The organism is Vallitalea pronyensis (genome assembly GCF_018141445.1).
Lineage (GTDB): Bacteria > Bacillota > Clostridia > Lachnospirales > Vallitaleaceae > Vallitalea > Vallitalea pronyensis.
The window spans coordinates 2,915,560-2,973,230 of sequence record NZ_CP058649.1 but is presented as its reverse complement, the minus strand read 5'-3'; the positions used below and the strand labels follow the sequence as shown (position 1 = coordinate 2,973,230).

The 57,671-nt window shown below is 35.3% G+C and carries 59 protein-coding genes and 1 pseudogene (2 of these 60 only partly in view); 4 read left to right on the top strand and 56 right to left on the bottom strand.

Features of this window, described 5'->3' with window-relative positions; genetic code table 11:
* From HZI73_RS12380 to HZI73_RS12365, 4 genes are all read right to left on the bottom strand, one after another.
* A protein-coding gene (locus tag HZI73_RS12380; RefSeq protein ID WP_212698782.1) for a ClpP family protease crosses the window boundary here: on the bottom strand, window positions 1-374 show its start. It extends 382 nt beyond the left edge of the window; 374 of the gene's 756 nt are visible here — the first part of the coding sequence; the start codon lies at window positions 372-374; its stop codon lies off the left edge, out of view.
* A gap of 247 nt (window positions 375-621) precedes the next feature.
* Entirely contained in the window at window positions 622-1,836 is a 1,215-nt protein-coding gene (gene dapG / locus HZI73_RS12375) for an aspartate kinase (protein ID WP_212698533.1), read from the bottom strand.
* A 133-nt stretch (window positions 1,837-1,969) separates the two neighbouring features.
* Window positions 1,970-2,560 (bottom strand): dipicolinate synthase subunit B, encoded by a 591-nt coding sequence (locus tag HZI73_RS12370; protein WP_212698532.1) that lies wholly within the window; start codon window positions 2,558-2,560, stop codon window positions 1,970-1,972.
* Between the two features lie 50 nt (window positions 2,561-2,610).
* Window positions 2,611-3,513 (bottom strand): dipicolinate synthase subunit DpsA, encoded by a 903-nt coding sequence (locus HZI73_RS12365; RefSeq protein ID WP_212698531.1) that lies wholly within the window; start codon window positions 3,511-3,513, stop codon window positions 2,611-2,613.
* 237 nt (window positions 3,514-3,750) lie between these two features.
* Here HZI73_RS12365 and HZI73_RS12360 point away from each other — a divergent pair, with 237 nt between their 5' ends.
* The gene (locus HZI73_RS12360; RefSeq protein ID WP_212698530.1) at window positions 3,751-4,281 is read left to right on the top strand and encodes a GNAT family N-acetyltransferase; all 531 of its coding nucleotides are present in this window, start codon (window positions 3,751-3,753) and stop codon (window positions 4,279-4,281) included.
* 71 nt (window positions 4,282-4,352) lie between these two features.
* Here the strand turns inward: HZI73_RS12360 and HZI73_RS12355 are convergent, their stop codons facing one another.
* The 17 genes from HZI73_RS12355 to HZI73_RS12275 all read right to left on the bottom strand — a co-directional run bounded on the left by HZI73_RS12355 (window position 4,353) and on the right by HZI73_RS12275 (window position 23,768).
* Window positions 4,353-5,429 carry a dipeptide epimerase gene (locus tag HZI73_RS12355; RefSeq protein ID WP_212698529.1) on the bottom strand — a complete coding sequence of 359 codons (1,077 nt, stop codon included), beginning with the start codon at window positions 5,427-5,429 and terminating at the stop codon, window positions 4,353-4,355.
* Window positions 5,404-6,363 (bottom strand): S66 peptidase family protein, encoded by a 960-nt coding sequence (locus HZI73_RS12350; protein ID WP_330619738.1) that lies wholly within the window; start codon window positions 6,361-6,363, stop codon window positions 5,404-5,406. The genes HZI73_RS12355 and HZI73_RS12350 overlap by 26 nt, the downstream gene beginning before the upstream one ends.
* 28 nt (window positions 6,364-6,391) lie before the next feature.
* On the bottom strand, window positions 6,392-8,242 hold the full coding sequence (gene nagZ / locus HZI73_RS12345; RefSeq protein WP_212698528.1) for a beta-N-acetylhexosaminidase: 1,851 nt from the start codon (window positions 8,240-8,242) through the stop codon (window positions 6,392-6,394).
* A 14-nt stretch (window positions 8,243-8,256) separates the two neighbouring features.
* On the bottom strand, window positions 8,257-9,432 hold the full coding sequence (locus tag HZI73_RS12340; protein ID WP_212698527.1) for an anhydro-N-acetylmuramic acid kinase: 1,176 nt from the start codon (window positions 9,430-9,432) through the stop codon (window positions 8,257-8,259).
* Entirely contained in the window at window positions 9,429-10,313 is an 885-nt protein-coding gene (locus HZI73_RS12335; RefSeq protein ID WP_212698526.1) for a MurR/RpiR family transcriptional regulator, read from the bottom strand. The genes HZI73_RS12340 and HZI73_RS12335 overlap by 4 nt, the downstream gene beginning before the upstream one ends.
* A 49-nt stretch (window positions 10,314-10,362) precedes the next feature.
* On the bottom strand, window positions 10,363-11,928 hold the full coding sequence (locus HZI73_RS12330) for a glycoside hydrolase family 3 protein (RefSeq protein WP_212698525.1): 1,566 nt from the start codon (window positions 11,926-11,928) through the stop codon (window positions 10,363-10,365).
* Window positions 11,929-12,306: 378 nt separating this feature from the next.
* Window positions 12,307-14,058 carry a vWA domain-containing protein gene (locus tag HZI73_RS12325; RefSeq protein WP_246552488.1) on the bottom strand — a complete coding sequence of 584 codons (1,752 nt, stop codon included), beginning with the start codon at window positions 14,056-14,058 and terminating at the stop codon, window positions 12,307-12,309.
* A gap of 310 nt (window positions 14,059-14,368) precedes the next feature.
* Window positions 14,369-15,640, bottom strand: a complete 1,272-nt coding sequence (locus HZI73_RS12320; RefSeq protein WP_212698524.1) for a S41 family peptidase — start codon at window positions 15,638-15,640, stop codon at window positions 14,369-14,371.
* A 40-nt stretch (window positions 15,641-15,680) separates the two neighbouring features.
* On the bottom strand, window positions 15,681-16,394 hold the full coding sequence (locus HZI73_RS12315) for an SDR family NAD(P)-dependent oxidoreductase (protein WP_212698523.1): 714 nt from the start codon (window positions 16,392-16,394) through the stop codon (window positions 15,681-15,683).
* 6 nt (window positions 16,395-16,400) lie between these two features.
* Window positions 16,401-17,003 (bottom strand): class I SAM-dependent methyltransferase, encoded by a 603-nt coding sequence (locus HZI73_RS12310; RefSeq protein WP_212698522.1) that lies wholly within the window; start codon window positions 17,001-17,003, stop codon window positions 16,401-16,403.
* 61 nt (window positions 17,004-17,064) lie between these two features.
* Window positions 17,065-17,934 (bottom strand): MBL fold metallo-hydrolase, encoded by an 870-nt coding sequence (locus HZI73_RS12305; protein WP_212698521.1) that lies wholly within the window; start codon window positions 17,932-17,934, stop codon window positions 17,065-17,067.
* 61 nt (window positions 17,935-17,995) lie between these two features.
* Window positions 17,996-19,270, bottom strand: a complete 1,275-nt coding sequence (locus HZI73_RS12300; RefSeq protein WP_212698520.1) for a hypothetical protein — start codon at window positions 19,268-19,270, stop codon at window positions 17,996-17,998.
* A 34-nt stretch (window positions 19,271-19,304) separates the two neighbouring features.
* Window positions 19,305-20,042 (bottom strand): sugar phosphate isomerase/epimerase family protein, encoded by a 738-nt coding sequence (locus HZI73_RS12295; protein WP_212698519.1) that lies wholly within the window; start codon window positions 20,040-20,042, stop codon window positions 19,305-19,307.
* A gap of 69 nt (window positions 20,043-20,111) precedes the next feature.
* Window positions 20,112-20,768 (bottom strand): carboxylesterase family protein, encoded by a 657-nt coding sequence (locus tag HZI73_RS12290; protein ID WP_212698518.1) that lies wholly within the window; start codon window positions 20,766-20,768, stop codon window positions 20,112-20,114.
* Window positions 20,769-20,804: 36 nt separating this feature from the next.
* Window positions 20,805-21,686 (bottom strand): hypothetical protein, encoded by an 882-nt coding sequence (locus tag HZI73_RS12285; protein WP_212698517.1) that lies wholly within the window; start codon window positions 21,684-21,686, stop codon window positions 20,805-20,807.
* Between the two features lie 446 nt (window positions 21,687-22,132).
* Window positions 22,133-23,059, bottom strand: a complete 927-nt coding sequence (locus tag HZI73_RS12280) for a nucleoside hydrolase (protein ID WP_212698516.1) — start codon at window positions 23,057-23,059, stop codon at window positions 22,133-22,135.
* Window positions 23,049-23,768, bottom strand: coding sequence for a queuosine precursor transporter (locus HZI73_RS12275; protein WP_212698515.1), 720 nt, complete (start codon window positions 23,766-23,768; stop codon window positions 23,049-23,051). The genes HZI73_RS12280 and HZI73_RS12275 overlap by 11 nt, the downstream gene beginning before the upstream one ends.
* Window positions 23,769-24,209: 441 nt before the next feature.
* Here HZI73_RS12275 and HZI73_RS12270 point away from each other — a divergent pair, with 441 nt between their 5' ends.
* Window positions 24,210-24,593 carry a hypothetical protein gene (locus HZI73_RS12270; RefSeq protein ID WP_212698514.1) on the top strand — a complete coding sequence of 128 codons (384 nt, stop codon included), beginning with the start codon at window positions 24,210-24,212 and terminating at the stop codon, window positions 24,591-24,593.
* Between the two features lie 116 nt (window positions 24,594-24,709).
* On the opposite strand, the gene HZI73_RS12265 is transcribed toward HZI73_RS12270, so the two are convergent.
* The 16 genes and pseudogenes from HZI73_RS12265 to rpiA all read right to left on the bottom strand — a co-directional run bounded on the left by HZI73_RS12265 (window position 24,710) and on the right by rpiA (window position 36,487).
* A complete protein-coding gene (locus HZI73_RS12265; protein ID WP_212698513.1) occupies window positions 24,710-24,949 on the bottom strand; it encodes a hypothetical protein in 240 nt (79 codons plus the stop codon).
* 22 nt (window positions 24,950-24,971) lie between these two features.
* Window positions 24,972-25,307 carry a hypothetical protein gene (locus HZI73_RS12260; protein ID WP_212698512.1) on the bottom strand — a complete coding sequence of 112 codons (336 nt, stop codon included), beginning with the start codon at window positions 25,305-25,307 and terminating at the stop codon, window positions 24,972-24,974.
* A 117-nt stretch (window positions 25,308-25,424) separates the two neighbouring features.
* Window positions 25,425-25,943 carry a methyltransferase family protein gene (locus HZI73_RS12255; protein WP_212698511.1) on the bottom strand — a complete coding sequence of 173 codons (519 nt, stop codon included), beginning with the start codon at window positions 25,941-25,943 and terminating at the stop codon, window positions 25,425-25,427.
* A 59-nt stretch (window positions 25,944-26,002) separates the two neighbouring features.
* Window positions 26,003-26,566: a hypothetical protein gene (locus HZI73_RS12250; protein ID WP_212698510.1), complete on the bottom strand. Its 564-nt coding sequence runs from the start codon at window positions 26,564-26,566 to the stop codon at window positions 26,003-26,005.
* Between the two features lie 471 nt (window positions 26,567-27,037).
* Entirely contained in the window at window positions 27,038-27,874 is an 837-nt protein-coding gene (locus tag HZI73_RS12245; protein WP_212698509.1) for a chorismate mutase family protein, read from the bottom strand.
* A 443-nt stretch (window positions 27,875-28,317) separates the two neighbouring features.
* Entirely contained in the window at window positions 28,318-28,821 is a 504-nt protein-coding gene (locus tag HZI73_RS12240) for a hypothetical protein (protein WP_212698508.1), read from the bottom strand.
* 209 nt (window positions 28,822-29,030) lie between these two features.
* On the bottom strand, window positions 29,031-29,432 hold the full coding sequence (locus tag HZI73_RS12235; RefSeq protein WP_212698507.1) for a hypothetical protein: 402 nt from the start codon (window positions 29,430-29,432) through the stop codon (window positions 29,031-29,033).
* Between the two features lies 1 nt (window position 29,433).
* Window positions 29,434-29,748, bottom strand: a complete 315-nt coding sequence (locus HZI73_RS12230; RefSeq protein WP_212698506.1) for a hypothetical protein — start codon at window positions 29,746-29,748, stop codon at window positions 29,434-29,436.
* 57 nt (window positions 29,749-29,805) lie between these two features.
* Window positions 29,806-31,035, bottom strand: a complete 1,230-nt coding sequence (locus tag HZI73_RS12225) for a DEAD/DEAH box helicase (protein ID WP_212698505.1) — start codon at window positions 31,033-31,035, stop codon at window positions 29,806-29,808.
* Window positions 31,013-31,231 (bottom strand): annotated as a pseudogene (locus HZI73_RS26875) (hypothetical protein); the annotation flags it as partial. The pseudogene HZI73_RS26875 and the gene HZI73_RS12225, both read right to left, overlap by 23 nt.
* A gap of 231 nt (window positions 31,232-31,462) precedes the next feature.
* Window positions 31,463-32,902 carry a Kelch repeat-containing protein gene (locus HZI73_RS12220; RefSeq protein ID WP_212698504.1) on the bottom strand — a complete coding sequence of 480 codons (1,440 nt, stop codon included), beginning with the start codon at window positions 32,900-32,902 and terminating at the stop codon, window positions 31,463-31,465.
* Between the two features lie 430 nt (window positions 32,903-33,332).
* Window positions 33,333-33,767 carry a hypothetical protein gene (locus HZI73_RS12215; RefSeq protein ID WP_212698503.1) on the bottom strand — a complete coding sequence of 145 codons (435 nt, stop codon included), beginning with the start codon at window positions 33,765-33,767 and terminating at the stop codon, window positions 33,333-33,335.
* A 293-nt stretch (window positions 33,768-34,060) separates the two neighbouring features.
* A complete protein-coding gene (locus tag HZI73_RS12210) occupies window positions 34,061-34,399 on the bottom strand; it encodes a hypothetical protein (RefSeq protein WP_212698502.1) in 339 nt (112 codons plus the stop codon).
* Window positions 34,400-34,477: 78 nt separating this feature from the next.
* Window positions 34,478-34,804, bottom strand: a complete 327-nt coding sequence (locus HZI73_RS12205; protein WP_212698501.1) for a hypothetical protein — start codon at window positions 34,802-34,804, stop codon at window positions 34,478-34,480.
* Between the two features lie 433 nt (window positions 34,805-35,237).
* Window positions 35,238-35,738: a 2'-5' RNA ligase family protein gene (locus HZI73_RS12200; RefSeq protein ID WP_212698500.1), complete on the bottom strand. Its 501-nt coding sequence runs from the start codon at window positions 35,736-35,738 to the stop codon at window positions 35,238-35,240.
* 71 nt (window positions 35,739-35,809) lie between these two features.
* Complete coding sequence (gene rpiA / locus HZI73_RS12195; RefSeq protein WP_212698499.1) at window positions 35,810-36,487, bottom strand: ribose-5-phosphate isomerase RpiA; 678 nt, start codon at window positions 36,485-36,487, stop codon at window positions 35,810-35,812.
* Window positions 36,488-36,864: 377 nt separating this feature from the next.
* Here rpiA and HZI73_RS12190 point away from each other — a divergent pair, with 377 nt between their 5' ends.
* Both HZI73_RS12190 and HZI73_RS12185 read left to right on the top strand, forming a co-directional pair.
* Window positions 36,865-37,935, top strand: a complete 1,071-nt coding sequence (locus HZI73_RS12190; RefSeq protein WP_212698498.1) for an acyltransferase — start codon at window positions 36,865-36,867, stop codon at window positions 37,933-37,935.
* Window positions 37,936-37,985: 50 nt separating this feature from the next.
* A complete protein-coding gene (locus tag HZI73_RS12185; RefSeq protein ID WP_212698497.1) occupies window positions 37,986-38,675 on the top strand; it encodes a radical SAM protein in 690 nt (229 codons plus the stop codon).
* 74 nt (window positions 38,676-38,749) lie between these two features.
* Here HZI73_RS12185 and HZI73_RS12180 read toward each other — a convergent pair whose 3' ends face one another.
* The 19 genes from HZI73_RS12180 to HZI73_RS12090 all read right to left on the bottom strand — a co-directional run.
* Complete coding sequence (locus tag HZI73_RS12180) at window positions 38,750-39,880, bottom strand: aldo/keto reductase (RefSeq protein ID WP_212698496.1); 1,131 nt, start codon at window positions 39,878-39,880, stop codon at window positions 38,750-38,752.
* Between the two features lie 30 nt (window positions 39,881-39,910).
* A complete protein-coding gene (dut, locus tag HZI73_RS12175; RefSeq protein ID WP_212698495.1) occupies window positions 39,911-40,360 on the bottom strand; it encodes a dUTP diphosphatase in 450 nt (149 codons plus the stop codon).
* A complete protein-coding gene (locus HZI73_RS12170) occupies window positions 40,348-41,610 on the bottom strand; it encodes a M16 family metallopeptidase (protein ID WP_212698494.1) in 1,263 nt (420 codons plus the stop codon). The genes dut and HZI73_RS12170 overlap by 13 nt, the downstream gene beginning before the upstream one ends.
* A 261-nt stretch (window positions 41,611-41,871) precedes the next feature.
* Complete coding sequence (locus HZI73_RS12165) at window positions 41,872-43,968, bottom strand: polyribonucleotide nucleotidyltransferase (protein WP_212698493.1); 2,097 nt, start codon at window positions 43,966-43,968, stop codon at window positions 41,872-41,874.
* 333 nt (window positions 43,969-44,301) lie between these two features.
* Window positions 44,302-44,562: a 30S ribosomal protein S15 gene (gene rpsO / locus HZI73_RS12160; RefSeq protein WP_212698492.1), complete on the bottom strand. Its 261-nt coding sequence runs from the start codon at window positions 44,560-44,562 to the stop codon at window positions 44,302-44,304.
* A gap of 127 nt (window positions 44,563-44,689) precedes the next feature.
* On the bottom strand, window positions 44,690-45,616 hold the full coding sequence (locus tag HZI73_RS12155) for a bifunctional riboflavin kinase/FAD synthetase (protein WP_212698491.1): 927 nt from the start codon (window positions 45,614-45,616) through the stop codon (window positions 44,690-44,692).
* 11 nt (window positions 45,617-45,627) lie between these two features.
* Entirely contained in the window at window positions 45,628-46,524 is an 897-nt protein-coding gene (gene truB / locus HZI73_RS12150) for a tRNA pseudouridine(55) synthase TruB (RefSeq protein WP_212698490.1), read from the bottom strand.
* A gap of 123 nt (window positions 46,525-46,647) precedes the next feature.
* Window positions 46,648-47,592: a DHH family phosphoesterase gene (locus tag HZI73_RS12145; RefSeq protein ID WP_212698489.1), complete on the bottom strand. Its 945-nt coding sequence runs from the start codon at window positions 47,590-47,592 to the stop codon at window positions 46,648-46,650.
* Window positions 47,589-47,954 (bottom strand): 30S ribosome-binding factor RbfA, encoded by a 366-nt coding sequence (gene rbfA, locus HZI73_RS12140; RefSeq protein WP_212698488.1) that lies wholly within the window; start codon window positions 47,952-47,954, stop codon window positions 47,589-47,591. The genes HZI73_RS12145 and rbfA overlap by 4 nt, the downstream gene beginning before the upstream one ends.
* A gap of 73 nt (window positions 47,955-48,027) precedes the next feature.
* Complete coding sequence (infB, locus tag HZI73_RS12135) at window positions 48,028-49,995, bottom strand: translation initiation factor IF-2 (protein WP_212698487.1); 1,968 nt, start codon at window positions 49,993-49,995, stop codon at window positions 48,028-48,030.
* Window positions 49,996-50,158: 163 nt separating this feature from the next.
* Window positions 50,159-50,467 (bottom strand): L7Ae/L30e/S12e/Gadd45 family ribosomal protein, encoded by a 309-nt coding sequence (locus HZI73_RS12130; protein WP_212698486.1) that lies wholly within the window; start codon window positions 50,465-50,467, stop codon window positions 50,159-50,161.
* The gene (gene rnpM, locus HZI73_RS12125; RefSeq protein WP_212698485.1) at window positions 50,460-50,729 is read right to left on the bottom strand and encodes an RNase P modulator RnpM; all 270 of its coding nucleotides are present in this window, start codon (window positions 50,727-50,729) and stop codon (window positions 50,460-50,462) included. The genes HZI73_RS12130 and rnpM overlap by 8 nt, the downstream gene beginning before the upstream one ends.
* 70 nt (window positions 50,730-50,799) lie before the next feature.
* On the bottom strand, window positions 50,800-51,927 hold the full coding sequence (gene nusA / locus HZI73_RS12120) for a transcription termination factor NusA (RefSeq protein WP_212698484.1): 1,128 nt from the start codon (window positions 51,925-51,927) through the stop codon (window positions 50,800-50,802).
* 51 nt (window positions 51,928-51,978) lie between these two features.
* Window positions 51,979-52,446: a ribosome maturation factor RimP gene (gene rimP, locus HZI73_RS12115; RefSeq protein WP_212698483.1), complete on the bottom strand. Its 468-nt coding sequence runs from the start codon at window positions 52,444-52,446 to the stop codon at window positions 51,979-51,981.
* Between the two features lie 274 nt (window positions 52,447-52,720).
* Window positions 52,721-54,202: a stage IV sporulation protein A gene (gene spoIVA, locus HZI73_RS12110; RefSeq protein WP_212698482.1), complete on the bottom strand. Its 1,482-nt coding sequence runs from the start codon at window positions 54,200-54,202 to the stop codon at window positions 52,721-52,723.
* A 390-nt stretch (window positions 54,203-54,592) separates the two neighbouring features.
* The gene (locus tag HZI73_RS12105; RefSeq protein WP_212698481.1) at window positions 54,593-55,588 is read right to left on the bottom strand and encodes an NAD(P)H-dependent glycerol-3-phosphate dehydrogenase; all 996 of its coding nucleotides are present in this window, start codon (window positions 55,586-55,588) and stop codon (window positions 54,593-54,595) included.
* Window positions 55,589-55,618: 30 nt separating this feature from the next.
* Complete coding sequence (gene plsY, locus HZI73_RS12100) at window positions 55,619-56,233, bottom strand: glycerol-3-phosphate 1-O-acyltransferase PlsY (RefSeq protein ID WP_212698480.1); 615 nt, start codon at window positions 56,231-56,233, stop codon at window positions 55,619-55,621.
* Window positions 56,234-57,565: a ribosome biogenesis GTPase Der gene (der, locus tag HZI73_RS12095; RefSeq protein WP_212698779.1), complete on the bottom strand. Its 1,332-nt coding sequence runs from the start codon at window positions 57,563-57,565 to the stop codon at window positions 56,234-56,236.
* 14 nt (window positions 57,566-57,579) lie between these two features.
* A protein-coding gene (locus HZI73_RS12090) for a DUF512 domain-containing protein (RefSeq protein ID WP_212698479.1) crosses the window boundary here: on the bottom strand, window positions 57,580-57,671 show its end. It continues 1,222 nt past the right edge of the window; the window shows 92 of its 1,314 coding nt (coding positions 1,223-1,314); its start codon lies off the right edge, out of view — the gene reads right to left on this strand; the stop codon is at window positions 57,580-57,582.

Genomic DNA, 57,671 nt, shown 5'->3' with positions numbered 1-57,671 from the left:
GCCACAGCTAAAGGTACACCGATGGAATGTCCACCGCCTAATACAATGGATACAGTTGGCTTACTCAGGGATGCAATCATTTCAGCTATGGCTAATCCTGCTTCCACATCACCACCTACTGTGTTAAGCAGTAATAACAAACCATCAATATCATCACTTTCTTCAATGGATGCTAATTGTGGCAGCACATGTTCATATTTGGTTGTTTTATTTTGCTGAGGCAGGCATACATGACCTTCAATCTGCCCAATAATGGTTAAACAGTGAATACGGTCACTTTCTTTTTGTATGGTTACTTGTCCATATTCTTTTACTTCTTCTTGTTGATTCTCTTTATTTTTTGCTGCTTCATTTATTTTTATATTCTTATCCATCTTTTCTTCGCCCTTCGTAGTTTTCAAGCTATCTAATCATTTTATAAAACCATCATTATGACTTATTGTAAAGATTATAAGATAAGATAGCCCTAGCCAACAACAATAGAACTTTCGCAGAAAATACAAAATAATTGCTTATATTCCATGCGAAAGTTATTGCGTTCTTTATCTATATTATGCGATGAAACTGGATATTTCATTCATTGAAGGTATGAGAAAAAAATAAAATTTGTTCATTGAAAAATCATTTGGATACATATTCACTTACCATAAATTCTTCATGAAGTGCTTCAACAGCAATTTCTAAATCTTTTTCACGAATTAAACATGCAATGGTTGATAGCGAGTCTGCTGTCTGAAGAATTTCAACAGAAGCTTTACTTAAACATCTTAGAATCTTGGCCATTACACCAGGTACGCCTGTCATTCTTTCACCTATAACGGTTACTTTACAACAACCTTCTATTAACGAATATTCTGCTCCAAAAGCTTCTAGTAAATGAATGACTTTGTTTTTACAATGTTCTTCTATGGTAAACACTTTTCGATCTGGAAAAATGTTGATGATATCAATGCTCACATTCTCTTTTGCTAGATCAGTAAAAAATTTCTCATCATCAATTTGCCCGAATATGGAAAATTGAACTCTGTCTGAAATATGTGCGATGCTCGTGATAATCTGTTCATCCACAGTCTTCTTGTTCGTTGGTCCAATATGGCGCATTATACTTGTTCCTTCCGCCTCACTAAATGTATTTTTAATAATGAGTGGTATCCCTGCTCGCCTAGCCACTTCAACAGCTCGAGGATGGATTACTTTTGCACCGCTTCCAGCCATCTGAAACACTTCATTATAACTAATGGTGTTAATTATTTTGGCACTTTTGCATATACGGGGGTCAGCAGTCATAATCCCATCTACATCTGTAAAGATTTCAACTGCTTCTGCCTCTAATGCTTCACCAAGCAGTACTGCTGTTGTATCACTGCCACCCCTGCCAAGCGTTGTGACATGACGATCTACATTGACCCCTTGAAAGCCAGCAACGATCGGAATTGTATCTTCCCTTAACAATGTCATTAATGGCTTTGTATGAATATGTGTTACCTCTGCATGATTAAAATGACTGTCTGTCATAATACCTGCTCCACCACCTGTAAGGGCACAAGCCTTGTGCCCTTGATCAAGAAGTGTGTTAGCCATAATCAAGGAAGATATGGTCTCACCTACTGACATGAGAAGATCCACTTCTCTTGGTGATAGATTGGTATGTTTATGATTAACGAGATGAAGCAGTGAATCTGTGGCATATGGCGCTCCAAGTCTACCTATTGCTGACACCACGACCACTACTCCCTCATATTTCTTTTTAGCTTCTAAAATTTTGTTCATCACATCTGTTCTTGTTTGTTCGGTAGCCATGGATGTACCACCAAATTTTTGAATCAATATCCTCATATTGCTCACCCCGTATCATAGTCTAAGAACACGAACGACGTCTATTATTTCTATCTCTATAGAGTCCATATGGATTTACCTTCTCTACTATATCATATACCCTATGCTTTTGGAAAGATACTCGATGACAATTTTATTCATACTCTACTAAGACAGGTTGTATTTGTCTTCCTTCTAATGCTTCTAGAATGGTATCATAGATTAAATCCATCTTAGCAACAAGTGAATTCTTTTTCTTTTTATAATTATCCTGCCCAAATGGCACGAAATAAACATGCTCCGTATTCATAAGCACACCAAAATTCTTGAGATTAAGGCCTAAGCCATCATTCGTTGCAATAGCAATCACAACAGGGTATGCATTTCTTAAGGTGGCTTTCATAGCCATAAGTACAGATGTATCTGTAATGGCATTGGCTAATTTTGCCATGGTATTACCTGTACAAGGTGCTACAACAAGGATATCATATAATTTTTGAGGACCTATTTGCTCTGTCTCCTCTATTTTCGTCTGAATAGGATTTCCAGTTATCGTTTCTAATTCTTTTTTGAAATCTTCTGCTTTACCAAATCGGGTATCTATGCTTGCGGCATTAACGGACATCATGGGATAAACTTCAGCCCCATCATCCATAAGTCTTTTTATGGGTTCAAAAACTTTTGCAATGGTACAAAAGGATCCACATACAGCAAAGCCTATTTTTATACCTTCTAACGCTTTCATGTCTTCTACTCCTTCCCTAAGTTTATTGGCATGTGACTTAATTATTTTCTTCATGTTCGTCTATGCTCTAAACGATCATTGATTTCTTTTATAACAACACCAGTGATAATTTTTCCAGCTGTTTTTGGTGAGTACTTCCCTGGCACACCCCTGGCATTAATGAATTTATTGTTATTATCTTCATATACATTGGCAATGTCTATAAACATATAATCTTCCAGTTGTTTGTTGATATGAATATCAAGAAGTACGACAGGAATCGTATTAATGACATAGTTAAATGACTCTAATTGAAGCACACGACCTTCCTCTAGAGTATCTCCTTGAACATAATCAATGACTTTTAATTGTCCATCCTGTATTTTAGCTGTCTTACACCGATTAATGGTAGCTATCATTAATTCTTCTTCATCAGCTGACGCAACATAGACATCCATGTTTAATCTAGACGCCAGTCTTGCCAATGTACTACCACATCGTCCATATCCTAGGACAAGGCATTTACTTCCTGCTAATGTGATGCTTGAATATTCAATCATCATACTTAGCACACCTTCTGCTGTTGGTACTGAATTGAGGATAGCAAACTCATTAGCTTCCACAATATCAAACAGTTGAATATGGTTTTCTTTTGCGTATTGCAGTACATCTTGTTTGTATGGACCTGATAAAATAAGTTGATCAGGTGTCATATACTCAAAAAGCTCCATGTAAGGAATATTTTTATCCGAGTTAGTCCTGTAGATATGTTGATTATCCTTAGAAAAAGGTATGGGACATACAATAAACTGTGCTCCTTCAACAGCTTCTTTCAAAGACGCTGCCATGTAAACGTTACGACTAAGTGCCTTGTGTCTATTACCATATATGTAGACATGGTTGTTTTTTGCCATCAGATTAGCCATATAGATCTGACGCATATCGCCGCCAATTACTGCAATTTTGTTTTTCATAGCATCATCACTAACGATTGTACTTTAATATTAAAATATGAATGCTACAGGCTATATGTGATAGATACAGAGGAAATATGCATGTTCTTATGGCATTAAAATATTATGTTAAGCATTGTACCCCTTTGAATAAAACTATAAAAGTATTTTCCATCTTTCACAGCCTATAGACAATGTACCGAAAGCCTGTGCCATTCATATAGTGATAAGTATAAATCCTATGGGTGGAGTGATACCGTGGCTTACCACATAACTTATGAAAATGATGATTTGGTGATAAGAGAAATTGAGGCAAAAGATAAAGCAATCATTGAAACTTGGTATCATGACAAGTATCAAAGGGATTATCCGTATACTTCCATGGACGGTGAAACGGATTGGTTTCATGCCTATGAACAAAATCCATCTGAGCTTATCCTAATAGCAGACGAGAAAAAGAAATTTCATCAACCCATCGGAGTGGTTAAGTTAATAGTGATGAACAAAAAACATGTAAAAATGTGTGGTTATATTATTGGTGAAAAACTGGCAAAAGGTAATGGGTATAGTCATGCCATCCTTTCTTTGGCTCATGATTATGTGTTTACCGAGTTGTACCCAAAGTATATATGTTTAGAAGTGGAAACAGATAATCGACCTGCTGTTGGTACGTATATTAAGGCAGGGTATAAAATTAATGAACTCTTTGTTAAAGATGGTAAAGATATGTATTTCATGAGGATTTTAAATCCTCGGTATTATGAAGCCGTTGATGAGAACTATAACTAGTTTCTGCGATATGTAAAACAGAATAAAAAAAGAGGGAAAGACTCCCTCTTAGAATTCCTAATGGTGCTGATTTATTCTATAGCAATCTGTTCAAGCCCCAAACCAGGCTTATTGGTAAAGGATATCTTACTACCATCATAGATAACCCCTCCCATAATAGAGTCTTCTTCACATAAGATAGGTACATCCAAATCCACATCAACAATGACAGCTTTTGAAGCACCAAGGTGTGCAGCCGCTGCAATGCCTATTTTACTTTCCATCATTGAACCAATCATGCATTGTATACCTGCTGCTTCTGCAAGTGCCATAATTGTCAGGGCATTGTATATACCTCCTGTTTTCATTAGCTTAATATTCATCATATCCACAGCCTGCATCTGTATAAGTCTTAAGGCATCTGCAGGTGAGAAGACACTCTCATCGGCTATAATTGGAATGTTTACACGCTCTTTTACATATTTCATGCCCTCAAAATCTTTCCCATTTACAGGTTGTTCAGCACATGTAATATGAATATCTCCTTGCTCCATCCGTTGAATGACATAGACAGCTTCTTTTGGCTTCCACCCTTGATTGGCATCAATACGTAAAACCACGTCTTCGCCTACTGCTTTTCGAATAGCTAATAACCGATTGATATCCTTTTGGGCATCTTCACCTACTTTTATCTTAAGAGTTGTATACCCTTTTGATACAGCATCCAGGCTATGGCTCACCATCACATGTGGGGCATTTAAACTAATGGTTAAATCCGTTAACAGATGGGTGCGATATCCACCTAACAATTGATAGAGTGGCGCACCATATAATTTGCCATAGAGATCATATACAGCCATATCAACAGCTGCTTTTGCGCTTGTATTTCCCACCATGCAATGATTAATCCTTATGAAAATATCTTCTACTTGTCTAATATCTCTGCCTATAATCGATGATTTGATACAATCAATTGCTCCCATGATAGATGCTGTTGTATCTCCTGTTATGACCGCGGTGGGAGCGGCTCCTCCATACCCGTCGATGCCCTTATCTGTCTTAACCACCACGAGTATATGCTCCATGGTTTGCAATGTTCTTAAAGCTGTTTTAAAAGGTTTCTTAAGTGGTGTGGATAATTTCTCAATCCTGATATCCGTTATTTTCATATCCCTGAATGGTCCCCCTCTCCATCATTTTTATAATGCCTGAGTAAGCATCCATATGGACACGAACACCAAAGGGTAAGGTTATATTAGGACGGCAATGACCTGCCTTTAAGTGATACAGTGTAGGTTTATGTAATGGTTTTATAAGCTCTTCAAAAACCTCTTGCAAGCTATGACTCATTTCTTTCTCCTGAGGCTCACAGTTCTTAAAATTCCCAAGTAGTATACCTTGAGCATCTTTTAACTTCCCTGCATGTTTTAATTGTGTCAATAAACGGTCCACTTTGTAAGGTCTTTCACCAACTTCTTCCATAAACAATATCTTTCCCTTGGTATCAATTTCATAGGGAGTTCCTAGGGTTGATGTGATTAAGGTAAGGTTTCCCCCAATGATTGGACCTTCTGCCGTACCACCATATAAGGTTTTAATGGGATCATTTTTCGGATTATGAATACGGTCGACGTGATGTCCACTAATCTGGTTGAAGAAACTTTTCTTTGTAAAAGCATCCATACCCCTTAGTATCTCTACCCCAACCATTGGTCCATGGAAGGTTACCAACCCACATAACTGGTGCAGTGCAATATGTATGGCTGTGATATCACTATAACCGATAAATACTTTTGGATGATGCTTAATGAATGGATAATCCAGCATCGAAAGAATACGGGGCGTACCGTAGCCGCCCCGTAGATTGATAATACCTTTTACGTCATCATGACTAAACATATCATTTACATCTTTAGCCCTTATTTGGTCACGTCCTGCTAAATAACCATGGTGTTGATAGCAACTCTTACCCATGACCACATGAAATCCCAGGGTTTCTAGGGCTGATTTGGATTGTTCCACTTGTCTTTTATCCAATGGACTGGCAGGTGCAATGACACCAATTGTATCTCCTGGTTGAATGGCTTTAGGTTTAATCATCATTGATCACTCCTTAACACCTTGTGTTACACTAATCAATGGCAACTGGCAGCTTCCCTGTCCCTTCAAGTTCTCCAAATAACACTTGAGCTGTCCCTTTAAAAGATGCGGTGCTTTTGCTATATTGGGCCACCAAAGCTTTGGACCCATAAGCTTCATCCAGTTCATATGGATTTCTAGTAGCAACAACTACCGTATCTTTTTTATAGGTTAAGATGTCTTTGACTAACTTCATTTGAAATGTTGCATCTGAAGCATTGGCTATATACGTCACAAGTATAACCTTCGTAGCTCCTTGTAATTGATTCTTTTGTTGGGTAACCAGTTTACCTGTGGTGTTTAAAGACTTGGTTAAGTGTATTTTTTCCAATGTGGGATAATACACTTTAACAGCATCATACATACGGTCTATGGTTTGCCCTGTGAAACCAATAATAGCAATACGATCATGTGCTGTGGTTTGGATGGGCAGCATACCTTGATTGTCTACCACCGTAATTGAAGCATTGGCTGCTTTGTGTTCCACTTCTAAACGTGTTGCAGAATCGATATGCTCTATTTTTTCTTTATCCTGATTAATAATATATTCATACTTAAAGCGAAGTATGCGTTCTACTGACTCATTTATACGTGTCGTGGCTATACGCCCGTCATTAACTGCTTTAAGAAGACCTTCATAAACCTGTTTTAAATTGGACGGCATAAGCATTACATCTGCCCCAGCATTCACAGCTCTAATAGCGGCTTCTACACCTCCAAAATGGTTGGTAATGGCTTGCATTTCCATAGCATCTGTAAAGACCAATCCCTTAAATTCCATGTCATGTCTGACAACATCTGTTAAGAACTTAGGTGACAAGGTTGCAGGCAATTCCACCATTAAGCCATCTTTTTTCGACGCTACTGTGTTTGATTCAACCTTTGGAAAAGTAATATGCGCTGACATAACACCTTGTAACCCAGCATCCATAAGTTTTTGAAAAGGTTTAAGTTCTATATCATAGAGTTCATCAAGGGTTTTATGACTGGTTGGGAGCACATAATGGGAATCTACATCTACATCACCATGACCCGGAAAGTGTTTGCCCACAGCAGCTACCCCTGCTTTATTCAATCCTTTCATATAAGCAATACCCATATCCGATACAATCTGCTCGTTATCACCAAAGGACCTCACACCTATAACAGGATTATCAGGATTACTATTCACATCTATATCCGGTGCGAAATTGATATGAATGCCTAATGCTTCTAGTTCAGAACCAATAGCTTGTCCAACTTCTTCTGCAAGACCTGTGTCTCTTGTTGCCCCAAGAGCCATGTTACCAGGCATCGTTGCTGCAAAAGAAAGTCTGGTGACAAGACCGCCTTCTTGATCAATACCTATCATAAGCGGTATATCCGCTTGTTTCCCAAAGTCTGTAATGAGCTGTTTTGTCTGTTCACGGCTGCTACAGTTTTCTCTAAAAAGAATAATGCCTCCAATGTGATAGTCTTTTATTTTCTGACCAATGTCCTCATGATATACGGTTAGGTTCTTGCCGTCATATTGGCGAAAATCAGTCATGATAAGCTGTCCAACTTTCTGTTCAATGGTCATGGATGTTAATGTCTGTTGAACATATGCTTCCATTTCTTTGTCTGTTGAATCAGAAGAATTATCATTAGATTGTTTTGCTTCATCCAATACGGGTTGTTGATTACCAAGACTCTTGTCCTCTTCCTTCTCATCTTTATCTAAAGTCTTATCTGTCTTTTGATTGGTTTCCAATTCATGTTGCATATCGTCGGATTGTACAACATCCTCATGTTGCTTGCCGCTGCATCCGCTGATGGATACAACCAGTATCATGGTCATCCATCCAATAATCCATTTTTTCATATTGACACCATCCTCTATGGTAATACCAATTTGCCCATACTTACCGCTTTTTTTGCGCCTGTTGCAGAAGGTAAGGTATTGGTATGACCATGTATACATTCATTACCTAAGACAGCAAAGGCAATGGCTTCCTTTCCATCGGAAGAAAATCCCCAATCATCCATGGATAGCACTTGTTGCTTAAGACCTTGTGCTAACCCTTTCATGATGGTCTTATTGTGTACGCCACCGCCACTAATGATGACTTCTTCTATGTTATATGTGGGGTCAATAAACTGTTTAAAATGCCCTATAATGGATTCTGTTGTATAAGCTGTAACCGTCGCTACAATATCGTCAAATGCAAGTCCTAACGAGATGCCTTCTTCATAGAGTGCTTTGGCCATGGCATACGTGTAACTTTCTCTTCCTGTACTTTTAGGGGGTTCTTTGGCTAGATACGTATCCCTCTTAAGGATTGCCTTCAACCAATCTGTATATACCTTACCTCTAGATGCATATTCCCCGTTAGGGTCATAGGTACATGCATCTTCTGTACCAATAGTCATAATGGCATCTATGAGCATGTTGCCAGGTCCCATATCAAAAGCAATGACATCATCTGCTTTAGCTTGAGGTTTTAGTATAGAAATATTACTTATACCGCCGATGTTAATCATAGCTCGCCCTTTTACGTCATGGCTAAATAAAAGATAATCAACATAAGGTACCAAAGGGGCACCCTGACCACCTACAGCCATATCATGAGGACGAAAGTCACCCACTGTTAAGATGCCTGTCCTTGCAGCAATAACAGCAAGCTCTCCTATTTGTAAGGTAGCATAGTCATCGGGCATATGGTAGATTGTTTGTCCATGGGAACTAATGAAATCCACTTGCTCAGGCAACATACCTGCTTTGTGAATGACTTTTAATGCTGCCTCTGCCATCTTCTCACCTAAATGGACATTCATATGGCAGATATCGTTAACCCTTGAAGTTTCAGGTGCGCATAGAGCAAGTATGCGGTTGCGTTCATCCACATTAAAATTCAATGTATCCAGTGCAAGGAGATTAACGTTTGTCTTTGTACCTGAGCCTTCTATTTCCACAAGCGCTGCATCAATCCCGTCAAGTGATGTACCTGACATTAAACCAACAGCGCATCTCTTTTCTTTTTCTAATAGGTGTTGTAACTGATTGATCATCATCTCATCCCTTTATTGTTCACACGAAGTCTAAGTGTCTCTATGGCTTTTCTTGTGCGGTCTAAGTACGCGATGGACTGCTCGTGGTCCCTCGATACAACACACATAAATAAAATATCCACTAAATGCAATTGTGCTAATCGTGATGATGTAGCACTGCTTCGGTATTTGGCTTCTGTTGAAGCACATGTAAATAAATTAATGGCTGCTTTCTCCGCTATGGTTGATGTACCATACTTGGTAATACTGATGGTGGTTGCTCCTTGCTTATTGGCCACATCAAGAATATTGGATACTTCCAGCGTTTCTCCTGAAAAAGAAATACCAATTACCACATCATCTTTGGTCGCATTAGCAACCACCATAGCTGCAACATGTATATCTGTAAAAGCAGTAGCCTGTCGGTTGATTCTCACAAATTTTCTCTGTGCATCTTGAGCAATGATACCTGAGGCTCCTACACCAAAAAAATGAATGGACCTACTTTTTATTATGGCTTCAGCTGCTTTTTCTAGATCTTTTACGTGAAGTATTTCAATGGTTTCCCTCAAGGACTGAATACTGTTGTTGGTCATTTTATTCATAATCGCCTCCACAGATTCATTGGGTTCAATATCCCGATAACCCTCACCTTTATGTGCTTTTTGCAAATCACCTGATATACGTATTTTCAATTCCGAAAACCCTTTTAAGCCTAATGACTTGCATAGTCTTATAACAGCAGCACTGCTTGTGTTACTATTTTTAGCCAATTCACTGGTTGTTGAATAGATCGCAAGCTCTGGATGTTTCAAGATATACTGCGCAACTTTTTTTTCGGATTGTGGTAATTTCGTTAACATTTCTTTTAATATAATCAAACCACCAGTTGTAGATGTTGTCATCTTTTCTCACGTCCTTTTTAATGACATTTGTAGCCCTAACCCTTAGCACTTAATTTTTCTTCATGACAGGTAATTTTCCTGATACATGTTCCATGCCAAATACAGCCTTAACTGCAAGCTCCAATCCTGCTTTTGTCCATTCGTAGGTAGCTATAAAAGCATTGCTTTCTTCCATGTAAGCCAGATGATAAGGATTTCGCATGGCAATAACCACTATTTGTTGCCCTAAATCAGCCATACGCTGTACTAATTTTATTAAATTGGATTGAGGACCAATGTTGAATGTACCAAATATTACCTTATCAAATTTTTTCATGACTTGCAAGACTTTGGTGATTTCTTCTTCTGATGGGTCTGGGTTAATTTCCATCACTTCCACTTGGGTTGTTATGCCCTCTATTGCACTTCTAAGGGAGTGGGTTGCAAATACTGTATCTTCCACACCTGTAATATGGCAATTGGAGCTATCAATAAAGAGAACGCTATCTGCTTCTGCTGATAAAGGTAACACACCGTCATTTTTACAGATGGTGATACCCTCTCGAAATACTTTCTCAGCCAGTTGTTGGTGTTCTTCACAACCGACAATTGGAGCTAATGTAGGTTGATCGACAATTGTATCCCAGTCTAAATATTTTTCTTTTAGCTTAAGGATGCGATTATAGGATGCTTCTATTTTTTCTAACGCCAAATGTCCTTTTTCTACGTCTTGTACAATGGTCTTTATGGCTTCCTCTTGAAGGGTATACGTATGGGATATCATAACAATATCCACTCCTGCTTCTAACGCTTTAACAGCTCCTCCAACCGTTCCATATGTATCTGCAATGGCCTTCATTTCCATACAATCTGTGGTAACAACACCTTGGAATCCCAGTCCCTCTCGAAGAAGACCCGTCATGACTTCTGGTGCTAAGGTGGCTGGTTTTTCGGATTTAACAAGTGTTGGGAAATAGACATGGGCAGACATCACCGTATCCGCTCCTGCTTCCATGCATGCCCTAAAAGGCTTTAGCTCCATGGCTTCTAATCTTTCCATGGTATGTGGAATAACCGGTAATTTGAGATGAGAATCCGAGTCTGTATCACCATGTCCTGGGAAATGTTTCAGTGTGGTGATGATGCCAGCCTCATGCATGCCTTTTATGTTCTCTACTGCATAAGATGCAACCATATCTGCACCTTCACCAAAAGAACGTACACCAATAACTGGATTACTTGGGTTGTTATTAATATCCACAACAGGCGCTAGATTCCAGTTAATACCTAATGCTTTCAATTCTCTCCCTGTTGCTAGACCAATCGCATAGGCATTCGCCTTGTTACCTGTGGCTCCTATAAGCATGGATCCTGGAAAATAAGTGGTACCTTCCCCTAATCGTCTCACAACACCATTTTCCTGATCCACGCAGATAAAAAGGGGTTGCTCATGGCCTGCATCTCTTGCAATACGTTGTAATGCATTGGTCAATGCAAGAACTTCTTTAGCCGTTCCTATATTGCGACTAAATAGAATAATCCCTCCTATATGGTAATCCTTTATTAACGTGATAATTTCATCTGATGGTGTCTTACCTTCAAACCCACAAACCATTAATTGTCCAACTTTTTTCATTAGCTTTGGCCCATGCATGATTCTTTCACTCCTTCTAACCTAAGATTTTACGTCTTACTCTTTATGAAAACCATTCTATTATATTGTGCAGCATAGCCGTTTTGCAGCTATCCGCATTAAAATATAATTTTATACTCATTATACATCATCTAAAATTATATTTCAATTCATATTTGATTTTATTCTGACATGACAATACAAGCACTCTCTTTACCCCAATCTGGTGAAGAAAAATGCTTGTAGTTTGCCAATTCATATCATGTCTAAGGTGTTTGAAATTAATCAACATGAGTGTCTTACTACCCCAAAACCTTTTATATCAAAAAGTCGTTGTAATACATGATTGATTTGATAAAATTATAATTCTTATTGTCTAGGCTAATACCTGCTTGGTAAATTTTTAGCCAGTTCTACCATCTTAATGAATTCTGAGCGATAGCCTTCAACGTCATCACCTTTGTTAGCTTTTGCTCGCTGAATGACATTTTCATAACTTGCATCACCTTTATACTCCGAATCTCTAAGAAGCAATCCAAATTCCACCACTGAGCTTGCAAAGTAGAACTCCCTAGTAGGCTTAAAAAATGCTGTATCCTTTACTGGAACTTCTATTAATTGACTGGTGTGTCCCTCTGGCTCTTTGTAACGTACTTTTATGGTCATCCATTCATCACTGGACTTGACACGTGTTGTTTGGTACTTCAAGTCATCACCAGGAATGGTTTCATTAGAGTCTGCGGGTATCAGTTCGTAGAAAGCTGTTACAACATGACCTGCCCCTACTTCCCCTGCATCTTTGGTATCATCTTCAAAATCTTCATCATTTAATAAGCGGTTCTCATAACCTAATAAGCGATAACCTTTCACTTTACCAGGATTAAATTCTAATTGATATTTTACATCCTTTGCAACGGTATAGAGTGTGGAACCAATCTGCTCAACCAGTACTTTTTTCGCTTCTAAAATTGTATCGATATAGGCATAATTACCGTTGCCTTTATCCGCTAATAATTCTGCTGTTACATCATCAAGGTTCCCTTTTCCAAAACCAAGGACACTTAAAAAGATACCACTCTTACGATTTTCTTCAATGAGTTCTGTTAACGCATTTACACTGGAAGGTCCCACATTAAAATCACCATCTGTTGCAAGAATAATGCGGTTATTACCATTTTTTATATAGTTCTCTTCTGCAATTTTATAAGCGAGATTAATACCCTCACCGCCAGCAGTAGATCCACCTGCATTCAGTTCTTCAATTGCACCCAATATATCATCTTTACGGTGCCCATGGGTAGCATCCAATACGACACCTGCTGCACCTGCATACACAACAATGGATACTTTATCTTGTTCATCTAGTTGATTGACTAATAGTTTGAAAGATGACTTTAATAAAGGTAATTTGTCAGGATCATTCATGGAACCTGACACATCCATCAAAAATACAAGGTTGTTGGCAGGTCTATTTTCTGTATAAAAATCCTTTGCTTTTAACGTCACCATAGCCAATGCATGTTTATCATTCCAAGGACAGTCTGCTATCTGACTATTGATTGCAAAAGGTTCTTTCCCTTCAGGTTCTTTATAATCATAGGGAAAATAGTTCACCATTTCTTCAATTCTTACTGCATCTCTTGGCGGCAGCTGCCCATCCATTAGAAAACGTCTAATGTTACTATAGGACGCGGTGTCTACATCAATGGAAAAAGTGGATAGTGGGTTTTGTAAGACGGACTGGTAGGTGTTTTCCTGTATAGGTGCATAGGCTTCTGTATTCCCCTCTGGCTGTGCTGGTACTATATTATAGTTATCCCCATCATCAACTCCAATAGAACTGGTTACGTCTTCGTTAAATGTCACACGAATGCTTTCATCCTTTTTCACCGCTAAAACATCTGGCTTGTTTCCAGCTGTTTGTTTAGCAGCACTTGGTTTTTCTGCTTGTGATTCTGCAACCTGTTTCTTGCCATCTCTTAATTGAGCACCATTATTCTTACTTGTATCCGTACCCCTAGTAATACCATCACTTGTGGTCATATCACTGGCATTTTCAGCCTTATCTCCCTTGGCAGCACATGCGGATAAAATAAGTACCACAGTTATCATCATTACCATTAATTTTTTCATAAAAAGCACCCCTTTTTATTTTTTATCACGAGTCCTATCATCTTTTTTTCAGTTAAATTACAATAGTATGTTCTAGCACTTCATACTTGTATAAAACAATAACGGACTCATACCTCATATATGTAAGACGATAAAAATAGAAAAAAGTTCCATATAATTAAATAATATGTCATTTTATAACCAAAGTCCTGCTGATTCAAAGCGTATTAAAAAGTCTATCTGGTTTGTATCCAAATAGACTTTTTATGGCCATCTTCATGCTTTCTATATGAAAAAATATGCATGTATTGTTACAATAAGTATTCTTATTCTATTGCTCCAAGATGATTTGCAATACCGGGTCAATACCATGTATAAAATCATCAAAGGTATACGTGACCTCTATATCTGGATAGATAGCATCTGTATCGTGTTGGCTATAGGTAAAATATTTGGTTGAATAAGTGACCTCATAGCCTAGATGAGGCAATGTAAATTGCTTTACCTCCCCATAGTGATTAGGTCTACCACCTGTTGGCTTACCAATTAAAATGGCCTCTGTTTTGTCCTGAATGGTTAATACATTCAGAACAGCTGAAGAAAACGTCCTTTTGCCAATAACCACATATAATTTACCTAGCTGATTGATTGCTTTATCTGTAGCAAGCTTTGTTATTAAGGGTTCAATCAACGTAGAGTTACCACCGCTGTTATGACGCATATCAATAACAAATGTATCTACTTGATGTTCATCCATAAACTTGATTAAGCGCTGAATAAAAGCATCTATGGGATCATTCTCCAATGAAAAACATTGGTTATATTGAAAATAAATCGTTTTATCCTTTGGCAGGTATGCAAACCAATAGGGCTCTGCGGTATTCTTAAGGTATAATAGGTCTCTAATTGCTTTATATGTCTTACCGATTGACGCCCATTGAAGCTTATCAAGATCCATAGTACTTTCAATAGAAACGGTTATATCTTCTCCCTCTATGGTTTGAAAAATCATGTCTGCTTGATTCACATGATCTATTATACCGTATGCTTGCAAGTATTCAGCTATTAATAAGTAATCAGTGGCATGACTTTTTTGTTGTACCACATTATCCTTTGAAACCATATTGCTTAGTAATACAAGGATATCCTCTACAGGTAAATGACCTATTTGCTTTATCTTTGCACCAATGAGATTTTTATAAGCTTCAGAAGCATTAATGATATATACCCCATCTTCAAAGGTCATGATTTTAAAAGGAAAGACGTGAATGGGCGTGTTGACATACACTGCTGTATGACCATCACCAATGCGTGCTACTAAACCTTTTAACCGAATGATTTTTTCCATTTCTGTTAATTGAGGTAATTCAGCAATCAATGTATCTTTTTCTTTGTTATAATCTTCTTTCGTTATGGTGTGATACATATTTTTATGGTTTGCTTGTAAGTGTTTTGATAGGTAGTTGATATCTTCTTTCCATTTCGTATGATGATCAACTATGTTATGATCTGATGGGTTCTGACTTAATCCTGAACATGCCACGAGAAATACAATACTTAATAACATCCCAATCGTTACTTTTATCCTAGTACTTAAGCACATCAAGTACCCTCCTAATTATTTCGCCATTACTCAATCTATATTACCAAGGAAACGCACCTTGTCCAGGGTTTTGATATGTTCCAAAATCTTCTTTCTTTATACCTTCAATATACCGTCTAAGACGATGTGCGGCATCAGCTGGCAATTCATAAGCATCCCTTGCACTGTTCTCTGTCTTCACAAGACCTGGATGTATGGCGATGACCCCTACGGGTTCGTTATTTAAGGATAATTCATTATTGAGACATACGGTTAACATATTCTGAGCCGCTTTTCCAATACGGTAGGAATACGAAAACTTCCGGTGCTTAAACTCGCCATCAGACATCTTTGTCAATGAACCTAATCTGGAAGATATATTGACGATTTTACCCAGTTCTGATTTTCTAAGATACGGCAAGCATGCTTTGGATACGTTAAGGGCTCCGAGACAATGGACCTTAAATCCTAATAATATATCTTCTAATTGGACTTCCTCTATCTTATGCCCTGTACCGGGTATACCAGCATTGTTAATGACGATATCCAGTATACCCGTATGTTCACCCACCGCTTGTTTTATTCGTGCACCGCATGTAGTATGGGAAACATCTGAAACAATGGGTGTACAACGCTCTGTATATACCTGTTCTATATGGGTTTTATGAACGTCTTGACGCACCAGTGGGTATACATAATAACCCTCTTGCCAGAATTCCTGTAATAGTGCTCTTCCAAGACCTTTACCTGCACCTGTAATTAAAATGGATTTCATAAGCAATCACCTCTGCTTTAACATAAAAGACAAATAGTTGAGTTTCTGTTCAAGAACGATTTCTTCACAAGCTATCACTTCAAACTGCACTTTCAAACGCTCAAGAAGTTCATCCAGGGTATAAAAAGCAAAAAAGCGTTTAGGTTCGTAAAAATCATCTTGATAAATTCCTTCGCTTGATTTCCCACCATATACACCAAGATAAAATATACCATCTTTCTTCAACACACGCTTAACTTGTTTTAAAACAGTTGCTATATCAGACTTTGGCACATGGAGTAATGTATTCATGGACCATACACAGTCAAAAGTATGCTCGTCAAAGGCTAAATCATAGAAATCCATGACATGTGCATCTAAACCCTGCTGGCAACATAGCTCAACCATGCTTTTCGATAAATCCACACACGTTATAGCTATACCAGCCTCATCAAAATACTTGGCCATAACCCCTGAACCTGCTCCCAAGTCCAGCATATAGGCATTTTTATCTATTTGGTTAAGAACCTTTTTAACTTCTTTCTCTTTCCATTCAGAAATAAGGCTATCCTTACGATATGCTTTAGCATTGTTATAACTTTTTTGAATGTTTGTTTTTATAGTATCCATGACGTTCCTCCTTCTAGATATGTTCATCGTATATAGCATCATTATGTATTCTCTATTTCTATTAGTCAGCTGTATCAAATAATGCTAACGTTGCACCTAATAATGCATATGTACCTGCCTCACCATGACCAGGGATTACATGTTTCACTTGTTCCTCTGTGTACTTCATCATCATTTTTTCAATGGACTTTGGCCATTCTGTCATATTCGCATCTTTTACATTACCAAGATTCTTAGACGTTAAGGATTTAATCATGCAGCCTCCAAAAAGTACTTTTCTGTCTTCTATATAGACCACAATGTTATCCGGTGAATGGGATTCCCCTGGATAATAGATTTCTACACCGTCTTTTATGTACATGCTCTTTTCTTGGCCTAATTCCATATCCACATAGGCACAAGGCTCCACATAAGATAATTCAGCATACGTATCGTAGTATGTTTTATGAGCATCATCTTGTAACATATCTAAAAACTGCTTTCTTGCCTCTTCCCCTCGTTGTTGAATACAATCACCTGTTATATCGGACGCATAGATTGAAATACCTTTTTCTGCCAATACTTTGTTGCCCCCTAGATTATCAAAGTGATAACCTGTGTTGACTTCTATTATTTCTCTATCTTTACCATAGTTTTGTTCTATCCAGTTCAGTACCAATTGTGTTGCATCTGGTGTACATGGTGTATCTATCCATAGGATGGATTTATTCTCTAACTCTACAAGGAGTGAATTCGATGGCCAAGGGTACTGATGTTCAACGACGATTACACCATGTTCAATCTGCTTTAATGTTAAAGTATCATCTAATGCTACCTGTTCTGTTAAGGTTACTGTGGGCTCCCATGATAATGTATCTTTTTTCTCTTTCTTACCAGAGCAGCCACTTATTACCATACTTATGATGATCATTGCACCTATTATTTTTTTCATATGTCCTCCAATCAAATGTCCAATTTATGCTACCCATTATATCATGCATCCACACATTGTTCTATTCCCAATGAGTCATGACGGTTTGAGGTATAGTTGTACGAAACAAGCTGTCTAGCTGTTCGTTCGTGTTCTCACTTTCCATGATGAGATCTTTATAAACAATACCTTTGTTTTCTATGCTATAAACCAGAATTGCCCGCTGATCAAAAGGCGGCGTTTTAGCTCCAACTGTATGAAAAGAAATGGTCATAAGTAACTCCTTTTTTTCGTCATGATCATAGTCCAACGTCGTTACATGAATCATTTCATACAATAAATTTTCTTTTATATCCTGCCAAAAATTCTCATCAAGTATACCATTATTTTTTAATGTATCAAAATGCGCATACATACGTTCTGCTTCCGCATTTGAAAGTCCTATGACCTTAGAATCAAGCATGGGTTGTAAGGCAATATCAATGGTTTTGTTGTCCAGGTCTACATAATTGATATAGCTATCCATATCTAAACTGGACCATATGGGCATCACCTTGCCATCACCAGATTGATAGACTCTGACCTTATAAAATGGACTCATCCCTTTATGAGCACTATAGAGCATAAATAATCCCTTGTCATCTAATACTTCTATGCCATAGCTATCCGATGGATAATGGGCATCATGGGACAATAATGTATGTTCATCTACTACATCATTTAAGATAATATCTGTATCATGAACCTGCAAATGGATATTGCCATCATAATAGATAACAGCTTCTTCATCTCTATAGGGTGATATGGTTTTTTTATAAAGTACAGTCTTCTCGAAACCTGCATATGTCAGCTGATTGTTGACTATTTTAATCATATAGCGTGGCCACACCTCAGTATTATTCAAATGATAAACCTGATCACTTCCTTCAAACCAAAACATGTTTAGCTCTGCATTGAAATAGATATCCACATAACCTTCAAATCTAAAACGCACTTGGGCATTCTGTTTATCTGCCTTTGCTTCGCTTTGCCATTCATCATTAATACTATCGCGCAATAACGATAGAAGCCTACTGGTAAAAAAATCATTTGCAGGTATGAACCTCTCTTCATGCTGACTGATTGTTAAGGGTATGTTAACCTCTTTCAATAAGGCTTCCATATTGCTGCTTAAGGTTTGATTCTGTTGTTCATTATTTTGTGTCGGGTTAAGTTGCTTATTACCTGCTATAGATCCTTGGGTGTGATGAGCTAATGTTTGGTCATCTTGTTTCAAGGGGTTTAATAACATGAGGGCTAAGATGCCAGTAAGAAGGCTTCCCCCTAAAATTATTGTTATTTTTTTCTTTGACTTCATCCTTTTGCTCCTTTATAATCCCTTACCTTACTTCTTATATATAGTTATGTGCCTTTAGCCAATTCACGGATTGAATGACACCTTCTGTTTCCAATGACCACGTTGCCTGAGGTACAACTGACAATAAACAGTCTAATGTTTGTTGCATATCAAGTGAGCCATTATAAATGGCATTATGCTCATCCTTCATACCATCATTATTATGAAGATGAACATAACCAATGGCATCATTAAGTGATGTAATCCAATCAACTATTGAACGACTGGATCGTTTATTAACATGCCCAACGTCAAGACAGATTTTAAAATGAGGTTGATTCACCTGTTTGTATAATTCTAATTGAAAGTGATCATCTTCTTCCATGACATTTTCTATATAAAACATCATATCCTCTTTACCATCTATAAAGTCCTTCCAAAAGAAAGCAGCTTGCCTTAATGCTTCAGTAAAATCATGCATTCTAGGATTATAAGTGGTGTGGTAAACAATTCCCTTTGCCTCTAATGCTTGCGCTAACTGATAGATTAATTGGTAGTACTTCTTTGTTTCTTTCAAGATATCCTTATTACTCGTACATACTGAAAGGTTATGAAAGGGTGCATGCAGCATGACTTCTTTAATGCCTGATATCTCAGCTAAGGTCTCGGATAAATAGCATGTGTAGTCCTTTAATATTTCTTTGTTAATAAATCGGGTCAATTCTATGCCATAACCATGTTTTTTAAGTAATGGGAATAAAATATCTGCTGTTGTAAAGTAAGATATATTCACGCTGCTCATCTCCTAATTCCTAACACTTATCCAAATCCTAATCTATTTCATACGCACTATTTTTTTATCTTAATGATGACGTTTATGTTTTAAAAACCATTCGTATAATGCTGGATTATTATAAGTAGGCGTCCAACAATCGTGTTCCAAATCCGGATAAGCCGTAAATCGAATGTTGCCACCACAGGCTTCAAGAATATCTACTAATCGCTGTGTTTCACTAATAGGTACTACCTTATCTTTTACACCATGAAATGCCCATATGGGCATATGCTTTAGTTTTACAACAGTCTCAGCATCAAACATACCGCCACACACAGGTGCAATAGCCGCAAATTCATTAGGATAATGCATTGCTAAATCCCATGTACCATATCCGCCCATGCTTAGTCCAGTCAAGTAAACTCTGTCTTCATCTACTGGATAATGGTCTTTTATGTCTTGCAACAAATAATATAACGCATCGGATACGGTACTCCACATTTCACCTATAGGGCATTGTGGCGAAACAATGATGAATGAGTAATCCTTCTTCTCCTGAATGTTTTTTGGAATACCATGAACCTTAACATCTTCTATTTGATTCCCTCTTTCACCCATACCATGTAAGAAAAGAATCAGTGGCCATTTTTTATGCACATCATCCTTTTGAGGCAAGTATAATAGATAATCTAATTGAACTACTTTTTCTATTTTTCTCTCAAACGTACAATGCATTTGTTTCATGGTTAACATCCTCTCTTCTACGATAGCTTATCGTTTTTATTTACCAAAATAAGCATCTTCTTGCTGTATGGCAACAATACTTGCCCCTGGTATAGAAATGACATAATAGGTATCTTTTTCTTCTACAATATACCCCCATACGTCTCCCGGTTCATTGGAATAATAGCGCCACAGTTCATTATCTGGGGATTCTTTAAACAGCATCGTTTGATCAATGGTATAATCGATGGTATATAGGGTTGTTCCTAATGGTATGCACACGTCAACATCCAATAATGTGGTAAAATCTTCGTAGCTTCCAAGTTTATCTTTTTCAACCCAACCGGTTCTTATATCGTTCGGTGAATCCAACCTATTAAGGGTTACATAATACCAATCGTTATTTTGATAGAGAACATGAGCAGCTCTTCCTGTTGTAATTTCCCGAAGCATATGTCCTTCTTTTTGTGGTTCAATATAGAGCTTCGCATCCTCTATGAAATACATATCTTTATGAATACGATTAAATGATACATTTGGTTTGTTATCTAAGTTCCATGTTGGTATAACGCCTTCTATGATCACTTTTGTTAAGTAATCGTTTTGCTCAATGATGGTCATGGTTTGTTCAAAATTGATAGCAATTGGATTCAGCATAGCGATTGGACCATAAGCCGGTATACTGTTATCGTAATAAGATCCATATATAGGCAGACCATCTATTTCTTTTAACATCACTTCAGTGGTCTCAGATGTTGCTTGATTATTTATCGTAGCATTTAGATGTCGTAATTGACTGTTTTCTTGTTTTAGCTTTATAATTTCAGCTTCTAAGCTTGCAACCTTCTTATCCTGTGATGACTGATTGTCTGAGCAAGCACACAATAAACATATACAAGCCCCTAATAGTATAAACACTCTTGTTACATAACCTCTCATTTTTTCTCTCCTTATTACCACCCATAAACCATTAGATAACCCCCTCTTTGGTTACCCCTATCCATTTATGTGTGTTCTTCCTTCGCATTGTTCTTATTACCAATCTGATGACTTACCTTCACTATGTATTTGTTGTTATGACAGATACGTAATGAGAATTAAGTTACTAATTTATTGTAATTGTAACCCTATATGAAGTCAAGATACGGAATCTTTTTTAATGGTTATTTAATACTCTTTTAATACCTTAGCATAGCTCTCTATATAAACATCTTATCTTGTTCATTTTTCATAATAATCATCGTCATAACTGTGTATGCTCTTAATGCAATTCAGTTAATGATATAATAAAAGCCAAGATACCTTTATGATATGCCCTTTTCGTCCTGTTATCCATTAACTGGTCTACCTAAAGGTTCATATTAAATGAATATCTTGGCTTCATTCTACTTATTTAATTGCAAAGTCTCTAAGAACATGTTCATCACCTTGTTTGCATCTACTTGATGAAGTACGAGACACTTCTTTTTCTCTTTGTAAAACATTTCTAAGTTGTCAACTAAAATCTGTCCCCTTGTCATGCCATCTGTTACAACTTCAACAGGTGCTGTAATTCCCGAACATACAGATGGGTTCAGATAATAAGCAATGTTTAAGATATCATTGATGATGCAGCCATCAAAATTCTCTGCTTTACGGTGAAAATCCATGTAAAACTTCGTTACGTCATACACAAATTTTCCTATTCTATGTGTTGCTTCAAATCTTTTTGTCATATCAGGTGTTAAGTATATCTTTCTTGTTACATCAAGGGTAACCATGGTAAGGGGTACCTTTGATGCAAGTACATACGCCACTGCTTTTGGGTCATGATAATAATTAAACTCTGTCACTGGTGACATATTGCCATAGGCTTTATAAGTACCTCCCATGGAGATAATTTGCCTGCACTTATTAAAGGTATCAGGGTCTTTCATATAGGCTCTAGCAAGGTTTGTTAATGGGCCTAAAGCAATGATATCCACTTGTTTATACTGTTTTAAGGCGTCCAGTATAAAATCTTCAGCTTTAACAATGGATTGATAATCAAAGCCTTGCCCAAAATTAGTCTCACCCAAACCATCTTCTCCGTGGGTGTCCTTAGCATCAATATATTCACCAGCTATATTGGTAATATCACTTGTATAGACTGGAATATCTACTTCCAGCATGTTTAATAGAGCCTTAATGTTTCGAGCACTTTCAAGGCTGTTAACATTACCACTCACACTGGTTATTCCTATTATGTTCATATTCGCTTTTATGGCAAAGATCAGTGCCAAAGCATCATCAATCCCACAATCAGCATCTATTATAACGTGTCTATCCTTCATCAATACCACTCCTTGGCCTTATACGAGACATCAGGTACATAAATGGTGTATCAATAATTGCCGCTATATATTTTACAATCAAAGTGGTTATAATTATATTCACCACAAACGCCATAGGAAAAATACCCACTAGAGCAAATCCTATAGTCACCAACACAGAATCAATGAATTGTGAAATAAATGTTGACCCATTATTCCTTAACCATAAATATTTGGATGATGGGTTCCATTCTTTTATTTTAGAATAGACCAATACATCTAAGGACTGACTGATGAAATAAACAAAATTTCCTACTAATACAGCTTTAAGTGCTCCCCCATTAATGGAAAAGAACAGATTCAAGGCTTCATTGACATTTTGACTATCTTCAAGCCCATGAAACAGGGTTGAAATGAACATAAGGACAATAAAAGCAAGATTAGCATAAATAGAAACATGAACGGATTTCTTAGCTTCCTTATAGCCATATTTCTCATTGAGTAAATCTGTAGCCAAGAAAATGCCAGCAAACATCACATTACCAAGAGTAGCCTGTAATTCAAATAAGCCAAAATCAAACACAATCACTTTGTTGACTTGTAAATTGGCAGCAATAACACTCAATACAATATAACTCAATATACCACGTTTTCCAAAAAGCTTAAAAACCAGTGCAATCAGTGCAAAATTCACCAATGCAAAAATTAAAAAAATAGATAAATTACTCATTTCTTGTTTCCTCCCTAGTTTTGATGCGCAGGATGGTTGCGAACTGCGTGGGTCATGCCCATAGGGTTCAATTATATTCAAAAAACAGTTGTTTGGCAAGTATTTTAGTTTATTACTTTCATTGTTTTTTATTAAAGTATAAAAAGTTTGATAGCAGTTGGCAAAGTTACTGAATAAAAGATAGAGCAAGCTATATAATCTTACTTTATTATTTACATATCAATTACTCATATGCCCAATACTAAAGTTTCTTATAGTATTTAGTAAATACATGTCATACAGCATAAAAATATTTATAAGCCTTTATATTTATTGATTGCTTTATTAAAATATTATTAGCATTATTAAATCATTATTAATTATGTAATTTTTCTATAATATTTATGCTATAATTCAATAGTCAGAAAGTTAGTGATAGTTAAAATTAAGGAGGATCTATTTATGAAAAAGAGTTTTTTATCTGTAATTTTACTTGTTGCTTTAGCACTTAATCTTAATATTAGTTCTTACGCTAGTGTTGGTGATGTTCAGTCTCTAAAATTAGAGAGGTGGGAATCTGATCAATGTATATTTAATAGTGAAGATATGGAGATGAACGATGACGTACTTACTATTAGTGTATCTATTGAAACTTCAAACCCAGATTATATAATTAAAGTAGTTGACAGAACTGAAAATAATATAGTTGCAAGTTTGAGTTCCCGAGAGACTTCACTTTATCATTCTTTTGGAAGTATTATTAATCCTAACCATGATTATGAAGTACATATATTCAATGTAGGGTTTTCTCTTCTTAGGGGAAAACTTATGGCTGTAATTGATTAGTTAATGGCTACATAAACAATCACTGACTTTCTTACATAAATTACTTATATAGGTCGGTAATTATCTGACAAACCAGCTAAAAGATAAAAAGGCTTACACTAATAATCCGATAGATATTACAGTGGCTTGCTCTCAAAAAGGTTATTGTCTATATTTAATCTAAGACCTTGCTCATGTGGAATTCTATTTACAGCATTTAAAACCGTACAAAAATAAATGCTGTTATCTTCAAATTCTTTGATAACTGCTTTGTCTGAATCTATTAATTTATCTTCCGTATTTGAATTAACGTTCATTATTAAAATTAACGTACCTATTAAAACTATAGTGACAAATGTAAAATACTTTTTATGCATAATAAACCCCTAAATATTCCTGTTACTGTTTCTTATCCAATAAATCAACAGTTTGCATTATTCCACTTGAGTCGATTTTAAAGAATAACTTTTTTCTATACGCCCATAATATATACTTTCTAGCTTTTACCTCATTAACTTTTAGCTCTTCTTGAATTTCAGTATAATCTATGTAACCATTCTCTCTAAAAGTCTTTAGTGCAATATTTACTGCAGATTCCCTAACAATAAACATTTTTCTACCAAAGTATATTAATAGACCTCCTGCAGCAACAAATAATGCAACAAATATAATACCTGCTATAGTAACCCCTAAGGGATCCTCCCCCTTATAGCTACTGATTACAATACCTAGCATAAAAAAAGCCTTACACTAACTGATGCTTTAATCTATCCTAACTATCTAATCTTATCTTTTGGTAGAATTTTTTTAGAAGACGACAGATACAACCCTTATTATTTATATTGCTTGGGATTATATATAGCGTCTCACTCTATTCATATAGTTTTTATACTCTCCTTTGAACTTTTTTATACACCATCTTTCTTCAGATAAAATAAGATAATGTGTTGAAATTTGAAAGATAATAAGTATAAACAATAATAGCCATGAATTAGCTAGTATACTGCAACCTAGAAAATACAAAAAGAAAGTTACATACATAGGATTGCGAGTAATCTTGTATAATCCGTCTACATTTAATCCATTTTGATTTGGTTTAGAGAATTGTACAATTGATATTATATATAAAATCATTGCTATAACACATATTCCTAGCCCTATGTAATTTAAAATGTCATCTAGATTTATTCTTATAAAAATCAAGATTACTACAAGAAATAATGCTGTTATTTGATAAACCCAATGAGCTACCTTTTCTTTGCCTTCTGTTGGTGGGAAAAATGCAACACGTCCAGTTGCATCTTTATTTAGAATACCTGGTAGACCATAACGTGCAAATATTATAGGTAGTACTAATATAATCCCATTCAAATTGAATCTCCTCTCTTGCATTTAAATGTTTACAAGCCAAATAATATTTTTGTAAGCTTCTACATGATTTTTATTCTATTATTAAAATTTGTAAGTAATCTATATAATGTCTCAGGATCATTCATTTTCAGTATATCAATCTTGATATACTTTAAAATACCGAAAAAGGTTATTTCAAGTACCCATCTTCTACTCCTATTACAAGGTCTATAAAATCTAATAGAATGTATACTTTTACTATTGAATTGATATAACTGAGTGCCATCATGATAGTCTATATCACCTTCAATATATTCTAAGTATACTTTTGGATAAATTTTTGTATACTGTTTATATGCACCTTTTATCATCATTACTATAATAATAAACAATATTATAATCATGCCTATTGAAAAATATTTAACGTCTTGCTCGAAAGAATTTATAAATACTATAGCATAAACGAACAACATTGCACCAAATATAGCCGTAAAAAAAACGGTACTGAAAATCAGTTTAATATAATGATTGTTCGTAATTTTAAATATGTACTGGCCATGATAATTAATATTACTTATCAATTCTTTATCTTTTTCAAGTGTGCTCATTTTCTTATATTTACGTTTAAGGCGTGAGTAATTCATCTTGCTTCTCCTGTACATTCAATAAATTGACATTTTGCGCAAATCTAAAACCCTCCCAATAGGCAGATACTATGCAAAAAAATGAGCCTATCCTTGGGATAGACTCATTCTATATACTTATCGGTAACTTAATATTTAATCAATATTAGAAAAGTCAATTATGCTATCTATTTTATAGATGAAGGTTTCTTATAAATATAGACTAAACCAAATATAAGAATTAAGTAAGCAAATATATCTAAAAATTTACCGATAACAATTACAGTATATATATCCAATCTCAAGTTATTGTTAAACTCCAAATACATCATATAATCTGAAAACAAACCAACTGAGCTAGATAATATATTAATCACAAAGTATATTTGCCCCAATGTGAAAACTCTGTTGTATGACTTTTTCTTTATACATATTATTAAGCCAATTATTGATAACATAAAATATATAGCATTGAACATTTTCTAATTCTCCTTACCAATTAATATGAATCCTACTCCAACTAGAATTATGTAATAGTTGTATCTCATTTACACGTGCAGAAAAGTCTGCATTTGCTTTAGTTTCAAAAGTAACAACATATTCATGGCCTACTTTAAAAGTAACGTCATCAGACCAAAAGTTTTTATCAAAAAAAGCTACAGACTTAGCTTCTCCTTTAAGTGCACTATTTACATCCATCATTTTTCTTAGAATCCAACTACCTTCCGTAACATCATATACCCCAATATAATTACTAATTGATGCTACAGTATTTCCTCCAACTAAGTAATGATCTGCACTATATGTTATATCTATTCTACCTGTACCACTTGTCACTCCATAATAGTCTTCATTCACAGTAAATCTAAAACCTGTCCATGCAATTGCTTGAGCTGAACCACCATAGGCTGCAGCTGCAACATGATTACTATTGTGAAAAATTTTAGCATCTGCATATGCTTGAGCTAATAATAGTGTTTCAGTCTCCTCATTTCCCTCAGAAGCGGTATATTTAGTTAACGGGTCAAATAAACCAACATAGATTAAACTTCCACCATCATCAGGTATTTCTACAGATCTAGTACTTGGATTATTAGTGTTTTGTTTTATAGATTCAGCTATAGCTTTAGAAGCATCTATCTCCGCTTTTATAAAATCATTTATTTGCTCTTCTGAAAGACCTTCCTGCATTAGTTGACTTCTTAAATCATTTTTCAAATAAGAAAAACTATAATATTGATCACTTTCTCCAGCCATGACTATATTTGGGACACTGAAAAACAATAATACTGATAAAAACATTACTAATAGATGTTTGTATTTTCTCATTTTTTCCTCCAATGTATAATTTTTAATCAAGCTTGATGTTGATTAGTATATCATACTGGCAATCATGTATCTATATCAAATTCAAATTTTGTAACATTTTATTCCAAAATTTAAAATACTCTAAAACTATATAAGCCATTAAATGTTACAAAGGTTACAGATATCATTTTTTTCTACTTTATTGACAAATTTCGTCGTTTTTTGCTGTTATTATTTGTTGATTATTATAGTCATTAAGTTTAGCATATCGTTATATTTATTACAATAACAGAATGTCATATTTCATTGTTTACTAAATAATACTTTTATCCTTTTAAAAATTATATAGAATGTAACTTTCCTTATTTCTGACGTTTTCTCACTTAGCTTCAAAGCTAATCATAATTGATTTTTTTAGAAATATATATTGGCTAGTACTAGTTTAAAATACGAACATGTAAAGTCTAAAAACCATACTTATTTATTGGCTCATTGTCATTTTTAATATTTTCCCAATCAAAATTATATTTCTTATTCTCATCCCAACTAGGTTGCATTATACTAAAAATTGAGTCACTTCCAAAAATGGACCCATCATCATTATCTCCATACATTTGTACTTCTTGATAAGGATTAAATGTATATACACCAAATTGAGCATATAATATTACATAAACTCCCGCTATTGCATGGATTAGCATATCCAAATTTGCTTTGCTGAAATTCACATGCCTATCATGTTTGGCAGCATTATAACTCTGATACCAATTTAGAGAATGACCTGATTTCCATTCATCAAAAGGTGCTATAGTTTTTTTAGTAGGTTGCCAAAAATTAATATGTACTTTATATTCATCTAATTGCATAGCTGACCGAATATTATAGTAATCTGAAATATTGTTATAATTTGCATACCCATTTGCATTGACATTCTCTTTCTCCTTTTTCTGATTTATTGTTGTATACAAAACCATTTCAGAGGTATTTTCGATAATCTAAAATATCCCTTCTTATACGTATAATCATCTAACTTTATTATCATAATAAATCAGAGGTTTTATTCTTAACAACAATATGAGTTGTGTGTTATTCATGTTAATAAATTTACTTGGAGATGATACAAGTTGACATTTAGTAAGTATTAAAAACCCCCTCTGATTTTAGAAGGGGTTATTTATTACGCTATCTTTAAATATTCAAATTTCAATTTAGTAGCGAGATTTTCTGGTAATGTGAATTGATTGATTTCACCCTTACTATAATTAACAACTAATAAATCAAGTACTTTATTCAATATATCTTTTTCCCTCATACCTCGATCCCAACATATAGTAATTTTTCCTTTTACTTCTTCTTCAATCCTTATTACTTGTCTTACATTATAGATATACCGCATTAGTGCAGTTTGATTTTCATCATCAAAGCAAACCTCTCCAACAATGCAATCTTGGTGTTTATAGAAATTAACTGTAGAGTAATTGTAATTAAATATATTATCTACCAAATCTGATGGTTGAACTCCGTCAGTTATCATTAAGTCAATAAGCTGATTTAACTTATATTTTACTACATCAAACACTTTAAATCATCTTCCTCAAATCACTGACTATCTGTTCTAAGTATTTTTGTGATTGTAATAACTCTTCTGGTTCTCTTGTTTTAACTGGTCCATACCTATATGATAATCTGTTGTTCATGTACCAAACCAGTATCCCATCATTTGCAGTATTAGGCGTAAGACGTGGTATAAGCTTCTTAAATTTATTATACAACGAATTACTTTTTCGGTCAATTCCTTTCTCTTCTAAAATAGCTTGTGCTGCTTCATTAGCATTTGTATATAGTATATGCTTTATTGTTTTTCTAGCCTTTTCTGGTCTTTTTTCAACTAACAACCTATCAATTTCATCTTTTCTATTTTTGGTTTCATTCTTTCTCAGCGTTTCTCTTATCTACTTTTTTGTCTCTTCATCTAAGTTAACATTTTTCATCATTGTATTGAATGTTTCGTTCACATTATTTTCTATATCTCTTTTGGCATCCTCAAACATTTGATTAAAGTCAATATCTCCAAGAAAAGAATCCTTATCTGCGACAAACGCTTCCCCCGTTTCTATGCCTCCATATAACGATGATCTTTCCGTATATTCTCTATCGGAAAACTCATAATCTGGATATTCCTTGGGAGGAATAGTGCTTTTTGCAACTTCTCGTTTAAAATCATTCCACATTTTATCTAGTCCGATTTCTTCATGGTATACAACACAAGCATTATTATCTATACCATAATCTGTAACCTCTTCCTCTGGTATAATTCTTAGAACTCTCCCTACAATCTGTGCAAAAGCATTTTTGCTCCTATATGGTCTAAAAATCGCTAGTACCGATAAGTATCTATGATCATATCCTTCTTTTAGCATATCCACAGATACAACAACATCACATTTATGTTCTTCTATATCTAATAGATTTTTATCTCTATCTTCTTTACTCATTTTGCTGTGTATAATAATTACGTTTTGACCCATTTCTTCATACCATAATGCAACGTCTTGAGCATGTACAATACTGCATGCTATAGCTAATATTTTATGTGGCACCTTAGTGGAAATTTCTTTAATCTTTTTTAATTCTTTTATACTTTCTTTTATTACATCTACTGAGCATTCTTTTGATAAAGCTACAGATTTTTCTACCCATTCTTTATCTTTTAATTTTATAACTTCATCAATACTATATCGCTTATCATCATCCTTAATAGTAAAATAAATTTCATTATTATTGATTGTTGCATTCCTTAATCCCTTAACAAGTTTCATTCTCATAACTTCTGAAAGTTGAGTTGTATGTATTGGCTCTCCCGGTATATCTTTTCCATCACCTCTATATGGTGTTCCTGTTAGATGTAGTTTTTTAGCAGAACTAAAATACTCTAATGCATCTTGCCACGTTGTAGCTACAGAGTGATGTGCTTCATCTATTATTACCATATCAAAAAAATCATTCTTTACTCTACTAAGTAAGGAGTTTTCACTACGATTATAAAGCTTATGAACATTAGTGATTACAAAATCGCATTTCTCAAGACTGGATTGCAACATTTCTGGCTCATACTCTTCGACAACTGGCATATCTTCTGGATCAAATAAAATATCATAGTTAACCCAAAAATTTTCTTCCATTGGATGCAATGTTTTTACGACACTCTTTTTTGTAACCAAACCAAGAGTTATAACTAACACTTCCTTTGCTCACTTCATATGGTGCAATAGAGATAAGCCCGCTTTTACCAGTACCAGTAGGTAATACAACTAATGCTTCTCCTTGGGGGCCTTCTTCAAAGTATTCTTTTATTTTTATATATGCTTCAATCTGAGGTTTTCTTAATTTTTATTATCAATAATATTAGGGATTGTTTTAAAGAAATAAGACATTATATTCACTCCTATAGTTATTTTTAACTATATAATAACAAAATTCACCCCAATATTCAAATATTTCATTCGACACTTTTTGCTATAATATCTAATTCTCTATTAAAAGTACCTTACCTAAAGTTTCTTTTAGTAAAGAAAGAGGATATCATTGCGATACCCCCTCTTGTTTGTACTATTCTATGTACTCATTAACTTCAATGCAAATAATCTTATCATATGAAATATAATCTTTTCTGCTTATGTAAGGTCCTGCATTATAATCTTTAGTAAAGGTATAATACGCTGGTCCTTGTCCTGCGACTCTGTCAAAATACCAACTCATAAATGTGTCTACATCACTCATGGGTAGATCATACTCTTTGTCGTTTTCATCTAATAGCTTGATTAATAATAGTGCTCTATTATTGCTTATTTCTATCATAGCTGATGCAACATTTGAATCAGCACTTTCCACACCATTCTTTACTGCTCGTATTACATAATAATAAATAACTCCTGGGGTAACATTTGTGTCCGTATAAGTTGTATCTGTAATATTACTTGCTATAATTGTATCAATAGTACTAGACGTTGTTGATCTTAGTATAGTGTAGCTATCTGCATCTGTAACATAAGCCCAATTTAGTAAAATAGAATCACTATTTGGTGTTGCTGTTAAGTCTAATGGTGCTGTAACTTTATGATTAGGTGGTGTAAATACTTCTACTGTATTTAAATTGTTCCCATTGGATCCACCTATTGCATATATTTTGCCATTAGCCTCTACTAACCCTAATCTATATCTGGCAGTTGGCATAACTGCCTTTGTGTACCATGTATTTGTTACGGGATCATACTCCTCTACCGTATTTAAATAATTCCCATTGGACCCACCTATTACATATAATTTTCCATTGGCCTCTGCTACTTGCACGTCACCTATAGCTGTCTTCATACTTGCTTTTGTGGTCCATGTATCTGTTACGGGGTCATACTCTTCTACTGTATTTAAATATTTAAAAAGCCATCCACCTATTGCATATATTTTTCCATTAGCCTCTGCTACTCCTAACCCACCTCTAGCCGTTGGTATATTTGATTTTGAAATCCATGTATCTGTTATGGGGTCATACTCTTCTACTGTTTTTATCATTTGACCCTTTGCTCCACTTATAGCATATATTTTCCCATTAGCCTTTACGACTCCTAAGAAGTTTCTAGCTGTTGGCATACTTGCTTTTGTGGTCCATGTATCTGTTACAGGGTCGTACTCTTCTACTGCGCCTAATTCCCCCACATCTGATCCACCTATTGCATATATTTTCCCATTAACCTCTACTACTCCTAACGCATATCTAGCTGTAGGCATACTAGCTTTTGTTGTCCAAGAGTCTGTTGCGGGGGTATATTCTTCAACAACATTTAACTTAGTACCATCAGAATTTTCACCTCCAATAGCATATATCTTACCATTTACTTCTGCTAATCCTAAAGCACTTCTTGCTGTTGGCATGCTAGTTCTTATAACCCAACTCCCTAAATCTTCACCTTCAGCACCTAATACTGTAATTGAATTAATCATCATTAGTGCTACAATCATTATCAAGCTGAATAATCTTCCGCATTTTTTCATTTTATGTTCCTCCTTAGTATGTGAATTACTAAAATGTTACCATTATATTCCAATAATATATAGACTTATAAATACTGTTTTTTAATAGTATAATTAAGTGTTATTGCTTTTCTACATAATATTATTAATATTTGTATTTTATAGTTTGTTATTATCAATCCTTTATATTCTTGGTTTTTATCTTTGAACCTACTATGTGGAATGTGAGGACGTTCAATGTCAAAAAGATGACAGTTTAATGATTCTATTAATTGGTAAAGCAGTGGTAGTAGTTGAACCCTTTAATATTTCTTTTCCGTTCTTAATGGGCTATTATTGTCTCAAAAATGAACAAACATATAAAAGACCTTCCTTTCAGAAGATCTTTATGTATTAAGTAATGCTTTTATCTTGGTTTATCAAATCAATTTACTAATTGTTGAACAACCTTTTACAGACTCGGACTTATAATCAAACCATAAGGACTGTGAGTAAGGCTTCCAGAGGTATACTCTACTCTTAAATAATACTTTCTACCTGCGCGCAAGTAATAATCTCGAATCAAACGGGAATTATAGGACCAGAAGGGTGCTTTCACAAGTAGACTTCCCCCCTCATCATATAAGTATAGATCGGCACTAAAAGTCTCTTGACCTTCAGGTATCCAAGCCAATGTCAGGCTAGATGGTGATGAGTCATTTACATAAAAATACCACCAATCCTCTAAATCTACAGAACTAACTATTCCCCACATCCTAAGGTTGTTATCTTTACCTATGTAAGTTGCATTATCCATAGTGTCATTCGGTTCTAAACCCGCAAACGCAACTGTCCCCATAGAAAATACCATGCATACTACACATAACATCACTAAAAACTTTTTCATATATTTTTTTCTCCTTTTTTATATAATTAATATCTTATCAGACATATAGTGAATTCCCAATGTATTAAATTTACCTTTTATATGATCCATTTTATGAATCGCTAGATGAAGTGGTTTTGTTGCAGAAAAAGAATTAATGTAAAAGTAAAGGGGCTGAATCCAGTGAAATACAGAATTCAGTCCCAAACTGTTGTATACTTAACTGTCTACCATTCAGGTTTCAGCTCAATAGATAGACTCTTTATTATATACAAATAATCATTTCATTATTTTTATGTTAATTTTAAAGTATATTACCCTACATATTCAATCCCCATTGAATAAATTGACTTCCATTCAATCACCCAACCATGAGGTACTGGACTATCCTTACTAACTGTTAAGGAATAACCTACAGGGGCACCAACAACGTATTGAATCTGCATGGAGTATGCTGCCTTCCATGTAATCACCCAACCAGAAGGTACTGGGCTACCTATACTGACTATCCTTTTATCACCAAATGATGCTCGGTAATTTGTACTTTCTGTTTGTAATTCTTCGCTAACACTTGTCTGTGCTTGTACCGTATTGTTAAATGTAAGACCTACCATAAGTAAGCATGCCATAATGAGTGCTGTTTTTTTAATCATATAAAATTCCTCCTTATACACAATAATGTGGTATAATTTACTTCATTTTATCTTTACAAACTCTCAAATTAAATCTCTTTAATTGCCTACGTACTCAATGGTCATTGAACTATAGCCCTTCCAAGTAATAATCCAATTAGGTGGTACTGGACTATCAACGCTGACGGTCAGGCTATATCCATAAGACGCACCAACAACATATTTAATGGTCATAGAGCTATATCCCTTCCAAGTAATAACCCAACCAGAAGGTACTGGACTACTAACGCTAACCGTTCTAGTATCTCCAAATTGTGGACCACGATTTGCATATTCTAATTGTAATTCGTAATGTGACGTATTAAAGCTACTCTGTGCTTGTACGGCATTATTCATTGGAAGTATAGTCAAAAGTACACATGCCATGATTATTGAAATTTTCTTAATCATAATAACATCCTCATTTTTCATATATTTATCAAGCTTGACACCAGTATTATATAATAATATTTTGTATTATTCAATATATAATTTTATTTTTGTTAATATATTTATTTTTTTCAATTCTAATTCATATAATGCAACAATATATTGATTAATCAAAATTCTTTTTTGTTGAATATTTTCTTATTAATACAAAAGAATATTCCAAATATATTTTTTTGTATATAATGACTATTTTTATTGTATTATTTCGATGTTTTAATTTATGTATTATGTATAATTTATATAATACGATACATAGATTAATCCTATATAATAAATCAATAAATTAGTGATAGCTAGATTTCAGGTAAAGAATGGTTTTTATGATATTTTTATAACTTAATTTTTCGTTTACAACTAAATCGCAAATTGATCATTGTAAAGTATATTCTGCAATAAAACGTGTCGGAAAAAAGGCATATAGATTCAATTTTTCGACTCTGGCGTTAAGCATATTAAATTTCTCAACGACTAATGGTAGTGCCTTTTGAATGATTTCAGGTTTGTCGATTAAAATTGTTGCATGAGCTGTCCACCCTTTTTCACTCTCTATAGACTCTCTTTCAAATTTTTTATGTAAATCAAGTAAAGCATAATTTACATCTGGTGCTAGAAACAATACTTTCAAGCCAAATAACCCTACATGATTGAAAGCCAGATCGAAACATGCCGTTTCTTTGGAAACATCCCTAAGAAGCTGTTTAATATCTTCTTCTCTGCTCGTATCAAAGTATCCTAATGTAATGTGGTGTGGTAAATCAGGTGTCTGCTGTCCAACAATCCCTTCTGCATTTAGGGCTTGTTCTATTTCTTTCATTTGTCTAGTTGTTTGTTCATCAAATGTAGCCAATACACATAAAAATTTTTCTTCCAATTTAATGCCTCCTTATTGTAAAATCTTTATTATTATTAAGTTTAAAACCTTCCTATAATGCATTATTTTTGTCACTTGTGTCGTTGATTTTCCATTATCCGAGTTGTAGAACCATTTCCTATAACTAACAAATCAACGGTATTGATAAATAAACCATGTGTAATAACACCAGGAATAGCATTAAGCCATGATGCCATTTCCTTAGATTCCTTAATTGTGTTAAGATGTAAATCGATAATATAGTTACCACTATCTGTAAGGTAGTACTTTTTTTGTTGTTTCCTCATTTGAGGCTTCATGCCTTTGTCTTGAAATTGATTATAGATATGTGCGTAGACAAATGGCGAAACTTCAACTGGTAGAGGAAATTTACCAATCTGCTCAACATATTTTGAAGCGTCCACCACCCAGATATTTTTTTGAGAAATGGAAGCCACCATTTTTTCAAAAAACAATGCACCTCCCCCACCTTTAATGCCTGTATAAGTGACATCAACCTCATCAGCGCCATCTATTGTCACATCAATTTTGTCCACTTCATTTAAGTCTACAATAGGTATATTTAATGCTGTTGCCAATTGAGCTGTAGCAGTTGACGTTGCAACAGCTTTTATGTTTAAACCATTGTGAATCCTTTCACCTATTTTTCTTGTTGCGAAGTCAGCCGTAGAACCTGTTCCTAACCCAACGATCATACCGTCTTGTATAAATTCAACTGCTTTTTCGCCGGCTAATTGTTTTTCAGACATTTATTAATTCCTCCCTATGTCATATAGTACCTTTACTTCCTCCCATGATTAACCAACATCATATAAGAATAGAAAGTAATCATTATTCCACAAATAAAAACCTCATATGGTGTAGTCCACTTACTCTTTGTTGTATATGTCTAATTATTAGAGTTAGAGTAAATAGTTAAGCCTAATATAACACACATAAACATTCCCATACAATAAGGAAATACGATTATCATTTATTACTTAAGTGGAATGTATCCCCATTAAACACGAGTCATGTTAATCCATTAGTTCCAATTGATTATTGTTGCATAAGAGTTACATGTTTGCTATTATTGTACATAAATATTTTATTATTTTATATTTTTAGTTTCTGGGGGGAAGTTCTAATGAAAAAGTTTTTACCAACATTTGGTCTGATGCGGATTATCTGCGCATTATCTGTGTTAGGGATTCACGTAACTGGACAGTACATACATCTTGAGTTTCCTTATCTTATTAATCAATTTTTTAGATATTGTGTACCCATCTTTATTATGATGTCCGGTTATTTTTTATGGTATTCAGACATGCATTGTAAACAACATACATCACTAACTCCTTTTTATGCAAAACAATTGCGCAAGATTGTCATTCCTTATGTCCTGTGGCTTGTCATTTACCTTATTTATAATAATAGGCATCATTTAGACCAATTATTAACGCTTGATTACATCCACATCCTTTTAACAGGTTATAATCACTTATACTTTTTATTGATTATCATACAGTTATATATAATCTACCCCTTTGTGAAAAAACAATTTAATCGTGGAAATAGTAAACATATGTTAATCGTATCAGGTGTCATTTCCCTCTACTTTCAACTGGGTATCTATCTCTATAAGCTAGGTGTTTCAATAATGCCTTATCCTTTCATTAAACATGTAACCATATTATTTCCTACTTGGCTGTTTTATTTTGTTTTTGGTATTTATTTTGCTTCTCATCAATCAAAATTACTAAAGATAAAACCTTCGTATGTTTTGGTTGTATGGTTAGTAAGTCTTATTATACTTATTACAGATAGTAAATTAACAGATACTTATATGTATTCCATTAAGCCTACTGTTATGTTGTACAGTATGCTTAGCTTTTATCTTTTCTATCAGTATTTTAACAAGCCGATCTCTAATGGCTTAATGCGACGAATACATGGATGGAGTACTATGTCTTTTGACTTCTATCTTAGCCATATGCTGATTCTATCTCTAGTGAGATCCTATACAAAAATTATCGGCTTTGTCAGCTTATTTAATAGCGTTGGTGGCATGTTATTGTTTTACATTTTAACCATCATAGGTACCTACTACTTTTGTCAATTAATAGCTGTCATACGTCATGTCTTTTCTAGAAAAAGAGCGAATAGCATTACCAATGGACCTATTGGTACCGCAGATTCGTATGTTAATGTTTCATGATAAAGTGTATCCGCTTGACGCATATGCTATAATAATGAATGGTGATAAATATGGAAAGATACAGTGTTATCAATAAAAAATACCCAAGAGAAATAGTCTTGTTAAAGTCAACCCCTTGTAAGTGGGGAAAGTGTACCTTCTGCGACTATATTCTTGATAATACATTAGATATAGATGAAATAAACCGGACAAATCAAGTGATACTGGGCAACATAACAGGACAATATGGTACACTAGAGGTGATTAATTCTGGTAATGTTTTTGAGTTACCACCTGTGACGCTACAGGCCATAAAAGAGGTCGTCCATAAGTTAAACATTAGGCAGCTTTTTCTAGAAGCTCATTGGATCTATCGAAAAAAACTAGAGGATATGCGTCAGTTTTTTGGTATAGATATTATGTTTAAGACAGGTCTTGAAACCTTTGATACAGGTTTTCGAGAAAACATTCTTCATAAGGGATTTCATTATTCACATATTGATGAATTAAAATCATATTTTCAATCGGTGTGTCTTATGGTAGGTATACAAGGTCAAACAAAAGAAATGATTAATAACGATATACAACTTGCTTTAAAACACTTTAAGCACTTTACCGTTAATGTGTATACAGAAAATTCCACTTCCATAAAACCCGATTATCAGCTTATTAAGTGGTTTCAGGAAAACTATAGATGGTTATTAGATAAGAAGCCACAATGTGAAGTACTATGGTTAAATACAGACTTTGGTGTAGGATAATGGTCAGTAAAAAGACTGCCACGTACAACAACCATTGTACATGACAGCCTTTTTATAGACTTTCTATTATGCAGTTACACAGCAAAGTATTCAGCCATTTCTTTTAGACGTTCTCTAATAGGTATATGTTGCGGACATTTACTCTCACATTCGCCACAACTTACACATTGATCCGCTCTTGCTTTAGCATCAAGATGCTCATATCTTTTTTTACCTTCTTCGTAACTAAACATGGATGCATAATTGTAACGTCCAAAATTTCCAGGGATATGAATGCCAACGGGACATGGCAAACAGTATTCACAAGACGTACAATTAACTTTTATCTTACTTTGGTAAATTGCCTTTACTTCATCAATAAGGGCTTTTTCTGCATCTGATAAGGAATTGGGCAGTGTTTCCTTAGCTACTTTTATATTCTCTTCAATATGTGCCATGTCATTCATACCACTGAGAATCACATCAACTTCTGGACGGTCCCATATGAATTTTAATGCCCATTCGGCTGGTGAACGTTTCGTGTCAGCCTTATCCCATATAGCTTGTACATCAGCTGGTACTTCCTTCGTTAAACTACCACCACGAAGAGGTTCCATAACGACGATCCCTAGACCACGTTCTCTTGCATAGAGCATACCTTCCAAACCTGCCTGATAAGCTTCATCTAAATAATTGTATTGAATTTGACAAAAATCCCAGTCATAAGCATCTACAATTTCTTTGAATAATGGTAAATCATCATGAAAGGAGAATCCTATATGCTTGATGCGACCATCTTCAAGAGCTTTTTTTATAAAATCAAATACATCATGTTCTTTTAACCGCTTCCAAAAACCTTTGTTCATAGAGTGCAGCAAATAAAAGTCTACATAATCGGTTTGTAATTTCTCAAGTTGCTCATTGAGATACTTGTCCATATCTTCTCTTGAGTTAATCAGCCAACAAGGTAGTTTTGTAGCAAGTTTTACTTTTTCTCGATAGCCATCTTGTAAAGCTTTTCCTACTAACGGTTCACTTTCCCCACCATGATAAGGATAAGCTGTATCTACGTAGTTAACGCCCATATCAATTGCAGAACGCAATTGTTTAATGGCTAATTCTTCTAGGATTTGATTATCTTTTTTATGATCTGTTTGAAAACGCATACAACCAAAACCTAATACAGAAACCTGTTCCTTCGTCTTTCCAAATTCACGGTATTGCATCAACTATCACCTCTCGTCATATGTATCTATTTATTTACCAGTATGTCCGAAACCTCCTGCACCTCTCTCCGTATCATCTAAGGCTTCAACAGCTTCCCACCTTACCTGCTCAATCTTGTTAATAACCATTTGAGCAATACGCTCACCATGCTTAACGATAAAATCTTCTTGTCCTAAGTTAATCATAATGACCTTAATTTCACCTCGATAATCCGCGTCAATGGTTCCTGGGGTATTCGCCATACTAATACCATACTTAAGGGCTAAACCACTCCTTGGCCGAATCTGCGCCTCATAACCCGATGGTAATGCAATTTTTAATCCTGTTGGTATAAGCTTAATGGTCCCTTTTTCTAATACAACGTCTTCATCCAAACAAGCATAGAGATCCATACCTGCTGAATCCTTACTCATATACTTAGGCAAAGGTAGGGATTTTCCTTTTTCTGTCTGTTGGGCATATACGACTATATCTTGCATATTTCTCTAATCCTTTCTATATGAATATCTTTTAATCTACCTACTAGAGCTACACTCATGTTATCAAAGTCAAAGACTTCTTTTGCAAAAGTCATAAGACCGTTTACATCCACAGCATTAACCCCTTCAATCATTTCATCTTGAGTTTTAATGCGATTAAGCATCAGCATGGACTTGCCATAACTGGACATCCTGGAATTCATGTTCTCAAAACCAATAATAAGATTGCTTTTCAATTGCTCCTTTATTTTATTTAACTCTTTCTCCTGAATACCTTCATCTAGTAATTGCTTTATTTCCTTCAAAGTCGCTTCAATAACCGGTTCGATTTGAACAGGGTTAGCTGCTGCATATACATTAAGCATACCTGCTATGTTATACGTTTCCGCATAAGAATAAATGGAATAAGCTAGTCCTTTTTCTTCACGAATAGATTGAAATAATCGCGAATTAATGCCTCCACCTAGGATGGTGTTGAGTATGGATAGCACATATATTTTATCCGATTCATAAGCAATGCTAGGAAAAGCCATACACAAGTGCACTTGTTCAATATCCTTATCTTTCGTAACAAAACAACGCTGATACTCCGTTTTGCTTTTACGTGGTACCGCTTTTTTGTCTTGTAACACAGAAAATTTCGAATTAATCTTCTCAAAGATATCGTCAAAATCAAACTTTCCTACAACAGATACGACAATGTTTTCCGGAATATAATGCTGGTCCATATACGCTCTTATATCTTCACTGGTAAACCCATTAATTATCTCTTTCGTTCCTAAGATGTTATTCCCTAAGGGTGTCGCTTTCCAAGCTTCCTCTTGGATAAGATCGTGGACAATTTCTTCAGGTGAATCTTCATACATGTTAATTTCTTCGATAATAACACCTTTTTCTTTTTCCATATCTTCATCACGTATTGCTGAATTCAGCAGCATATCTGATAAAACATCTAAGGCTACATCGAAATGATTATCCAGTGTATGGGCATAATAACACATGTATTCTTTTCCGGTAAAAGCATTAATTCTGCCCCCAACCTCTGACATTTCATCTGCAATATCTCTTGCTGACCTACTCTTTGTTCCCTTAAACATCATGTGCTCAATAAAATGAGAAACACCTGTATTATGCCCTTCTTCATCTACTGAACCATTTTTTATCCATATACCCATTGCTACTGATCTAACAAATGAGTTTTCTTCACCAACAACACATAACCCATTATCCAACCTTCTCACTTTGATCATTTATATGATTCCTCCACTATGCAATATTCAAAACGTCATTTTTACTATGAATAAACGACCAATACAATATGATGCATTCATCGTCGTACTTTTTCCCACGAATAAATGTAACAACAGTCACTGGATATTTTCATTATACCTTGTGTGTGTATTTCATGGGTATCCAAAATAAGAAAGATACAAGAAATGTGTGCATACAGCACACATTCCTAGTCGTTAACGATCTATAGTTCATTTTAAAATATCAAGTCCATGCATCATTTATTCCTTTGGCAATACGTCTTTTCTAGAAAGATTGATTCTACCTTGACCATCTATCTCCGTTACTTTCACTTGGATTTCATCGCCAATACTAACTACATCTTCTACTTTGGCTACTCTTTCATGAGCAAGTTTTGATATATGAACAAGTCCATCTTTACCAGGAGCAATTTCCACAAAAGCACCAAACTTCGTAATTCTAGCAACTTTTCCTGTATATATTGAGCCAACCTCAATATCTTTTGCAATGGATTCAATAATCTTTAATGCTTGATGAGCTGCATCTTGGTCAATGCCGCAGATAAAGATACGTCCATCATCTTCAATATCAATCTTAACGCCTGTCTCATCAATGATCTTGTTAATGGTTTTACCACGTGGTCCAATAACCTCACTGATCTTTTCTGGGTTAATCTTAGTTTGAAGAATCTTAGGCGCAAGTTTGGATAATTCTGTTCTTGGTTTATCAATAGCTTTTAACATGACTTCATCTAAGATATACAATCTTGCTCTTTTTGTTTGGCGGATTGCTTGGTCGATGATTTCGTTGGTTAAACCTAATGTTTTAAGGTCCATCTGAATAGCTGTAATACCCTTGTGTGTTCCAGCAACTTTAAAGTCCATATCACCAAAAAAGTCTTCAAGTCCTTGGATATCAGTGAGCATTACATAATCATCATCTGTTTCACCTGTTACAAGTCCAACAGATATACCAGCTACGGGTGCTTTAATGGGTACACCTGAAGCCATTAAGGATAAGGTACTGGCACATATACTTCCCTGTGATGTTGAACCATTGGAACTTAATACCTCAGACACAAGACGAATCGCATATGGGAAATCTTCTTCTGATGGCAATACAGGTACTAATGCCTTTTCAGCCAACGCACCATGACCGATTTCACGACGACCTGGACCTCTAGAAGGCCTTGTTTCTCCAACTGAGTATGAAGGAAAGTTATAATGATGCATATAACGCTTAGATGTTTCTAATTCATCTAACCCATCAAGAACCTGAACTTGCCCTAAAGCACCCAGTGTTGTTATGGTCATTACCTGTGTTTGTCCACGACTGAATAAAGCAGAACCATGGGTATTCGGTAATAAATCAACCTCAGCTGATAAAGGTCTTATTTCATCTAATGCTCGACCGTCTGGTCGCTTATGATCTCTTAAAATCATACGTCTTACGGTTTGTTTTTGATACTTGTAAAGGGCTTCATCCAAATACTGTAACCATTCCTCATCTTCTTCTTCAAACTTAGCCGTCAGTTCTTCTTTAATTTCACTAATTCTTTCCTGTCTCACTTGTTTTTCATCTGTGAATACAGCTTCTTCCATTCGCTCATCACCAATATGATTCACAACCGTATCATATACTTCACTTGGCACGGTAGATTCTTCATAAGCATGTTTTTCTTTACCTTCTTTTTCAACAATTGTATTGATCCACTCAACGATTTTCTTGTTTTCTTCATGGGTTTTAAAAATTGCATCAAGCATAACTTCTTCAGGTATTTCATCTGCAGAAGCTTCTATCATGACCACTTTTTCACTTGTAGATGATACAATTAACGTCATTTCTGATTTCTCACGTTGGGCTGCAACTGGATTAATCACCAATTCGCCATCAATATAACCCATAATCAATGAACTGGTCGGTCCTTTGAAAGGTATATCCGATATGGATAACGCTATAGAAGAACCAAGCATGGCTGCAAATTCAGGTTGACAATCTTGGTCAACAGATAATACCGTATTAACAACGGCACAGTCATTACGATAATCTTTAGGAAACAGTGGTCGAATAGGACGGTCAATAACTCTTGATGTGAGTACAGAGTTCTCAGAAGGCTTCCCTTCTCTCTTAATAAAACCGCCTGGAATCTTTCCAACTGAATATAATCGCTCCTCATAGTCAACACTTAGTGGGAAAAAATCAATCCCTGGACGTGGCTTTTCTGATGCAGTTGCTGTTGTTAAGACAACTGTATCTCCATAGCGTATCAATACTGCTCCATTTGCTTGTTCAGCAACTTTTCCAATTTCTACAGATAGCATTCTTCCTGCTATCTCCAATGAATATACTCTAGACATTCAAACAATCTCCTTTCAATTTCCATCATTAACTTGTCCTTAGCCTAGATCCTTAGTCGTTAGTTTTTATCTTTTAATTAAGAATTGGCTTAATTATTAGGGAAACTTATTTAATAAATAAATTGGGGGTTTAATTTTATTTATTACATTAGTTGAACTTATAATTAAACAATTTCTTTCCTTAAAAAACAAAAACTAATGACTAAAGGTTAAGATTACTAGTACTAAAGACTTGATTTAATTTGTGTTTCTCTTAGAATTAAAATTATAGAGCGGATTGCTCCGCTCTTGAATAAACCTTACATCTGCACATAAGGCATCATGTTTATTCTATTATCTTCTTAATCCTAATCGTTTAATTAGGTTACGATAACCTTCAATATCTTTTTTCTTAAGATATTGTAATAAACCTCTTCTTTGACCAACCATCATTAGTAGTCCTCTTCTTGAATGGTGATCTTTCTTGTGCATTTTTAAATGCTCTGTTAAATGATTGATTCTTGCTGTTAGTAATGCAATCTGTACTTCAGGAGAACCTGTGTCTGTTGCATTTCTTCCGTATTCAGCAATTATTTCTTGCTTAGTTTTTTCCATGTGTGTAACCTCCATATTTTTTATTAACGCCAATTACCAAGAAAGGGTCGGAGTGTCCCATTTTCCGAGCAACGGCTTTTTACCTCATAAATTCTATCACAAATCCATAATTTTGTAAACAAATTTATCACAGTTCGTGATTCTCTTCCATATAAGCTCTTCGATAAGCAATGTTTTCAGCAATTTCTTTTTTTAATGCATGAAGGGACTCAAATTTCTTTTCGTCTCTAACAAATTTAAGCAGTTCAACTGTCACGTCTTGTCCATATATGTCTTGATTAAAGTCAAGTATATGCGTCTCAACCACTGTCTCATTGCCATCAAGTGTAGGATTGATACCAATATTTGTGATGCTGTTATATTGTATATTATTAACGTAAATCTTTGATAAATATACACCATTTGGTGGTAATAATTTATTTTTATTGGGTTTTATATTGGCTGTAGGAAAACCCAGTTTCCTTCCATTCTGTCTTCCTAGTGTAATCTGTCCACTGATACTGAAGTTACTGCCTAATAGAAGGTTCGCTTTTTCCATATGCCCTTTTTTAATTTCATGCCTTATCCATGTACTGCTTACAATGCGATGGTTATAAGCAATTTTTTTGATGGTTATAAGCTGGTAACCATTTTTTGATGCCAATGCTTTAAGTAGTTCAATATCACCTTTTCGCTTATAACCAAATCGATAATCTTCACCAACGACAATAGCTTTTGCTTGTAAGCCTTTACATACAACCTCTTCGATAAATATCTCCGGCGTCATTCTAGATGTATCAAGGTCATAGGGATACTCTACAAAATAATCCACATCATCTAATAGCTTGGCCTTTTCCTTACTTAAATAAATTAGATCAACAGGTTCCTTATTTGCTAGTACAAAACTGGGATGCGGGTCAAATGTAAATACAAGAACTTTTAAATCCAATGTTTTTGATATGTCCAAGGCTTTATCAATTAGTTTTCTATGTCCAATATGTATCCCGTCGAAATTTCCTAGGACTACTACTGAAGGAGGTGATGTAATATCTTTTGTTCCTGTTATATGTTCCATCAGCTTCCCCCCTAAAGAAAAATCTTTATAGGTTTCAATAGCATCTGACCATCTATGATGACCGTCTGATAAATCCCTATAAACTTTTCTCTTTCATCATAAACGCTGTAACGTTTATTTTCTGTTATCTGCTCATTATGCATAACACATGCTTGACTTAGTTTGTTGCCATTATATAATAATTTATCGTACCTAGTATCTATAATGCGCTTGTCATAATTAAAGACTTGACTTATGGGCAGCATTATCTCATCTAATCGTTCTTCTTGAATGTAAGTATCTATCTCATCCAATGTATGACTTGCTTCTATACTAAACAGGCTGGATTTTGTTCGAACCAACTTACTCATATGAGCACCGCATTGTAGTTTGTCACCTATATCTGCACAAAGGGTTCGAATATAAGTCCCCTTAGAACATGCAATGGACATATCAACGTGGATGCCTTCTACCTCATGAACAACGATATCATAGATCATGACTTTTCGTGCTTTTCTCTCAATGGTTTTACCCTGTCTGGCTAACGTGTATAAGCGTTTGCCATTAACTTTTAGAGCAGAATACATGGGAGGAATCTGTTCATATTCTCCTACAAAAGATGCGATGGCTTTTTCTATAGCATCTTTTGACACCGTCACATTCTTCTGGCTTAGTACTTTACCCGTATGATCTTGGGTATCTGTGGTCACACCTAACGTCATGGTAGCACGGTATACTTTCTTGGTATCTGTAATATAATCCGCTACCTTGGTTGCTTTTCCAATACAGATAGGCAGCACCCCCTCTGCTTCTGGGTCCAGTGTACCTGTATGTCCAACCTTTTTTATGCCTAATTTTCTTCTGAGAATAGCAACCACATCAAAGGATGTATAACCCTTTTCTTTGTATATATTGATAATTCCATTCATGTCTTTTTCCTCTACTTCCTGTATGAAATGCTATGTCACTTACACTTATTCAGGAATAATGTATAAGTTGAACCCATAATGCTATCCCTGCACTATCTGTCCAACTTAATTTTCCATAATAACTTATAATTGCTCTGTAATGGCTTCAATTATTTGTTCTTTCACCTGTTCAATTGTACCAGTTATTGTACAGCCAGACGCTTTCGTATGTCCACCACCGCCAAATACTTGAGCTACTTTGCAGACATCTATTCCACTACTGGACCTTAGACTGACTTTGAATGTATCTTGACTGACTTGAACAATAAAAACAGCACAACTGCTTTCCATTACCTCATTCAGCATCTGAACAACACCATCAGTATCTTTTTTCTCACAATCATAACGTTTAAGATCTTCTAAGGAAAGGGAAGTTAACAGGATTACATTGTCTAAATACATCTTTGCATTAGCTATGGCTAAACCTAGGACTTTAAAGGATTTATATGATTTGTAGTAGTACAAGCGATTAATAATCTCATTAAAATTTACACCATAATCGATTAAAGTACCTGCTATTTCGTAAGTGCGTCTTGTGGTATTACAATGCTTGAACGCACCTGTATCATAGGCAATACCTGTATAGAGTGCCTCACAGATGGGCTTGTCCAATAAAGATGTATCTTCTAACATTTCAAATATGATTTCACAGGTTGAACTGGCCTCCACCACATGATTATAATCAGCAAAATGGTTATTGCTAATATGATGATCAACATTAATGGTGATGGATGCTTGGTCAAATAATGGGACATGTGGTCCAAGTCTCTCTTTATCACCACAATCAAGAGCTATGAATACATCTGAACGCTTGATTTGATCTTCTTCAACATAAAGCCTACCTTCCACAAGGTAATTAAAAGTATCTGGAATGTCTTCCATAGCTATCTTAGCATGAATTCCCTTTTTATGGAGAATTGCAGCTAATGCATAACATGCACCGATACAATCTCCATCTGGGTTAATATGACCTGAAATAATTATATTTGCTTGATTCTCACATAAGTTCACTAATTCTTGTAGTTTCATTCCACGTCACCTTTTTTATTGACTTCATCAATTAACTTTGACATATGCATACCATATTCAATGGATTGATCGCCAGTAAATGTGATTTCTGGTGTATTACGAAGATTAATGCGCTTAGCTAATTCATTACGAATATATCCTGAGGATCGCTTCAGACCTTCTAAGGTGTCTTTCTGAGATTGTTCATCACCTAAGACACTGATAAATACTTTACAAAATTTCAAATCTGGTGTAGCATCAACACCTACAACTGTCGTCATCTGATTAATACGAGGGTCTTTCAGCTCTCTACTTATGATTTTACTTACTTCTTTTTTTATCTCTTCATTAATTTTAATAATACGACTACTTCTTTTTTTCATTTTACTCACCTTCTTATAGGATGATCTGCCAATGGTGTAAGGTATATGGTATGGCTTATTCAACGTGCATTATTTATCGAGGTATTTCTTCCATGATGTAAGCTTCTACTACATCGCCTTCTTTTAAGTCGTTGAATTTATTAAGCATAATACCGCATTCATAACCTGTATTCACTTCTTTTACATCATCTTTGAAACGCTTAAGAGAATCCAGTTCACCTTCATAGATAACAATACCATCTCGAACCAATCGAACTTTTGCATTACGTGTGAATTTACCATCTAATACATAAGATCCAGCAATGGTTCCAACACCTGACACTTTAAACGTCTGTCTTACTTCTGCATGACCGATTACTTTTTCTTTATATTCTGGGTCAAGCATACCTTTCATTGCAGCTTCAATATCTTCAATAGCATTATAGATAATACGGTATAAACGTAAATCAATTTTCTCAGCATCAGCTACGGCCTTGGCACTGGTTTCAGGTCTTACATTGAATCCAATAATGATGGCGTTAGAAGCAGATGCTAATATAACGTCAGTCTCATTAATGGCACCCACACCACCATGAATCACTTTAATCATCACGTCTTCATTAGAGAGTTTAACGAGACTTTGCTTAACTGCTTCAACAGAACCTTGAACATCTGCCTTAACGATAATATTGAGCTCTTTCATGTTTCCAGATTGAATCTGATTGAAAAGGTCATCCAGTGTTACCTTTTGTGGTGTATTTTGGATCAATTTTTCACGATTCTTTTCAATCACTTTATCTGCTACATGCCTTGCTTCTCTTTCATTTTTAGCCGTGAAGAAAGCATCTCCTGCTACCGGTACTTCCGATAGACCAAGAATCTCTACTGGTGTTGATGGTCCCGCTTGTTTTACTCGTCTACCCTTATCATCAATCATGGCTCTGATACGACCATAAGCTGTACCTGCTATAATGGAATCACCAACTTTTAATGTACCATTTTGAATCAGAACCGTTGCAACAGGTCCTCTTCCTTTGTCAAGTTGAGCCTCAACAATGGTACCACTAGCTTTTTTATTTGGGTTTGCTTTTAATTCTTCCATTTCTGAAACTAATAAAATCATTTCAAGTAATTGGTCAAGATTGGTCTTTTCAATGGCAGATACCGGTACACAGATAGTATCTCCACCCCAATCTTCTGCTATCAATCCATATTCTACAAGTTCTTGTTTCACACGGTCCTGATTAGCACCTGGTTTATCAATTTTATTAACGGCAACAATAATCTGAACACCTGCTGCTTTAGCATGGTTGATGGCTTCAATGGTCTGAGGCATCACACCGTCGTCTGCTGCTACAACTAAGATTGCTATATCTGTTGCCATAGCACCTCTAAGACGCATTGCTGTAAAAGCTTCATGACCAGGTGTATCTAAAAATGTAATATCATGGTCATTAATGGTTACAACAGATGCACCTATATGCTGAGTGATACCACCAGCTTCTCTTGACGTCACATTACTTTCACGAATAGCATCCAATAAGGATGTTTTACCATGGTCAACATGACCCATTACCACAACGATTGGCGAACGTGTTACCAAATCTTTTTCATCATCAGGCTCCTCAGCAAAAAAAGCTTCTACCAAATCTTGCTCAGGTTCTTTTTCTAATAAAACATTATATTCTAACGCGATTTCACTTGCTGTATCAAAATCAATTTCTTGATTAGCTGTAGCCATAATGCCTTTTAACATCAGGCTTTTTACCACATCGGATGTCTGCTTGTTAAGCTTCTCAGCCAATGTTTTTACAGTTACCATCTCTGGAATTAAAACTGTTTCTTCATCACTTTCCACTTCTGCTGCTACTTCTTGGGCATTGTCAACTTCTTCTTTTGTGTCTTCAGGAGCATAATACTCTGTTATGAGTTTAGCTTCCTCATCTGTCAATGAACTCATATGATTTTTTACTTTAATATCAAATTCTTTCAACGTGGCAAGCAACTCTTTATTGCTTAAACCTAGTTCTTTAGCAATTTCATATACGCGAATCTTTGACATTTTAAACCACCTCCGCAAAATTAAGTCTGATATGGTAACCAGTGGTTAGATTCTTATTTTTTATATTTTTTACATTTTGGGTTAAATCTAATCACAAATACTAGGGTCCCCACCCTTTATTCTATTTTTATAAGGTAATAAGAATTTCATCCTCATGAATTCTCTACTTATTATATTGATATGCTTTTTGTATAGCCTTAGCAAAACCTTCGTCCATAACACCAATGGATGCACGAATTTCTTTGCCTATTGCTCGACCCAGTTCATCCTTTGTTCCAAATGATAATAATGGAACGTTATGGGTATTACAGATGTTATTGAATAATTTCTTTGTGTTGCCTGAAGCATCATTGGCTACAACAACCAGTTGTACTGATTTATCTTTTACAGCTTTTTCGGTCATAAATTCACCTGAAACCAACCTTGATGCTCGCTGACATAATCCTAAAAGAGAGTAGACTTTATTATGCATCACTGTCTCCTAATTCCTCCTTTAAGCTATCATAGACTTCACTTGGAATATTTACTTTAAATGAGCGCTCTAAGCCTTTATTTTTAATGGCTTTCTCTAAGCATTCAGTTGATGGGCAGATATAAGCACCTCTGCCATTTTTCTTACCTGTTCGATCAATGGACATATCGCCTTCTTTGGTTCTGACAACACGTATGAGCTGTCTTTTGTCTTTCATTTCCTGACAGCCTGTGCATTTTCTTAATGGTACTTTTCGAGCCATATTCCATCATTCCTTTCTTACTAGCATTGCATTTATCGCATCTTTATTCACATATTGTAGGGCATCTTATCTAGAAGAGATCTCTTACATCTTCCTCATCTTCTTCCATGGCATTTCTGGATAAAATAGCACCAAGTTCTTCTTCTTCCGTAATAAAGTTTGTTTGTTTAGCTTGCGTTTCACTTTTAATATCAATACGATAGCCTGTGAGTTTAGCTGCTAAACGTGCATTCTGACCTTCTTTACCAATAGCTAATGACAATTGATAATCAGGTACGATGACTTTTGCACTCTTTTCCTCTTGATTAACAACAACTTTAACAACTTTTGAAGGACTAAGAGCCGCTGATATAAACTTAACAGGATTCTCATCCCAAGGAATAATATCAATCTTTTCACCTCTTAACTCATTGACAATAATGGACACTCTTGCACCATTATGACCAACACATGAGCCAACAGGGTCTACATCTTCATTAGAGGAATACACAGCAATTTTCGTTCTTGAGCCTGCTTCTCTAGAAATACCCTTGATTTCAACGATACCGTCATGAACCTCCGGTACTTCCTGCTCAAATAATCGCTTAACAAGCTCTGGATGAGTACGTGATACATATACTTTTGGTCCTTTAGTGCTTTCTTTTACTTCCAGTACATAGACCTTAAAGCGCTCATTTGGTAAATATCTTTCACTGCTTACACGTTCTTTTTCAGAAAGGATCGCATCAATTTTACCTAAATTAATAATCACGTTATCTCTCACTTGACGTTGAATAATTCCTGTAATGACATCTTTCTCTTTGGTGATATATTGGTTATAGATGACTTCTCTCTCAGCTTCTCGAATCTTTTGAACAACCACTTGCTTCGCCTTTTGAGCTGCGATTCTTCCGAAGTTCTTAGGTGTAATCTCTATTTTGATTATATCGCCTAAATTGAGTTTTGGATCAATTGCCTTTGCATCTTCTAAGGATATGGTGAGTTGTTTATCTTCAACTTCTTCTACAATCTCCTTTTCTGCATAGACAGAAACATCACCTTTATCTCGATCAATCTCCACTTTAATGTTTTGCGCTGTTCCAAAATTGTTCTTACATGCTGTCACCAAAGAAATCTCAATGGTCTCAATTAAAATCTCTTTGCTAATCCCCTTCTCTTTTTCAATCTGATTTAATGCTTCAATGAATTCAGCATTCATTTTAATCCTCCTTAAGTAAAAGTTTAGAATATGCTTCAAGCATTTTCTATATTAAAATAGTATGGCTAATCGTATAATGGCAATATCAGTACGTAAAAATGACATATCTTCGCCATTTTCCATTTCTAAGATAATGTGATCATCATCATAGCTCTTTAATATACCAATAAATTCTTTTTGTTTATTGATAGATTTGTATAATTTAACCTCTACTTTTTCCCCTAGACTTCTTGCAAAATCTTTGTCTTTTTTGAGTGGCCGATCAAGACCTGGTGAGCTAACTTCTAAGATATAAGGCTCTTTAATAGGGTCTTTATCTTCAAACGCACTATCAAAAGCACGACTTACAAGTTCACAATCATCAATGGTAATGCCGCCATCTTTATCAATAAAGATTCGAAGATACCAGTTAGATCCTTCTTTTACATATTCCACATCAACTAATTCAAATGTGTTACTATCGAGAATGGGCACTAGAATTTCTTCTACTAATGTTTCCACATGTTCTCTGAATGACATCTTTTTTATCACCCTTTCTTATGTTCTATATACATAACAAGAGTGGACTAAACGTCCACTCTTTCTAGTACTCACCTTATTTCTGAAAACTATTATATCACGTAACTGCCTATATTGCAAGGCATACTTGCTATAATTTAACATTGCTTACATATTCTTAAGGTGAATTAATGCATATTATATTATTTCCTTTAACTCTATGGTTTAATCATTTTCATGCTATTTATACCTTGTAATATAGTGTATTTTTGTAGTTATTATTATCAAAAAAAATTTAAATGATAATACACACAAGTCCTCCATTAGCATCATTAACAATCTTCTGTAACGTTTCTTGCAGCTTATCTCTTGACTCATCTGGCATACGGTATATCTTACTTTGCAGCCCATCATTCACCAGTTCATGAAGGGGCTTGCCAAATAGATTGGTGTCCCATATCTTTGCTGGATCTGTATCCATCTCACTGGTTATATAATGTAGTAAGTCTTCACTTTGCTTTTCAGTACCGATAATCGGTGATACCTCTGTTTGAATATCACATTTGATCATATGAATGGTGGGAGCACTTGCTCTTAATTTTACACCATAGTTATTACCTTGTTTAATAATTTCTGGTTCTTGTAAAGCTAATTCCTCTACCATAGGTGTAACAATACCATAACCTTTTGCTTTAACTTCATTAAGGGCTGCTGATACTTTGTCGTACTCTTCTTTCACTTTGCCCAGTTTCTTTAATAAAGACATGAATTGATATTCACCAGTAATCTGCGTACCCATGAGATCACTTAAAATATTATAATAATAGTCGTCATTGAAGTCCACATCAATCTGTGCACATCCCGTGGATAAATCAATTCTATCCAGTTTTACATGATCAATGTACTCATTCTCGATGGCCAGGATATCTTCTTTTTTAAGATCACGAATCGCATCAACGGAACACATAATATCTCTCACGGAGTCAATAAGGGACGCTTTTAACCAATGATCATTATCAAGCATTTCAATCCATTTTGGTACATTAAAGTTCACAACAGATAGTGGGAATTCCATTAATACACTTTCTAAAATATTAACAACATCATCTTTTTTAAGCTGATCACAGTTAACAGGTAATACAGGTACATTGTACTTTTCTTGTAACTCACTGGCTGTTACCATGGTATCATCCGAATAAGGTCTTAGCGAATTTAAAATCACCACATAAGGTTTTGATAATTTTTTCAACTCATCAATGGTTCTCTCTTCAGCTTGAATATAATTCTCTCTTGGAATTTCACCAAATGAACCATCTGCTGTTACTACTATACCAATGGTAGAATGGTCATTTATTACTTTTTTAGTGCCAATTTCAGCTGCTTGGGTAAATGGAATATCATGCTCGAACCATGGTGTTTTAACCTTTCGCTCTTCCTCGTTTTCCAGATGTCCCGAAGCCCCTTCAACCATATAGCCCACACAATCAATCATGCGTACATTGAATTCCACATCATCTGAAAGGGACACTTTTGCTGCATCTTGAGGGATAAACTTAGGTTCTGTTGTCATAATGGTTTTTCCTGCTGCACTCTGAGGCAACTCATCCTGGGTACGTTCCCTGCTATGTACATTTTCTATATTAGGTAATACTAATAAATCCATAAACCGTTTGATAAAAGTCGACTTTCCAGTGCGTACAGGTCCAACCACTCCCATATAAATTTCGCCATTGGTTCGTGCTCGAATATCTTTATAAATATCGTATTCTGCTAACATACATATCCTCCCTGTAAGTATTCTTATATATAAATATATGATTCAGATAGAGGAATATACCATATGGTGATAAGTTGTATTTATTTTTGTATTTATCGCTATAAGTACAAAAGTGACTTCGTCACACTTTATTTTAGTCGTGACTTGCATTTTCAGAAGTTATTTTTGTACTGCGCATCGAGATTTTCTCGTTCACGAGAAATATCTGCGCATAAATTCAATTCTTTTTTTATTGGATAGGACAACTTTCCTATCCAATAAAAAAACCTTATCTTAATATGAGATAACATTAAAATAAGGTTTTATGGATATGTGCATTTCCTAAAGTTCTTACCCTACATGGGATGACTTGTACATAACGTTCAAACAACTGTCTGTTTCCATAAAGCTTTAAACATACTCAATCTTCTTATCACGAATCATGAGTTCTTCAACCGCTTTTTTTGTGTTTTTACCTTCAAATAGCACGTCATTGACTTTTCGAATAATGGGCATTTCTACATGATGTTTATGAGCTAAATCAAGGGCTGCTTTTGCAGTAAACACACCTTCCACAACCATCTGTACCTCTTCAAGGGCTTCGTTAAGGGTATGGCCTTGACCAATTAATATACCTGCCCGACGATTACGGCTGTGCATACTGGTACACGTAACAATCAGGTCACCGATACCTGATAAGCCGTTAAACGTGTGCTCCTTAGCCCCCATGGCAACACCTAGCCGGCTAATTTCTGTAATACCTCTTGTCATAAGGGCAGCCTTTGTATTATCACCAAACCCAATACCATCCGATATACCTGCAGCAAGGGCTATGACATTCTTAAGTGCTCCACCCATTTCAATCCCTACAACATCTGAACTGGTATACACTCTAAAATAGGTGTTCATAAACAAATCTTGAACTTGTTGAGCTATATCCAGATCCTTGGAACCAGCGACGCAAGTGGTTGGAAGTTTCTTGGCTACTTCTTCAGCATGACTTGGACCAGATAAAACAACCACATCATTATGAGGCATTTCATCTTCTATGACTTCAACCAGTGTCAGCAATGTTTCATCTTCAAGACCTTTGGCTACATTGACAATGATCTGTTCTTTCATGACTAATGCTTTCATGCGTTTAGCCGTACTGCGAACAAATTTAGAAGGAACTGCCATAATGATAAAATCCTTCCCTTGAACAGCTTCCTCCATGTCAGGGGTTATCTTAATGGCTTCATGTATTTTAATACCTGGTAACTTGGGCTTATTCTCTCTTGTATGTTTCAACATATCGATTTCTTTTTGGTCAATGGACCAAATGGTTACATCATGACCATTATCACATAATAGAATAGCTAAAGCTGTTCCCCAGCTGCCTGCACCTATCACAGATACTTTTTTCATAAAACCACCTCGCTTATATGTAATCCATGCCTACTGTTTGTTCTCTGTTAGATTTTTTTTATGGCCTAATTTGTTTTCCTCACCTCTAAGCAGCCTCTTAATGTTAGCCCGATGGGTGTATAAGGCTGATGCCATGAGGATAGCTCCAAGAAGAATATACTGCCACTGGTCTGTATAAAATACAGCCATTAAAATGGGTATTGAAATAGCCATGATGACAGAACCTAACGATACATAACGGGATATGAAGATAATAACAGCCATCAGGCCTACTGCAATAAGCCCGATACGCCAGTCAACAGCTAATAAGAGACCTAGGGTAGCAGCAATACCTTTACCTCCTTTAAATCCCAGAAATACAGGATAATTGTGACCAATCACAACACCAACGCCTGTATAATAACCATAAAGCATATCACCAAAAATAAGATTACCCAGATAAACACCAAAGGCAGCTTTTAACAAATCCATAAAAAATGTTAAAATACCTGCTTTCCACCCCATCACTCGAATAACATTCGTTGTACCTGCATTACCACTACCATACTTCCTGATATCAATATGACCCTTAAAGCGGCTGATAATATAAGCCGATTGAAAACATCCTACGAGATAACCAATCAATAAGCTAGCTACAATATTCATTTATTTGTCCTTTTCCTTTCTTTCTCTTATAATAAAATGTATGGGTGTTCCTTTGAACCCAAATGCATCCCTTACTCGATTTTCAATGTATCGTTTATAGGAGAAATGCATCAATGTTTTATCATTGACAAAGATAACAAACGTCGGTGGTTTTACAGATACTTGTGTCATATAATAGAGCTTTAACCGTTTACCTTTATCCGAAGGCGGTTGATTCATTGCAGTAGCGTCGTATAATACATCATTAAGAACGCCTGTTGCAACGCGAAGTGCATGATTCTGAATCACCATATCCAGATTTTCAAATAAGCGATTAATACGAAGTCCTGTTTTAGCCGAAATAAAAATCTTAGGTGCATACGTCATGTAACTGAGTGTGGTATCCACGTCTTGTAAATACTTATACATGGTTTTATCATCTTTTTCTATAGCATCCCATTTATTAACGGCTACAACAGCACCCTTACCTCTTTCGTGAGCGATACCTGCTATTTTAGCATCCTGCTCTGTCACACCTTCAACAGCATCAATCAATAATACAACAATATCTGCCTTTTCTATGGCTGTCACAGTACGGATAATACTGTAACGCTCCAAGCCTTCTTTTTCTATCTTATTCTTCCGTCTAAGACCTGCTGTATCCACAAAAACATACTCTTTACCATCAAAAGTCACCAATGTATCCACAGCATCTCTCGTTGTACCTGCTATATCACTGACAATAACACGTTGTTCGCCTAATAGTTTATTAATTAATGAGGACTTACCAACATTAGGTTTACCAATGACTGCAATTCTTGGAATATCTGATTCTTCCGCTACTCCCCCTTCTTCATCAAAGTGGGATACAACCTCATCCAGAAAATCGCCCAATCCTGTAGCTTGAATAGAAGATATGGCGTAGGGTTCGCCTAACCCTAAGTTATAAAATTCAAATACATCATACTGAAACTTCTCACGGTTATCCACCTTATTTACACATAATACAACAGGTTTATGTGCACGGCGTAACATATCCGCTACCTGATAATCTGAATCCGTGAGACCCGTTTTCACGTCTACAACAAATACGATAACATTTGCTGTCTCAATGGCTATTTCTGCCTGTTGACGCATGTAAGTTAGCATCTTATCATCTGTTGAAGGTTCTATACCACCCGTATCAATAATGGTAAAGTTATAATTTAACCAATCCACGTCAGCATATATACGGTCCCTGGTTACACCTGGCGTATCTTCAACAATCGAAATTTTCTCTCCTGCTAATTTATTAAATAATGTTGATTTTCCAACATTGGGTCTACCTACTATGGCTACAACCTGTCTACTCATCATAAGTACTCCTTTTATTCTAATATATTTCGTATCAATGCTTGACCTGTTGATTTTACAACACTCACTTTTACTTGTAAAGCTTTTTCTATATCTGCAACAGTCA

Excerpts from the sequence above, each read along its gene's own strand:
- dapG (WP_212698533.1), bottom strand. The coding sequence starts at position 1,836 with ATGAGGATATTGATTCAAAAATTTGGTGGTACATCCATGGCTACCGAA.
- HZI73_RS12370 (WP_212698532.1), bottom strand. The coding sequence starts at position 2,560 with ATGAAAGCGTTAGAAGGTATAAAAATAGGCTTTGCTGTATGTGGATCC.
- HZI73_RS12365 (WP_212698531.1), bottom strand. The coding sequence starts at position 3,513 with ATGAAAAACAAAATTGCAGTAATTGGCGGCGATATGCGTCAGATCTAT.
- HZI73_RS12355 (WP_212698529.1), bottom strand. The coding sequence starts at position 5,429 with ATGAAAATAACGGATATCAGGATTGAGAAATTATCCACACCACTTAAG.
- HZI73_RS12350 (WP_330619738.1), bottom strand. The coding sequence starts at position 6,363 with ATGATGATTAAACCTAAAGCCATTCAACCAGGAGATACAATTGGTGTC.
- nagZ (WP_212698528.1), bottom strand. The coding sequence starts at position 8,242 with ATGAAAAAATGGATTATTGGATGGATGACCATGATACTGGTTGTATCC.
- HZI73_RS12340 (WP_212698527.1), bottom strand. The coding sequence starts at position 9,432 with ATGATGATCAATCAGTTACAACACCTATTAGAAAAAGAAAAGAGATGC.
- HZI73_RS12335 (WP_212698526.1), bottom strand. The coding sequence starts at position 10,313 with ATGACAACATCTACAACTGGTGGTTTGATTATATTAAAAGAAATGTTA.
- HZI73_RS12330 (WP_212698525.1), bottom strand. The coding sequence starts at position 11,928 with ATGAAAAAAGTTGGACAATTAATGGTTTGTGGGTTTGAAGGTAAGACA.
- HZI73_RS12325 (WP_246552488.1), bottom strand. The coding sequence starts at position 14,058 with ATGAAAAAATTAATGGTAATGATGATAACTGTGGTACTTATTTTATCC.
- HZI73_RS12320 (WP_212698524.1), bottom strand. The coding sequence starts at position 15,640 with ATGTGCTTAAGTACTAGGATAAAAGTAACGATTGGGATGTTATTAAGT.
- HZI73_RS12315 (WP_212698523.1), bottom strand. The coding sequence starts at position 16,394 with ATGAAATCCATTTTAATTACAGGTGCAGGTAAAGGTCTTGGAAGAGCA.
- HZI73_RS12310 (WP_212698522.1), bottom strand. The coding sequence starts at position 17,003 with ATGGATACTATAAAAACAAACATTCAAAAAAGTTATAACAATGCTAAA.
- HZI73_RS12305 (WP_212698521.1), bottom strand. The coding sequence starts at position 17,934 with ATGAAAAAAATAATAGGTGCAATGATCATCATAAGTATGGTAATAAGT.
- HZI73_RS12300 (WP_212698520.1), bottom strand. The coding sequence starts at position 19,270 with ATGAAGTCAAAGAAAAAAATAACAATAATTTTAGGGGGAAGCCTTCTT.
- HZI73_RS12290 (WP_212698518.1), bottom strand. The coding sequence starts at position 20,768 with ATGAAACAAATGCATTGTACGTTTGAGAGAAAAATAGAAAAAGTAGTT.
- HZI73_RS12285 (WP_212698517.1), bottom strand. The coding sequence starts at position 21,686 with ATGAGAGGTTATGTAACAAGAGTGTTTATACTATTAGGGGCTTGTATA.
- HZI73_RS12280 (WP_212698516.1), bottom strand. The coding sequence starts at position 23,059 with ATGAAGGATAGACACGTTATAATAGATGCTGATTGTGGGATTGATGAT.
- HZI73_RS12275 (WP_212698515.1), bottom strand. The coding sequence starts at position 23,768 with ATGAGTAATTTATCTATTTTTTTAATTTTTGCATTGGTGAATTTTGCA.
- HZI73_RS12270 (WP_212698514.1), top strand. The coding sequence starts at position 24,210 with ATGAAAAAGAGTTTTTTATCTGTAATTTTACTTGTTGCTTTAGCACTT.
- HZI73_RS12265 (WP_212698513.1), bottom strand. The coding sequence starts at position 24,949 with ATGCATAAAAAGTATTTTACATTTGTCACTATAGTTTTAATAGGTACG.
- HZI73_RS12260 (WP_212698512.1), bottom strand. The coding sequence starts at position 25,307 with ATGCTAGGTATTGTAATCAGTAGCTATAAGGGGGAGGATCCCTTAGGG.
- HZI73_RS12250 (WP_212698510.1), bottom strand. The coding sequence starts at position 26,566 with ATGAATTACTCACGCCTTAAACGTAAATATAAGAAAATGAGCACACTT.
- HZI73_RS12245 (WP_212698509.1), bottom strand. The coding sequence starts at position 27,874 with ATGAGAAAATACAAACATCTATTAGTAATGTTTTTATCAGTATTATTG.
- HZI73_RS12225 (WP_212698505.1), bottom strand. The coding sequence starts at position 31,035 with ATGGAAGAAAATTTTTGGGTTAACTATGATATTTTATTTGATCCAGAA.
- HZI73_RS12220 (WP_212698504.1), bottom strand. The coding sequence starts at position 32,902 with ATGAAAAAATGCGGAAGATTATTCAGCTTGATAATGATTGTAGCACTA.
- HZI73_RS12215 (WP_212698503.1), bottom strand. The coding sequence starts at position 33,767 with ATGAAAAAGTTTTTAGTGATGTTATGTGTAGTATGCATGGTATTTTCT.
- HZI73_RS12210 (WP_212698502.1), bottom strand. The coding sequence starts at position 34,399 with ATGATTAAAAAAACAGCACTCATTATGGCATGCTTACTTATGGTAGGT.
- HZI73_RS12205 (WP_212698501.1), bottom strand. The coding sequence starts at position 34,804 with ATGGCATGTGTACTTTTGACTATACTTCCAATGAATAATGCCGTACAA.
- rpiA (WP_212698499.1), bottom strand. The coding sequence starts at position 36,487 with ATGTCTGAAAAACAATTAGCCGGCGAAAAAGCAGTTGAATTTATACAA.
- HZI73_RS12190 (WP_212698498.1), top strand. The coding sequence starts at position 36,865 with ATGAAAAAGTTTTTACCAACATTTGGTCTGATGCGGATTATCTGCGCA.
- HZI73_RS12185 (WP_212698497.1), top strand. The coding sequence starts at position 37,986 with ATGGAAAGATACAGTGTTATCAATAAAAAATACCCAAGAGAAATAGTC.
- HZI73_RS12180 (WP_212698496.1), bottom strand. The coding sequence starts at position 39,880 with ATGCAATACCGTGAATTTGGAAAGACGAAGGAACAGGTTTCTGTATTA.
- dut (WP_212698495.1), bottom strand. The coding sequence starts at position 40,360 with ATGCAAGATATAGTCGTATATGCCCAACAGACAGAAAAAGGAAAATCC.
- HZI73_RS12170 (WP_212698494.1), bottom strand. The coding sequence starts at position 41,610 with ATGATCAAAGTGAGAAGGTTGGATAATGGGTTATGTGTTGTTGGTGAA.
- HZI73_RS12165 (WP_212698493.1), bottom strand. The coding sequence starts at position 43,968 with ATGTCTAGAGTATATTCATTGGAGATAGCAGGAAGAATGCTATCTGTA.
- rpsO (WP_212698492.1), bottom strand. The coding sequence starts at position 44,562 with ATGGAAAAAACTAAGCAAGAAATAATTGCTGAATACGGAAGAAATGCA.
- HZI73_RS12155 (WP_212698491.1), bottom strand. The coding sequence starts at position 45,616 with ATGGAACATATAACAGGAACAAAAGATATTACATCACCTCCTTCAGTA.
- truB (WP_212698490.1), bottom strand. The coding sequence starts at position 46,524 with ATGAATGGAATTATCAATATATACAAAGAAAAGGGTTATACATCCTTT.
- HZI73_RS12145 (WP_212698489.1), bottom strand. The coding sequence starts at position 47,592 with ATGAAACTACAAGAATTAGTGAACTTATGTGAGAATCAAGCAAATATA.
- rbfA (WP_212698488.1), bottom strand. The coding sequence starts at position 47,954 with ATGAAAAAAAGAAGTAGTCGTATTATTAAAATTAATGAAGAGATAAAA.
- infB (WP_212698487.1), bottom strand. The coding sequence starts at position 49,995 with ATGTCAAAGATTCGCGTATATGAAATTGCTAAAGAACTAGGTTTAAGC.
- HZI73_RS12130 (WP_212698486.1), bottom strand. The coding sequence starts at position 50,467 with ATGCATAATAAAGTCTACTCTCTTTTAGGATTATGTCAGCGAGCATCA.
- rnpM (WP_212698485.1), bottom strand. The coding sequence starts at position 50,729 with ATGGCTCGAAAAGTACCATTAAGAAAATGCACAGGCTGTCAGGAAATG.
- nusA (WP_212698484.1), bottom strand. The coding sequence starts at position 51,927 with ATGAATGCTGAATTCATTGAAGCATTAAATCAGATTGAAAAAGAGAAG.
- rimP (WP_212698483.1), bottom strand. The coding sequence starts at position 52,446 with ATGTCATTCAGAGAACATGTGGAAACATTAGTAGAAGAAATTCTAGTG.
- spoIVA (WP_212698482.1), bottom strand. The coding sequence starts at position 54,202 with ATGTTAGCAGAATACGATATTTATAAAGATATTCGAGCACGAACCAAT.
- HZI73_RS12105 (WP_212698481.1), bottom strand. The coding sequence starts at position 55,588 with ATGAAAAAAGTATCTGTGATAGGTGCAGGCAGCTGGGGAACAGCTTTA.
- plsY (WP_212698480.1), bottom strand. The coding sequence starts at position 56,233 with ATGAATATTGTAGCTAGCTTATTGATTGGTTATCTCGTAGGATGTTTT.
- der (WP_212698779.1), bottom strand. The coding sequence starts at position 57,565 with ATGAGTAGACAGGTTGTAGCCATAGTAGGTAGACCCAATGTTGGAAAA.